Source organism: Rhizobium sp. Root1212 (assembly GCF_001424985.1).
In the GTDB taxonomy this organism is placed as follows: domain Bacteria; phylum Pseudomonadota; class Alphaproteobacteria; order Rhizobiales; family Rhizobiaceae; genus Pararhizobium.
This window is the reverse complement of the sequence record NZ_LMDA01000002.1, coordinates 1-57671: the sequence shown is the minus strand read 5'-3', so window position 1 is coordinate 57671 and position 57671 is coordinate 1. Positions and strand designations below refer to the sequence as shown.

Below are 57671 nucleotides of genomic sequence, written 5' to 3'. Positions count from 1 at the left end.
GAAAAGGCGCTGGCCGGATCGACCGATAGCAAGAAGGTCCTGGCGAGCTTCCTGCATCCGCCGGTCTACCAGACCTCCTACGGGCGCGGCTACGGCACGCTCTACACGGCCGTCTACAAACCGCTCGACGCCTCGGTGGAACTGGTGTGGCCGGGTGCGGTCTGGCGGCAATCCTGCGAGACCTTCGAGGACGAGGTCCGCACCATCCGCTTCAACGACGGCGATTCCGGCGGCTTCGCGCCAACCTTCAAACAGGGCGCCGTCAGTAGCTGAGCCGGTTCCGGTATCGGCAACAGAGAAAATTGCAGGCAGACAGAGAGGCTGGAGCCGGTTCGTAAAGCGGGCGGTTTCCGGGGTAAGGGAGGCTTGAAATGAAAATAGTCGTTCTGGGGGCCGGCGTCGTCGGCACGGCGGCGGCATGGTACCTCTCGAAGGATGGCCATGAGGTGATCGTGCTGGACCGTCACGAGGACGTGGCGCGCGGCACCAGCCAGAGCAATGCCGGCCTCGTTTCGCCCGGCGATTCCACTGCCTGGGCCTCGCCGGCCGCCCTCACCACCTTCATCAAGTCGATGTTCCGCTCCGATCTCGGCATCAAGGTGCGCTTCAGCCTCGATCCGCAGTTCATCTCCTGGTGCCTGCGCTTCCTGATGCAGTGCACGCAATCGCGCGCGGATGCCAATACCGAGGTGAAGCTCCGGCTCGCCTTCTATGCCCGCCAGTGCATCAACGCCCTGCAGGAGGAGACCGGCATCTCCTACGACGACCGGCGCAAGGGCATTCTCTATTTCTACCGCTCGCAGCAGAGCATGGATGCCGGCGCCAAGCATATGCAGTACATCGCCGACCGGGGGCTTGCCATCGAAGTGGTGGATCGCGAGCGGCTGGTGGCGCTGGAACCGGGCCTTGCGGCGGTAAAACACCAGCTTGCCGGCGGCGTCTATTCGTCGATGGACCAGACGGGCGATTCCTCGCTCTTCACCCGGAGCCTTGCCGAACAGGCGAGCGCACGCCACGGCGTCGAATTCCGCTTCAAGACGACCGTTACCGGTCTCGATATTCAGGGCAACCGCGTCAAGGCGGTGCTGACGGACAAGGGGCCGGTCGCCTGCGATGCCGTCGTGCTGTCGCTCGGCCCGGAAAGTTCACTGCTGGCACGCAAGATCGGCATCGACGTGCCCGTCTATCCCGTGAAGGGCTATACGGCGACGCTACCGATCGACGAGGACAAGGGGCCGACCATGGGCGGCGTCGATGAGGACCGGCTGATCGCCTATTCCCGCCTCGGCAATCGCCTGCGGCTTGCCTCCACGGCGGAGTTCGCCGGCTATGACCGCTCCTTCAAGCCCGCCGATTTCAAGACCATGTTCCGCACGGCGCACGATCTTTTCCCCGGCGCGATCGACGAGACCAAGGCCGTGCTCTGGTCCGGCCTCAGGCCGATGATGCCGGCCTCGGTGCCGGTGCATGGACGGGCGCGCTACGAAAACCTCTTCCTCGACACCGGCCACGGCCATGTCGGCTGGACCATGGCCTGCGGCTCCGGAAAGCTCGTCGCGGACCTGGTTTCCGGCCGCAAGCCCGACATCGACACGACGGGCCTGCTCTACAAAAACTGAGCATTCCCAGGAAAAGCGACACACGAAGGATTGCCATGTCCGATCCGCAAGTCTCCATCGATCTCGCCCGTATCGAGCACAATGCCCGCACGGTCGTCGATCTCTGCCGCCACTCCGGCATCACACCCTTCGGCGTGACCAAGGGCACCTGCGGCATGCCGCAGGTGGCGCGCGCCATGCTGCGCGGCGGCGTCGCCGGCATCGCCGAATCCCGCTTCGAGAATATCCGCCGCCTGCGCGACGCCGGCATCGATTGCCCGATCATGCTGCTGCGCAGCCCGCCCTTGACGCGCGTCGAGGAGCTGGTGCGCAGCGTCGATATCAGCCTGCAATCCGAGCTGCAGCTGATGCGCGAGATATCGCGCGTCGCCGAGCGGCTCGGGCGGGTGCACGACGTCATCCTGATGATCGACCTCGGGGACCTGCGCGAAGGCATCTGGCCCAACGATCTGGTGTCCACGGTCGAGGAAGTGCTGACGCTGCCCGGCGTGCGGATCGCCGGTGTGGGCACCAATCTCACCTGCTTCGGCGCCATCGTGCCGACGCAGGACAACCTCACCCAGCTGGTCTCCCATGCCTACAAGGTGGAGTGCATCCTCGGCCGGCCGCTCGACTGGGTGTCCGGCGGGAACTCCTCCTCGCTGCCGCTGCTTCTGGCCGGCGGCATGCCGGCCGGCATCAACAACTTGCGCATCGGCGAGGCCATCCTGCAGGGCGGCCGCGACACCTTCCTCACCGAGCCCTGGCAGGCGCTCGACCGGGACGCCTTCGAACTCACCGGCGAGCTTCTGGAGGTGAAGATCAAGCCCTCCATGCCGATCGGCCAGTCGGGCATCGATGCCTTCGGCAACGTCCCCGTCTTCGTCGACGAGGGCGACCGGCTGCGCGGCATCGCCAATATCGGCCGCGAGGATGTCATCGCCGAGGGGCTGATCCCGACGCGGCCGGGGGTGCGCGTGCTCGGCGCCTCCAGCGACCATCTGGTGCTCGACCTGACCGATGCGGACCCGCCCTTGAAGGTCGGCGAGAATGTCAGCTTCCGCATGAACTACGGCGCGATGCTGACGGTGATGACATCAGAATATGTGGAGAAGGTTCCGATGCTGGATGTGCGCGAGACGGGCGAAGGCAGGGCATATGCGATCACCGCGGACGCCGTCGGCGGCGCGCTGATGGTCGTTCAGGGCGTTGCCGAGCGCATCGAGCACCTGGGCTTCGTGCACCGCGAGGACGAACAGGCGGTTTCCCTTTCGATCTGCGGTCATCGCCGCGATCTCCTGCCGCATGTCGAGGCGGCCGGGCAGTTGCATGATGCGCTTGGTGTCATCTGGATCGATTCCGATGCCGCGATGATGCCGGATAGCGACGACACCGCTCCGCCGGCGGACAATGCAACGTTGCGCCGCATGCTGACCCGGCTGCCGCCGCATGTCGCGCCGGAAAACATCGTGCTGATCGGCCTGCGCAATGCCGCCCCCGAAGAGGTGGCGGCGCTGAAAGCCACCCGCATGCGCGTCTTTCCCATGTCGGAGATCGATGCCGTCGGCCTGCGCCAGGCCATGCGCGATGCGATTGCGATCGCCTCGGCGGGCACGCGGGGCTTCCATCTCTGCTATTCGCCGACGGCAACCGATATGTCGGGCTGGAGCGGCGGCATCGGCGGCATCACCGTGCGTGAAACCCATTCGGCCATGGAAATGGCGGCGCTCAGCGGCAAGCTGCGCTCGCTCAGCATCTCCGGCATCGACGCGGCCCTGCCCTCGCCGATCGTCGCGGAATGCGCCAATTTCATTCTCTCGGCCTTCGGCAAGACCATTCTCTGATCACAACAACAGGAGACACTGATGATCAAGCGTATCAAGCCCGGCGCCCGCTTCTGCGAAGCCGTCGTCGTCAACAACATCGTCACGACAGCCGGCATTACCGGCGACGGCCCTGACACCGCCACCCAGGCCCGCGACATCGTCGCCCAGATCGACGGCCTGCTGGCTGAAGCCGGCACCTCCAAGGCCAAGCTGATCAGCGCCAATATCTGGCTGCGCGACATCGCCCATTTCGACCAGATGAACGCGGTCTGGGACCAGTGGATCGACAAGAACAACCTGCCGGTCCGCGCCACGGTGGAAGCCCGCCTTGCGGCGCCGGAGCTGCTGGTCGAAATCCAGGTCACTGCGCTTATCTGACCCTTCGCATGGGTCGGGAACCGGGGCGGCCTATGCCGCCCTCGGTTCTTTTCCGGGATTGGCCAGCCCCATCCGTGAACGAGCCTTGACGATAAGCCATAAACGGCAATCTCAGGAAGGCCTGCAAACGATGACGATGCGGCTCGTCTTCGACCCCGACAATCGCACGCAGCAGATTTTATCGCCCTAATGCCTTCCAACAGCAGCAGATTTCTCTAGAGGCCCCCAATTCAAATGCACCTTTTGCTACGATGCCGCTAAGCTGGATGTCCGCTCTTTCTCCCCCCGCCGTGGGTGAAGGAGCGGGATAAAATCACGACAATGGAGGAATTTTCGTGCCCGCATTCAACGTCCCCGTAAAAGGCCTGGCATTCGCCGCAGCGCTGGTCGCCGGTTGCGCCACCCTGCCCCAGCTCGGCACTGCCGCCGACGCCGCCGCCAATCCCCTGCTCTACGCGACCGCCTGGAAACAGACCGCGGCCGAATACCGGGCCCTCTATTACCAGGGCTTCAATATCGCCAGGGAAAGGCTCGATGCGGCGCTGGCCAAGCATAAGGACGGAGACAAGCCGCTCGCGATCGTGACCGACATCGACGATACCGTGCTGCTGCCGCTGCCCTACTGGCGGATGATCGTCAAGGAAGACAAGGCATTCTTCGACGACCCGACCTGGGATGCCTGGGTACCGAAGAACGAGTTCGTGGCATCGCCCGGTTCCGTCGATTTCCTGAAGTATGCCGAGGAAAAGGGCGTCGAGATCTTCTACGTCACCAGCCGCGACCAGGGCGAAAAGACGACCGAGTTCGTGACCGGCAATCTGCGCGCCGCCGGGTTTCCGCTGAAGGCCGAGAACCTCACGGTTCTGCGCGATACCTCCAACAAGGAAAAGCGGCAGGACGAAATCCTTGCGAAGTATGACGTCGTGGTTTTCCTCGGCGACAACCTCAACGATTTCCGGCGTAAATATTACCTGAAGGGTGACGTGCCTGGCCGCATCGCCAAGATGGAAGAAGACAAGGCGCTCTTCGGCAACAAGTACATTCTCTTCCCCAACCCGACGGACGGCCACTGGATGGCCGCGATCTTCGGCACGTCCGAGCCGGAAGATACGCCGGAAACCCGCGCTACACTTCGGAAAGCCGCAGAATAACGATAGCAGCGCGGGATGGGTTCTGGAGACAGGCATCCATCCCGCGATCGCATCTTTCGGAAACACGATGGGCATCGAACGCGGACCGGGACCCCACCTCCCCTTACCCGCAGTCTATCGTTTCCCGAAAGACCTGAGCGCCAAGACCAGAGCCCAGTCGACCAGCCTGCCGAACGGCGCACGCAACAGGCTCGGCAGATTCCGGCGCCCCTGGATGAAGACGCCCTTGGCGCAGCTTTTCAAGGCGCCTCATCCGGTGCGGGCGACCGTCGTGGTGAAGAAGCTTCTGGCCGAGGGCCTGCGCATCGAAATCCTTGCGCAAGCCGTGCTCGACAAAACCGCATCCTGAGGGCGGGCCGCCTTACGGCTGTCCGCTCGCCCCGATCCCATTGACCATGTCGGCGACGATGACGGCCCGGTCGTCCGCGAACTCGCGGCTGGTCGAGCCCTTGACGCTTGCGAAACGACCGAGCTTGGCAAAATCCTCGGCCTCGGAGACGGCAAACGCCGCTTCCCAGGCATCGATCGAGGCACTTTCAGGGATCAGGAAATAGCCGTCCGTAAAGATCTCGATCGAGCCCACTTCGGCCAGCGGCAGCCGCATGTCGATGATATCTTTCAGACAGGTCTCGTCGCCGTTGAGCGTTGAATAGCCCATCGGGTGCGCAGCATTGTTGGCAAACCGGTATTGCTGGCGGATGCCGTTGGCAAGGAAACGGCGCACATCTTCTTCCGGCGCAATCCCGGCAAACCGCCCGGCGACGTCGGCCTGAATGCGCGCGGCTTCATTAGCTGCGAGCAACCCGGTTTCGACGGCACGGTCGAAGCCTTCGAACGAGACGCTCCGGGCCAGCCGTTCTATCTCGTCGGCATCGTCCTGCCGTCCGGCCAGCGTGGCATAAACGGCAAGTCGCGCCTGCGTCGAGACCGAGTCGATCGGCTTCTCGCAGCGGATCAGCCGCGAGGCGTTGATCCGGATGCCGCTGTCGCCGACCAGCAGGAAGCGGATATGATCGTCGCAGCGCACGGCAAGCGCCATGGTCGTCGAAGGCTTGCCCTCCATGCCGCGGCGCTGGCTCGATTCGTGAATACGTTCGCTGATTTCGGCGAAGATGCGGGCGGGGGCGGCCGTGGGCAGCTCTCCTTCCTGCGCCAGGCAGGCGACGGCGATGGCCGCCGCCTGGGATGCGATCCGCCCCGAGCTTGCGCCCGTGGGGCTATGCTTCTGCGGCGAGGTCGCGCCGTCGAACACCCCGAGGACGCCCGGAAGGACCAGCAGCGTGTCATCGCTCGGAACGCGCAGGCTCCGGTCCTTGGGCAGGCTTAGTGCCGAGATTTTCATGATATCTCCGAAGAATTCAACGTGGTCAGATGAACGAGGATTCCCGGTCTTCCGCAAAGCGGAACACCGCGTAGACGCACAGGCCGGTGCACACGAGCAGGATCGTCGACAAGGCCGCCGCAAGCCCGAATTCGCCGTCGAGCACGGAGATGTAGATTTTCACCGGCATCGTAACCGTCCCCGAATTGTAGAGGATCAGCGTCGACGACAACTCGTTGATCGCGGTGATGAAGCTCATCAACGAGCCGACGATCAGGCCGGGCAGGATGAGCGGCATCGTCACCTTGACGAAGGCCGTCAGCGGAGATGCCCCGAGGTTGATCGCGGCCTCTTCCATCGAGGGCTTGATCTGGCGCATGTTGGTCGTGGTCGAGCGCACGCCGTAGGGCAGCCGGCGGATGAAGAAGATCATGATGATGATCAGGCTCGTGCCGGTGAGGTCGAACCATTCGGTGCGGAAGGTGGTGACGAAACCGATCGCCATGACGACGCCCGGCACCAGATACGGCACCATCATCAGCACGTCGATGGCAGCGGAGAAGGCATTGTCGCGGCGGACGATCAGGTACGAGATCAGGCCCGACGTGATGGCGATGAGGGCAACCGCCACCAGCGAAAACTTGAAGCTGTTGATGATCGCCTCGGGCGCATCCGAGAGCACCCGGTAATAGCTGGACAGCCCATACCCTCCGGTAAACACCGGTCCCTTGGTTTCGAGGAACGAGGTGTAGATGACCACCAGCGTCGGCGCCATGGCGAGGATGACGACCGCATAGCAATAGGCGTGCATCAGGATGTTGGGCAGACCGTCGAGCTTCTGGATCACCGGTCGGTTGGTCAACGCGCTGGCATAGCGGCGCTTGGAGAGGATGCGGCGCTGCGCAAAAAGGGCGAGGATCGAGATCGCCATCATGACCAGCGAAACCGTGACCGCCATGGTCGGCTTGCCGCCCATTTCGGAGGTATAGGCCGCGTAAGCGATGGTCGACAGCGTGCGGAACCCGCGCCCGAGAATGGCCGGCGTGCCGAAATCGGCGATCGCCAGCACGAAGCAGATGATCGCGCCGGTGCTGACGGCCGGGAAGACCAGCGGCAGGGTGATCTTGAAGAAGCGCTCGATCGCGTTGCAGCCGAGATTTTGCGCCGCATCCTCGAAGCTCTTGTTCACCGAGTTCAGCGCCGTCTGCGTCATCAGGTAGACGAAGGGGAAGAACTTGAGCGTGAAGACCAGGATCACGCCGTGCGCCCCGTAGATCGTCGGCGCCTTTATGCCGATACTGGCGAAGAAATTGGTGATGAAGCCGTTCGAGCCCAGCATCATGATCCAGGCGTAGGCACCGATGAAGGGCGGCGCAACGAGAACCAGAATGGTCAGCGTCGAAATCAGCGACTTGCCGAAGACCCGGAAGCGGGCGGTGAAAAAGGCGAGCGGCACGCCGATGAGGCAGGCGCCGAGCGTGCCCATCAGGCCGACGAACATCGTGTTCTTCAGGCCCGCCAGATAATAGTTGCGGGTGAAGATTTCGCGGTAGTTGTTGAGGGTGAACTCACCGGTGGTGGCGTCGAAGAAACTGACGAGGAAAACGCTGGCGATCGGCAGGATCAGCAACAGCCCGAGAACGGCGACGACGGCGACGGTGACGAAGGTCCAGAAGTCGAGACCCCGGATCATGCGGGCGGAGAGTGTCTGAGCGCTCATGACAGTCTCCGGCCGGTTTCGTGGTTTTCGAACACCAGGACGTCGGCGCGGTCGAAGCCGAACGCGGCTTCCGCGCCGTCCTTCAGGTTCAGCACCTGCGGCGTCGGCCGGACGATGGCCTTGATGATCTCGCCCCCGGCGGTGACGCCATGCACCTCGGCCTCGCGGCCGATGAAGCTGACATATTGAACGCGGGCCGGCACCGAGATGTCGCGGCCGGCATTTTCCGAGACGGGACCGACGGTGATGGATTCCGGCCGGACGGAGGCGACGATGCCCTTACCGGCCCCATCGATCACATCGGCGACGACTGCACCGCCCGCCGTCAGCATGGCCCGTCCGTTTTCCAGCTTTGCCGCGAGGAAATTGTTGGAGCCGACGAAATTGGCGACGAAGCGATTGGCGGGGCGGCGATAGATTTCGAACGGCGAGGCCGCCTGCTGGATGACGCCGCCGAACATGACGCACACCGTGTCAGACATGGCGAGCGCCTCTTCCTGATCATGGGTGACGTAGACCGTCGTCATGCCGAGGTTCTGCTGGATACGGCGCAACTCGGCGCGCAGATCGACGCGCAGTTTGGCGTCGAGGTTGGAAAGCGGCTCGTCCATCAGCAGGACCGTTGGGTTGATCACCATCGCGCGGGCCAGACCGACGCGCTGCTGCTGGCCGCCCGACAAGGCATGCGGCATGCGCTTGGCGAAATTCTCCAGTTGCACCATGCGCAGCGCCTCGGCCACGCGCGGGCCGATCTCGGCGGAGGCAACCTTGCGCTGTTTGAGGCCGAAGGCAACATTCGATTCGACGCTCAGATGCGGAAAGACCGCATAATCCTGAAATACCATGCCGACGCCTCGCTTGTGGGCAGGCTTGTCCTGGATTTCAGCGCCATTGACCAGGATCTTGCCGGAATCCTGGAAGTGAAAGCCGGCGATGGTTCGCAGCAACGTCGTCTTGCCGCAGCCGGACGGCCCCAGCAGCGTATAAAACGAACCCGATTCGATTTCGATATTGATGTCCGACAAGGCTACGACATCGCCATAGCTCTTGCGCGCATTGATAATGCTGACCGAAGCCATCTACCCCTCCACATGAATTGAGACAGCGGCCCGCCGGAACGGCAGGCCGCTTCGACGCCGGTTACTGGACGTCCAGTACCATGTCGCTCCAGGTCTTCATCAGACGGTCACGCTCCTTGGCGGCCCACTCGAAATCGTAGTTGATGTCCTTGATTTCGGAGAGCGGCGCCAGCGCCGCATTGGACTTGACGTCGCCGCGAACCGGACGACGACCGAGCTTGGCAACGATCTCCTGGCCTTCGGTCGACAGAATGAAGTCGATGAACGCCTTGGCATTGTCCGGGTTCGGCGCACCCTTGATCAGGGCAACGGCATCCGGAGCGACGGCAGTACCTTCAGACGGGTAGACCAGCTGGACCGGACCGCCGCCTTCCTTGTAGCGCAACGCAGCGTCTTCAAGCGTGACGCCAACCGCCAGCTCGCCGTCATTGACCAGACGCGGCACGGCGCCCGAGCTGTCGGAGAGCACGAAGTTGGCCAGCATCTCCTTGTACTTCTCCATGCCGGCCGCTTCGTCGCTGAAGGCCTGCAGCACGGTGGCGTACTGGATATAGGCGGAGCCGGACTTGTCGGCGCGCGCCACCGAGATCACACCCTTGTATTCGGGCTTGGCGAGATCGGCCCAACTCTGCGGAACCGGAGCGCCGTCGAGCTTCGATTCATTGACGATGAAGCAGGTGACGACCGCGGTGAAAGGCGACCACAGGTCGCTCTTCTTCATCGACGGCAGCACGGCCGCGTCATTGACCGAGGTGTAGGGCTCGAACAGCGTCTTGTTGAAATCGACCACGGTTCCATCGACGGACCACAGCACGTCGGCGACCGGCTTGGCGGATTCTGCCGTGAGCCTGTTCAGAAGCTCGCCGGAGCCGGCCTTGATGACCTCGACCTTCGTGCCGGTGGCGGCCTCGAAGACCGGAACCATCTCGTCGATGAAGTTCTGGGGTGCCGCCGTGTACACATTAACGACACCGTCGGCCAAAGCCGACGACGCAAACAGGCCGGCGATCACGCCGAAAACCGCACCGAGACTGATCTTTCTCATTGTCATGGATTCCTCTCCTTCTCCTCTGTCCCCAACTCTCCATGTCGAGGTCCGATTATTATTTTGCATAACGCAAATTAAATTGCAATTATTTTATTCCGTCGCGCAAAATAATAATGTCAATTATGGGGGTGATCGTGAGCGGAACCATCAACCAGACTGCGAAACGGCTTGTGACCCTGCTGCGGTCCGAGGGGGCGATGTCGCGCGTGCAGATCGCCTCGGCGCTGAACGTCCAGCCCTCGACCATCACCCGGCTGGTCAACGACCTCTTCAAGAAGGGGCTGCTGTCGGAAGCGCCGGACCCCGACCGGCAGGGCCAGCGCGGCTACCCGTCGAAGCTGGTCAGCCTGCGGCGCGAGGGACTGATGTCGGCCGGGGTTTTCGTCGATCCGGGCACGCTGTTCACCTGCCTCGTCGATTCGCACGGCGAGCTTCTGTCCGAGGAGACCAAGCCGATCGTCGACCGGCATTTCGAAGCCGTGATGGGGGATGCCGGCCGCATGATCGCCGGACAAATGAACCGGCTCGGCCTCGCCGCCGACGATTTCATCGGCTGCGGCATCAGCTATCCGGGTCAGCACACGGAAATGCCGGGCAAGGTGCTGCGCACCACCTATCTGGCGGACTGGCCGGACATCGACGCACGCAAGGATCTGGAGCCGTTCTTCGGCATGCCGGTGCATCAGCTCAACGACGCCAAGGCAGCCTGTCTCGCGGAGCTTCTGTTCGGCGTCTGCAAGCCGATTCATAATTTCTGCTATGTCTGGCTGTCCTACGGCATCGGCGGCGCCGCCGTGATCGATCACAGCCTCTATCTCGGCCGCGACCTGACCTCCGCCGAATTCGGCGGCCTGTTTCCGAAGTCCAAGCCCCGCCCCTCCGGGCAGGACCTGCTCGACACGCTGACGCGCGCCGGCAAGCCGACGTCCCGCCTCGAAGATATCGAGCCGGACATCCTGGCCGGCCCGATCGTGGCGGAGTGGACGGAACGCGCAGTCGAACAACTGCGCTGGCTGAGCCTTGTGATCATGCGGACCTTCGCACCCGACGCCATCGTCATCGGCGGCCGCCTGCCGAACCCCATCCTCGACCGCATCTGCGGGGCGCTATCGGCCCTGACCGATCTCGACGAGGACTACGTCCACCAGCCGCCCGCCTTCCTGCGCGCAGCAGTCGACAGCAAGCCGCAAATGGGTGCGGCGGCACTTCCGGCCTATTTTCAAACGAATTCGGCGCTGAGCGTCTGATAGCGTTGCAAAGTCGAGCGAACGCCCGTCACCAAAGTTCGGCGCGGTCTTGTCATACAGCGACTCCTTCCAGTGGCAGTTCTCCGGAATCCGGCCATCCGTATGCTTCTGGTTCGCCCGGCGAATGCCGTTCGAGATGACCTTGACGACAACCAGATAGGTCTCGCGGCCGGGGTTGAAGAAGAAGATGCGACCGCTCTGTAAAGTGCCACCGCTGCGAAAGACCTCGTCGCCGAATACCAGGCGATGAAGGTCAGTTCATCCAGCGTCGGATTGTCGAAGGGCTCGCCGCACATTTCCGAGGCCTCGAAATACGGTGGCAGGCCCTCGGTGATCGGATGCGACGGCTTAATCACCCAGACTCGTTCGAGGTCACCCTCCGGCAGGTCCAGCCAGAAAAGATTGACGTTCATGCCCATCTATCGCCGGAACAGCTTCGAGTAATGCCCGGAAGGCAGAATGAAAAGAGCCATGCTCTTGAGAACGCACTGCTGGAGCAGTGCATGTGGAACCCATGCCGAACGAGCTATATAATAGATGCACTTTTGATTTACATTTTAAGTAAAACCGCACATTTTTACATATTTCTAGAATGATGGATAATGTTGCATTATCCGTTGTCTTGGATATAGCGTAGTCGGCTACAGCATCATTGCTCTCTCTCTCTCTCTCTCTCATGCAAAGCCAGTTGAAACCAGCCCGTTTGCGGATAGTTTCGAACACTGGACTTTGATCCGGGCCGCTTCGCCGTTCGCGAAGGCCCATTAGCCTGATGTTCGGAGACACTCCATGACCTTTGACGCCCCTTCCCTCTCGGCTTTGGCAGAAGAAGCCAAAGCCTGGCGCCGGACGATCCATCAGCATCCGGAACTGCTGTTCGATCTTCCAAAAACTGCGGCGCTGGTGACGCAGAAGCTGACGGAATTCGGTTGCGACGACGTTGTCGGCGGCATTGCGAAATCCGGTGTCGTCGCCGTCATCAAAGGCAAGAACGGGCCGGGCCGTACGATCGCGCTGCGCTGCGACATGGATGCGTTGCCGATGGCTGAGCAAACCAACCTGCCCTACGCTTCGAAGGTCGAAAACATGATGCATGCCTGCGGGCATGACGGCCATACCGCTATGCTGCTGGCTGCCGCCCGACGGCTTGCCGAAACCCGTGATTTTGCCGGCAAAGTCGTGCTGGTCTTCCAGCCCGCGGAAGAGGGCGGCGGTGGCGGGCGGTTGATGATCGAAGAAGGCCTGCTCGAACGCTTCGGCATCGAGGAAGTCTACGGTATGCACAATGAACCGGGCCTCGCCGTCGGCTCGTTCGCCACTCGCAGCGGCCCCGTCATGGCTGGCGGCGATCGTTTCGTCATCACGATCATCGGCAAGGGTGGCCATGCCGCTTCCCCTCATCTCAGCCATGATCCGGTCGTGGCCATGGGGCACATGATTACCGCATTGCAGACCATCGCCTCTCGCTTTACCGATCCATTGGATTCCGTCGTGCTCTCGCTCACCTATGTCGAGGCCGGCAGCGACAGGGCATTGAACGTCATTCCCGCGGCGGTGAGGATCGGCGGCACCATCCGCACCATGCAGCCGAAGACCCGAGCGGCTGTGGAAGCACGCTTCCGCGATGTCGTGACGATGACGGCCAAGCTCTTTTCCGCCGAGGCCGAAATCGACTGGCGGCCGGGCTATCCGGTCACCGTGAATGACCCGGAAAAGACAAAGCTCGCGGCCGCCGCGGCCAGGACGGTCGCAGGCGCCGCCAATGTCGATGATGACCACCCGCAGACCATGGGCTCGGAAGATTTCTCCTACATGCTGGAGAAACGCCCCGGCGCCTTCATCTGGCTCGGCAACGGCGATAGCGCAGACCTACACAACCCGGCCTACGACTTCAACGACGATGCCATCGTCCACGGCCTGCGCTACTGGCTGGCACTGGTCCAGCAACGGCTTGGCAAAACGACGGCAGATTGAACCAAGCCGAGCCGCATCCGATGGGTGCGGCCTCCCGGACTATGACAGCACGAAGAAAACCCCCTCCCCTCCACTCTTCTAGGCTGCCATCCGCCCGAAACGACGTCTGTATCGCGATCCGATCGCCAAAAATTCAGTAATCGGACACTCAGATTATGCGCTTCGCCTGTCGGTTCCGGTATTCGCCCGCATTGCAGCCATCAGCATGGGGCCGAGAGCGAATTCGCCGCGCGCTGCTTTTCGGGTCAAGTCTCGCAGATATCCCCCCGCAGAATTGATATGCTCCGTCCGCTCAAGGATGCAGGCGACGGCGACGGCAGCGTTTTCAGCCCCCATGATCTCGCACGCCTCCTGATACGCCGACGGGCTGACGCCCAGCATCGAGCGAACCACCACCGCCGCTGCCATCAGGTCGCGCCAATGCGAAATCTGGCCGCCTGATGCATAATCCGCAATCTGCGGGCAAGCCTTCATCACCATGCTGAGCGGGAACGCCTTCAACGGCTCGGCCCTCCGTCTCGTTTCAGGGCTCGATCCCTCGCCCTGCTCTTTTTCAGAGCTAGGTTCAAGTTCATGGTTAGAGTCGGGTTTTGAATTCTGTATGTGACGGTCATGATGACCATCATTGGCGTGCATATCTTGCGGTTTCAGCTGCATTTCCAGGATGTTGACGATTTCATCGCGAAGCATCGCCATGTCCTCGAGAACGGACGCGACGTCTTCGTGCTTGGGCGACCGAGGCAGACGGCCGACAAGCGCAATGAAATGCTCCTCTATTGCCGACCAGTCGCCATCAGCCCCCTCCTCCATCGCCGCTGTGATCATTTTGCGCACATCGCGGCGGCAAATGCTTAGCGCTTCCTTAGTCCGGCGGAAAAGGCGCAAGTCGTCGGCCGCCTTCTGGGCGAGATGCGAAAGTTCGCTGCCGCGCGCCAGCAACGGAGCAAGGCTGAAGCCAAAAGCTTCTTCGACCTGCCCTGCCCTGTCCCGATGTGCATAGCGTTTCCCGTTCGGGCTATCGCGGCGGTGAATGAGGCCTGCCTCGACCAAAGCAGAGAGACAGCGCCGAAGCGTGCTTCCGGAAATGCCGTGCGCACGCACCGAAAGCTGCGCGTTTGACGGAAAGACCACCAAGCCGTTTTCCTCGGAAAGTTCCGCCTGAGGATAAAACGACAAAAGCGCGTTGAGGACGGCGAGTTGCCGGTCGTGCAAACCGAGGATTTCGCGGGCCTCACATACGTCGCGATAGATTTTCCATTTCTCGACCCCGCAGGTTGCATCAACCGCAGCCGTATCGAGCTGGCCCTTCACCAAGGCAAGCGTCATCGATCGCCGCCCAAATGGCGTCGTCACATGTCCATTCCGCATTTTCTTTCACCTTTCTCGAGGCAAAAGAAATCCGCTCACCAAAACGGCGCCAAAGACTCTTGACTGTGATTCATGGAAATGCGATTCTCGACCTTGCTAGAGAATACGAGAGAGGCTTCCACGACGGCGACGTTTGGGGGCCTTTTTCTTTTAAGCCTTAAGCTCCTTTTTCCGCTCCAGAAATTCCTCGTAGAGACCGTTTAGCCGCTGTTCGACGAAGGCGCCGAAATCCGGCAACACGGCCTTGTTGAAGTTCAAAGTGAGGCTGGCATCAGTTTCCGTGATCTTCACGGCCTTCGAGCCGCCCGCCTTCCACTGCTCGCTCCGGCCTTTCGGCTTGACCGTCCGCAGTTGTTCGAAAACATGCTCGAAGCGTTCGTCCGACGACAGGACTGCAAAGCCGTCGGCATGGATCAGCTTCAAGGCCTTGGATTTTTTCGCCGGGTTTTCGATCAGCTCGGCGAGTTCCGCCCACCGTGTGCGCCCATATCCGGGCGCCGGCCCGATCGCTTCGATCAGTTCATCCGGCAAGCTTACCGCGAGCGCAATCATGCGCGACAATGCCGCCTTGTCCACCCCGAGGGAGGACATGATAATATCCCTGCCAAACCCGCGCCGTTCAAGCCGCAGCGCAAAGAAAGTCCGCTCGATGTAGGAGAGATCGGTCCGGGCATTGTTCTCCTGCCCCTGGCTGACGACGAGCTGTTCATCCGTCAGCGCGCGGATAACCGCCTTGACCACGCCGCCGATCTTCCTGATCGCCGCGAGGCGGCGATGCCCGTAGGCGACCTGATAGCGTCCATCGCTATCGGGATGGGGGCGAACGAGGATCGGAACCTGCTGCCCATGCTCCCTGATCTGGTTTACCAACATATCGAGACCATCGGAATCGCCGGCAAGCCGATCGGGAACAAAGGAGCTATCGATCACCGAGGGGTCTAGATCGACAATCGCCTGGCTATGGGCGAGCTTCTTTTCGAGGTCTTCGGCACGCTGCGCCTTCTCGGAGATATTACCGAGCGACTGCGAAAAGGCGCCCACGGGACCTGAACGGCGCAACGGCCGCTCGAGATTGGCAAGCGGGCGAATATCGGCAAGCGGGATCGCCTCGCCATCATTTCCCACGGGCAACTCAGGCTCAGCACCAAAAATGTTCTTTCTGGCCATCGCTTACTTCCGCCCCCATGTTTGCTTGACGAGATCCTCGATCTCGGTGTTCACGGCCGTCAGGGATTCAAGTGCCCGATCATAGGTGCCTCGCGTGAATTGGCCGCGATCGACCTCGTAGAGGGTTTGCTTGGTGAGGCCGGCGTCAGACACCGCCGTCGATTTCAGCATCGTGTTGCTCAGCACCCGGTTTCCGAAGATCGAACGCATGAAGCCGGCCATCTGCGCCTGCGGCCCGTCATTGGGCTCGAAGCGCGTCACCAGATAGCGCATCCAGTCGTAGTTCATCGTCCCGCCGGCGTTCTCGACGACCTGAAGCAGATCACCGGTCATCTGGAGGAACTGGCTCATCGACATCACGTCGAGCATCTGGGGATGAACGGTGATCAGGACCGCCGTCGCCGCGCAAAGCGCCGAAAGCGTCAGAAATCCAAGTTGCGGCGGACAATCGATGACGACGACGTCATAGGCGCTTTCGATATCGGCGAGGCAATCGCCGATGCGCGCGAAGAACATGGAATCGGTCCCGGTGCGGGCCGCCAGCGCCTTCGGCGTCTCGTGCTCGAACTCCATCAGCTCCAGATTGCCCGGAATGATATGGAGATTGGGCGTGTAGGTCGCCCGCACGATTTCGGTCACGTCCCGACGTGCCCGGTCATAGCGGATCGCACCGTAAAGCGTCTCGTTTTCCCCGACATCCAGTTCCGGCTGGTGGCCGAACAGGGCGGACAACGACGCCTGCGGATCGAGGTCGATCGCCAGTGTGCGATATCCGCGAAGCGCCAGGAATTGTGCAAGGTGAGCCGATGTGGTGGTCTTGCCGCTGCCGCCCTTGAAGTTCATGACGGAAATCACCTGCAGCTTTTCACCGTCGCGCCGATGGCGGATATATTTGCGAGGCCCCTTCCCTCCTTCGTCAAGAAGCCTGCGCAGGGCTTCGATGTCATCCACGGAATAGGTGCGCCGGCCATTGGCGCTCGGCTCGGGGCCATGGCCCTCGGCGACGATCTGGCGAAGATAGCCCTGATGGATGCCGATAAAGTCGGCAGCCTCCGCGGACGTGAAGTTCCGGATGCTCTTGCGCGCCGTCGGCGGAAAGGTCCGCTGCTGGTGTGCCTGAAGCTGGCGCATCAATTCGTCAGCATCTGACGTGATCAGCGAGCGCAGGTTTCCGCTCATAGCTGGCGTGGGTTGTGTCAAAATCATCGGCCTCGATCTCAATTCTGCGCTTTTTTGCAAAATTTCCGCGAATAAGCGCTGATCACGCTAGTCCGATTCCCCGAGTCGGGCAAACCATTTTTGGTTAACGAAAAGTTAATACGAACAATTGTTTCCCGCCGCCACCGACGATGATCAAAGATGGTTGTACACGTACAACTTCATCTTCGTCGGGCGTCATTCCGCCGCATAGGATCGCGAGCATCGGTTCGGGCACCATATGCACGTCGATGGCGGCGCATTCAGATGTTGTACATGTACAACGAATCGCGGTGCTGCGTTTTTTATAACACCAACTGCCGCAGCAACGCCACCGAACGGCACCGATGAGCGCCATAGCAATTGCATAGCTGCATTGCACAATAGATGTTTTTCGAGGCGCTAAAAAACGGGCATCATGCTCTCAGTTGATGCACAGCGCGGCTTTTCTCCCAGTGCCGCCGCGTCAGCTGTTCCCCTCTGGAGGTTTCGACCTTCACACTTCATGGGCCGCGGTTTCCGACGGCCCATTTTTTTTGCTCTGCGACGGACGCCCAAGCTCACTCCAGACGCAGAAGACGGATTGTCTTAGCCGTTACGGGGTCAAAGCCGCGCCCTTGAAGGTTGACGGCGGCGTCTCCGAGTGCGCTCTATAGCCCGGCAGCATGCGGGGCAGGATAAACCATGGACCAAATGACAGGGACGGAGCCGTTTGTGGTTGCCGAACGCTGGAAAGACGAGGGAAGAGCGGTCGCCATCGCCACGGTCATCGAAACCTGGAGTTCGGCCCCAAGGCCGGTCGGCAGCCATCTGGTGATCGACATCGACGGCAATACTCACGGTTCGATCTCCGGCGGCTGCATCGAGGGCGCCGTCATCCCCGAAGCACTGTATATCATCGGCAGCGGCCAATCCCGTGTTCTCGAATTCGGCGTCACGGACGAGACTGCCCGGCACGCCGGCCTCTCCTGCGGCGGTCGCATCCGCATTTTCATCGAAAGGCTCGATTGATGCGCCTCGATCATCTTCGGGCGATCAACACCGCCCGCGCCGAGCGGCGTGCCGTCGCCCTCGTTACCGATCTCGAAGATGGAACGAGCCGGCTGTTTACCGAGACCGACCCGATGGAGGGCGCGCTGGGGGCGGCATTGCGCACCGCCCTCCTCTCGGGAAAATCCGCCGTCATCGACATCGAGGGCCGCAGCCTGTTTGTCCAAGTCCATGTTCCGTCGCCGCGCATCATCGTGATCGGGGCTGTACGCGTCAGCCAGTCGCTCGCGGTAATGGCCAAGCTTGCCGGCTTCGATCTCACCGTCATCGATCCGCGCGCTGATTTCGCGACGCCGGAACGTTTTACCGATATCGATCTGGTCGCCAGCCGCCCTGCTGCGGCCCTGGCAGAGCGGCCTCTCGATGCCTACACCGCGTTGGTCGCCGTCTCCCATGATCCGGCGCTCGACGATTTGCCGATCATAGCTGCGCTGAAAACCGGCTGCTTTTACGTCGGCGCCCTCGGCAGTCGGAAAACCCATGCCAAGCGGCTGGAACGGTTGCGCACCGAAGGTCTTGCCGAGGCCGATCTTGCCCGCATCCGCGCGCCTATCGGCCTCGATATCGGCGCGACGACACCGGCGGAAATCGCCGTCGCCATTCTGGCCGAGATTGTCCAGGCTTGGCACCGCCGCTCACTCGAACCGGTGCAAACGCAGGACGGCTCGATCGGAATCGTCCTGCTTGCCGCCGGCCGGGCAAGCCGCATGGGGACTGACGGACGCCATAAGCTTCTGGCAGAATTCGACGGCATTCCGCTGGTGCGGCGGGTGGCGCAGTCAGCGCTTGCCGCCAACCCGGCGCAACTCGTCGTAGTCACCGGTCACCGGAAGCCGGACATCGAGACGGCACTGGTCGGGCTTGATCTGCAAACCATGCACAACCCCACCTTCGCCGAGGGCATGGCGAGTTCGCTGGTCACCGGTCTCTCGGCCGAGGGAATGGCGGAGAGAGAAGGGCTGATGGTACTGCTGGCGGATATGCCGGGCATCACCACGGCTGATCTAAAGGCGCTGATCGGCGCCTTCCGCGCAGCACGCGGTCAGGCTATCGTGCGCGCCGTCTCCAACGGCAAGCGCGGCAATCCGGTCATCTTACCACGTGCCGCCTTCCCCGAGATCCTGAAGTTGCGGGGCGATATCGGCGCCCGCGACATCATCGAAACCAGTGGCCTTGCCGTCATCGATGTCGAGATCGGCGCGGCCGCCCATCTGGACGTCGATACGCCCGAAGCCGTGATCGCCGCCGGCGGCATTCTGAAAGCCTGAGCGCGGAGCCGCTCACCGCAACCCTGCTGATACGAAAGCATCATTACAGGCTGTGCCCGCGCCCGACAAAGTGGGCCTGCCCCATGATCGTCGAAAAGACTTGGGGGAGGGGACCGATAATCGCGTCTGTCATTCCGCCTGGCTGTGGCTGCCAGCCAGCGCCGTATGCAACGCGGCGATGAACACCCGTACCTTCGGCAGAACAAGCTGCCGCGTCGGATAGACCGCCCAGATGCCGATCGATTCCGGCCGGGCGTCATCGAGATCGATGCGCACCAGCCGCCCGGCAGCGATATCGTCTTCAGCATACCAATTGGACAAAAGCGCGATACCCCCGCCCGCAAGGCTCGCGGCATGACAGCCAGCGATGCTGCTACAGGAAAGCCGGACGTTCAGCCGCGCGTGACGCTCTCCATCCGGTGACTGGAAGGTCCAATGGGTGGCGCTGCCAAGCGCAAGGCAATCATGGCTGGCGAGATCACCGACCACGCGCGGCCGACCGCGGCGCGCAACATAGTCAGGGCTAGCCACCAGCATGCGCGGATTGGCGGCAAGCTTCTGGGCGATCAGGCTGCTGTCGCGCAGCCGCGCGATGCGGATCGCCAGATCCGTTCCCGTCGCGACGAGATCGGGAAGGCTGTCGGTCATATCCATGGAGATTCGCAGTTCCGGATTGTCCCGTAGCAGCGACGGCACAAAGGGCATGACGAATTTCACCCCGAAGGAGATCGGCACCGAGACGCGCAAAAGCCCGGCCGCCCCTTGGCTTTCAGAGCGCAGCCGGGCCATCGCTGCCGTCTGGTTTTCCACTAGCGCCTCGGCGAAAGGTAGAAAAGTCTCGCCCTCGGGCGTCAGCGACAGGGAGCGCGTCGTGCGGTGCAGCAACCTGACACCGAGTGCCGCCTCCAGGGCGGCGAGCCGACGCGTCGCCACCATCGGGGTCAGGCCGAGACGGCGCCCGGCAGCGGCCAGACTTCCGCCCGCGACGGCGGCAGTGAAGACCAGGACATCATCCGTATTCATTATATCCTAAATCGTTATATAGACCGATCATTTTGCATCACTAAATCATATTTGGAGAAAATGCTATCCCGTCCGCATTCCTTCAACCGGAAAGGCGACGATCATGGACACATCAGGCATGAACCCCGCAAAAGCACAGGGCGAGAGCCAGGAACTTGGCAAGGCCGCGCTCTTCGCCATGGCGACAGCAGCCGGCATTGCCGTCGCAAACATTTATTACAACCAGCCGATGCTCGGCATTATCGAGAATGAGTTCCGCCATCAGCCGGTCACCGGCTATATCCCGACCGCGACGCAGCTCGGTTATGCGCTCGGCCTGCTCTTCCTGCTGCCGCTCGGTGATATCGTGCATCGCCGTAAGCTCATCATTGGCCAGTTCATCCTCTTGGCCGGGGCGCTCGCGATTGCCGCCGTCGCGCCGACGGCCTGGTCGCTGGTTCTGGCTTCGCTGATCGTCGGCGCCAGTGCAACCGTCGCCCAACAGATCGTGCCCTTCTCCGCGTCGCTCGCCGCGCCCGAAAAGCGCGGCTCGACTATCGGTACGGTCATGGCGGGTGTACTTTCCGGCATTCTGTTCAGCCGCACGCTCTCTGGCTTCGTCGCAGCCCATGCAGGCTGGCGGGATATGTTCTGGATCGGCGTACCGCTGGCGCTTCTTGCTGCGGGGCTGATGGCGCTCGCCCTGCCCGGTCATCACCCGACATCGCGCATGCCCTATGGCACGGCGCTGCGCTCGCTTGTCCATCTGTGGCGGCGGGAGCCGGCACTACGCACGGCTGCGCTGATGCAGGCTGCTTTGTTCGGCTCGTTCACCGCCTTCTGGACGATCCTTGCGCTCTACTTGCAGACGCCGCAGTTCAATCTCGGCTCGGATGTCGCCGGTCTCTTCGGCGTTGTCGGCGCCGTGGGTGTGTTCGCCGCGCCGCTTGCCGGCCGGATCGCGGATCGCCGCGGCCCACATTTCGTCGTCTGGCTTGGCGCAGTGCTGACTATCGTGGCATGGGTCATCTTCGGGGTCTGGGCTTCGCTTGCTGCGCTCGTGATCGGCGTGATCGTTCTCGATTTCGGTATCCAGGGCGCCCTCGTTTCGAACCAGCACATCGTCTATGCGCTCGACCCCGAAGCCCGCAGCCGCCTCAACACGATCTTCATGACGGCGATGTTTCTCGGCGGAGCCGCGGGCGCGGCGCTTGCAACCCAGGCCTGGAGTCTGGCCGGTTGGTTCGGCGTCAGCGTTCTCGGCGGTTTTCTCGCCGTCGTCGCCTTGATCGTCCGGTTCTTAGCCCGGCAAACTGCCAGGCATCGCCCTTGAAGTCCCGTCTTTTGTCGCATAGGAAGCTTGAAGGTAAGCAATATTTCAATTACATTAGGGTATATACATCAGGAGACCCCCATGCCCTCACTCTCGGTGACCAAGAAAGGTCAGATTACCCTGAAGCGGGATCTGCTCGCACATCTTGGCGTCAAGCCGGGGGAGCGGATTGAATTCGACAAACTACCGGGTGGCGAACTGCGGGTCAAAGCCGTGCGGCCCACCGGCAAGATCGACGGATTCCTCGGCCGGCTTGCCGGCAAGACGGGGAAAGTCGCTACGCTCGAAGAGATCGATGAAGCTGCGGCGGCCGGCTGGGTCGGCAAAAAGTGAAGATCACCGTCGATACCAACGTTCTCGTGCGCGCCGTGGTGCACGACGATCCGGCGCAGGCAGGCCTCGCCGGCGATCTGTTGAGACAAGCCTCGATGATCGCGGTTCCCTTGCCCTGCTTGTGCGAATTCGTTTGGGTACTGCGCCGTGTGTATGGTTTCAGCACGACCGACATCGTGACGGCGATCCGCGCCTTGCTGGATACCGATAATGTCGTTGTCAACCGGCCCGCAGCCGAAGCCGGCCTTTGGCTTCTGGAAGCCGGTGGAGATTTTGCCGACGGCATCATCGCCTATGAAGGCGACTGGCTCGGCGGCGAAATCTTCGTCTCCTTCGACAAGCAGGCCGTCAAACTCCTGAAAGAGCAGGGGCGGGCGGCCCAGCTTTTGGCCTCATAGACCGGCTTTCCGGAGGAGGGCAGGGGAGGAGGCATCGACAATCACATCCTTGTTCGGATATTTTTTATCGCGATATCTGTTTTTGTGACATGATACGCCGAAACGACGACAAGGAACTCTCGATGTCCGACTTCCAGCCGATCCCCCTCGACAGCCAGTTGTGCTTCTCGCTTTATGGCACGAGCATCGCCATCAACCGCACCTACAAGCCGATGCTCGACGCGCTCGGCATCACCTATCCGCAATATCTGGTGCTGAGCACGTTGTGGGAAGGGGACGGTCAGACGATCTCGGCGATCGCCGATCGCCTTGCGCTTGAGCCGAGCACGATCACGCCGCTGGTCAAGCGGCTGGAACAGGCAGGCTTCGTCACCCGGCTGCGCTCGACGGTAGACGAGCGGCTGGTCGGCGTACATTTGACCGACAAGGGCAGGGGCCTGCAGGCGCAGACGGGCTGCCTGACCGATACGCTGCTCAAGCGCTCCGGCATGAGGGTCGAGCAGATCATCGATCTCAATGCCCGTATCCAGAAACTGCGCGAAGCGCTGACCGCGCCGGCAAAAACCTGAAAGAGATCGGTTGCCGCCGTTCGGTGAGGACGACCCACCGGATTGCAGCCCAATCTGCGGCAACAGGAGGAGACACACGTGCAATTCGCTACCGTCAACGACGTGATCCTGCATCACCAACTGATCGGCGGCCCCGCCGGAAGACCAGTTCTCGTCTTCGTCAATTCCCTCGGCGCGGATTTTCGCATCTGGCGCGACGTCATCGTGCGCCTTGCCGGTGATTTTCCGATCCTTGCCTATGACAAGCGCGGCCACGGTCTCTCCGATCTCGGCCAGGTGCCCTATTCCATGGACGATCACGTGCGCGATCTCGCCGCCCTGCTCGACCGGTTGAACGTCAAGGATGCCTTGATCTGCGGCCTCTCGGTCGGCGGCATGATCGCACAGGGGCTGGAGGCCCGGCGGCCGGATCTCGTCAAGGCCCTTGTGCTCTGCGATACCGCCCACAAGATCGGTACCCCGGATCTCTGGAACGCTCGTATCGAAAGCGTCGAGACCAAGGGCATCGAGAGCCTTGCAGACGGCATCATGGAGCGCTGGTTCACCCCCGCTTTTCGCCGCCCGGAAAATGCCGCCTATCACGGTTATCGCAACATGCTGACACGCCAGTCCGCCGTCGGCTATGCCGCCACCTGTGCGGCGTTGCGCGATGCCGACTTCACCGAATCGACGAAGCGCATCGCCGTGCCCACGCTCTGCGTTGTCGGCGATCAGGACGGTTCCACGCCGCCTGATCTCGTGCTTTCCATGGCGAAGCTCATTCATGGCGCACGTTACGAGATCATCAAAGATGCCGGGCATATCCCCTGCGTCGAGCAGCCGGAAACGCTGACCGAAATGATCCGCGCCTTCATCGATACCCTTCCCGCCCGAGGAAAGCTGCACGCCTGAAGCAAGGCCAATCGCATCCACGAGCTTGCCGGCAGTCCGCTCGCCGATACCGAGACGGCCGAAGATCTCGATACGGCGGTAATGCTCCAGGTCAATTCGAAGGTCTGGAGGCTCCTGGTCCCTGGTGAGTGTAAAATGCCCCTCCACGATCTTGAAGACGGGAAGCCGGTCCTTCATGATGCGCCGGGATGGATCGCGCCGGATACCCAGGTCATCGGCAAGGTCCGCATCGGAAAGGGCAGGGGAGTGCGGTTTGGTACCGTCTTGCACGGAGACACTGATTTGATCGGCCTCGGCGCTCGCAGCAAGACACCGGATGACGCGGCCCTCCATACCGATTCGGGTTTTCCGCTTGCCATCGGGGAGGAGGCCCAGCTCACGGAAAGAAAGCCGCTTCCGCCCCATTCGATAATCCTCGGCCCGCCGGCAAAGCTCATGAAGACGTTCCTGCCCGAGGAGGCGGAGCGTCTGAAAGCCCCGGCCGGGCGCTACGTCAACAACGCGGTCCGGTATCGCGACCATCTCGTCTCAAACGCATAGCGGCTGCGCCGTTTAAAGGGAGTAGAAGTGTGAAGAAGGTAATGAGCAGCGCGACCGAGGCCCTGGCCGGTCGCCTCAAGAACGGCATGACGATCCTTTCGGGCGGCTTCGGCCTGTGCGGTATTCCGGAAACCCTGATCCTGGCGATCCGCGAAGCCGGCGTCACCGGCCTGACCGTGATCTCCAACAATGCCGGCGTCGATGGGGTCGGCCTCGGCATCCTTCTGGAAACGCGCCAGATCCGCAAGATGGTCTCTTCCTACGTCGGAGAGAACAAGACCTTTGCGACGCAGTATCTGGCCGGCGAGTTGGAACTCGAATTCACCCCGCAGGGCACGCTGGCCGAGCGCATCCGCGCCGGCGGCGCCGGTATTCCAGCCTTCTTCACCCGCACCGGCGTCGGCACCATTGTCGCCGACGGCAAGGAAATCCGTGAATTCGACGGCGAAACCTATGTGATGGAACGGGGCCTGCGCGGCGATCTCGCCATCGTGCACGCCTATCAGGGCGATACCGAAGGTAACCTGATCTATCGCTACACCGCCCGCAACTTCAACCCGATGATGGCCACCGCCGCGGACTTTACGGTCGTCGAGGTCGAGCATCTTGTGGCGGCCGGCGAACTGAACCCCGATGCGATCCACACGCCCGGCATCTATGTCGATCGCATCGTTCACGTCGCCAACCCTGAAAAGCGCATCGAGCAGCGCACGACCAGGCCGCGGACGGCGGCATAGAGCGTTTCCGCTTTTCTTCGAAACGCGAAATCGCTCTACCCTTTGTTTTATCGCATTTCCAGACGCAAGACCGTTTCACGCTCTTGCCGGAAATGCTCCAGGAGAACCAATTCATGGCATGGACTCGCGATCAAATGGCGGCACGCGCCGCCAAGGAACTGCAGGACGGTTTCTACGTCAACCTCGGCATCGGCATCCCGACGCTGGTTGCCAACCACATTGCGCCGGGCATCAGCGTGCAGCTTCAATCCGAAAACGGCATGCTCGGCATGGGGCCGTTTCCCTTCGAGGGCGAGGAGGACGCGGACCTGATCAATGCCGGCAAGCAGACCATCACCATGCTGCCGACGACGAGCTTCTTTTCTTCCGCCGACAGCTTTGCGATGATCCGCGGCGGCCATATCGACCTGTCGATCCTCGGCGCGATGGAGGTAGCGGCAAACGGCGACCTCGCCAACTGGATGATCCCCGGCAAGATGGTCAAGGGCATGGGCGGCGCGATGGACCTCGTAGCCGGCGTCAAGCGCGTCGTCGTGGTCATGGAGCATGTCGCCAAGGACAAGACCGGCGCCGTGCAGCCGAAGCTGATCGCCAAATGCTCGCTGCCCCTGACGGGTCAGGGCGTCGTCGGCCTGGTCATCACCGACCTCGGCGTCTTCAGGCCACTTCGCGGTGAGAGCCCGGTGTTCGAAGTGCTTGAACTCGCCGATGGCGTGACGCTCGAAGAGGTCCGCGCCGCGACCGGCACCGACATTGTCGTTTCGCCGGCGCTTGCCGTGGACGCCTGATCCACAGCCGCCCGAACCGGTAAAAAGCCGCAGCTTCGCCGCGGCTTTTTTATGTAGTAAAACCGGGTTTTTCTCCAAAATCCGACGTCTCGTCGACGCCCCTTTCATTATTTCGATATTCGCAATTCAATCGCCAATATTGTTGCAATTCATCGACTCCACCAAATCCACTACTCCTGTCGCCAGCGACACCGTTCATCGCTCATCAGGAGGATAACCCATGAAACTTTATCTCGCATCGCTGGGCGCCGGACTTCTGGTCGGCGTCATCTACAGCCTTCTCAATGTGCGCTCGCCCGCGCCGCCGGTCGTGGCGCTGATAGGGTTGCTCGGCATACTCCTCGGCGAACAGATGATCCCCGTCGGCAAGCAGTTGATATCGGGTACGGCCTCTGCCGCCGCCTGCGACAAGGCCAACTCCGTCGCCCACGTCTTCGGGCAACTTCCGGGCCGGCGCGGGGCCGAGGTCTCCGATCTATCCAAGCACAAGAGCTGATAAACGCGATTGCCAAGGAGGCACGTCCATGCTGACCATACTGCGCGGAAAGACCAATTCACTGGTGCTGGCCTTCGTATCCGGCTTTGCGGATGCGCTGTTCTTCATCCATCTGGGCGGCCTGTTCGTCGGGCTGGTCACCGGCAACATCGTGCTGCTCGGGCTCGGCATGGCCGGTCATGAAAAGGGATGGCTGCACGGCCTGCAGATCATGACCTTCCCACTGTTCATGATCGGCGCAGGGCTGGCGGCTATTATGGTCGCCTCGATCAAGCCGTTGGAACGCGCGACGATCTGCACGATCGTCATCGCTGCCATCGCTTTCGCGGTGTCCGCTTTGCTGGCGATCTTCAATGCTGGGCCGGTCTCCGCCTGTGCGCTGCTCGCCGTTGTCGCGATGGGCATGCTGACGGCCATCGAACGCCTCGATCCTCGTCTCGGACCTCCGTTCTCACTGATGACGGGCAACATCGCCGGGCTCGCCGTCGCTGCCGCCCGCCGCCTGATCGGCTATGCCGAAAAGCCGGAAGAACGGGCGCAGTCGCTGGCCTCGATCATTCTGGTGCTCGGTTTCGTGTTCGGCTGTGCCGCCGGCGCCCTTGCGCAGGTCACCGTGGGCGTTGCCGGTATGCTGCTGCCAGCGCTTCTGCTGCTCTTGATCAGTTTCTTCTATTCCCCGCAGAGCGCAAGGAAACCGAACTGAACATTCACGTGCAGAGCCCCCGGCTGTTATGACACCGGGGGCTTTCGCTCGCCTGACGGACGCCGCCCGTTACTTGGTGGCGTTTGCCGCGTTCTCGATGAGCTTCGCCACGGCCTGCGGCTGCGAGACATAGACTGCATGGGAGCCGGCCTGATCGACGGTGGTCGCACCAGCGCGCTTGGCCATCAGGCGCTGGGCGTCGACCGGGATCATGCGGTCTTCCGTGGCGACGAGATACCAGCTCGGCTTGTGCTTCCAGGCCGGATCGGTAACTTCGCCGCTCAGCGCATTCACACCCCATGGAACCTGGGAGTCGGCCATGAAGCCGGCGAGATTCGGCTCGACATCGGCGGCAAAGGCTTCAGCAAACCTGGCCTTGTCAAGGAAGAGGAAACCATCCTGCGGCGGCAGGATCGGCGGGACGGCAGCACCCTTCGGCGGGTTGGCGATCAGCTTGGCAACGGATTCACCCGCATCCGGGGCAAAGGCGGTGATGTAGACGAGCCCCTTGACCTTGGGATCGGTGCCGGCTTCGGTCACCACGACACCGCCATAGGAGTGGCCGACGAGAATGACATCGCCTTCGGAGGCGGCAATGGCGCGCTTGGTAACAGCGACGTCATCGGCCAGCGACACAGTGGGGTTCTGGACAATGGTAACCTTATAGCCATCCTTCTTCAGGATGTTGTAGACGCCCTGCCAGCCAGAACCGTCGACGAAGCCGCCGTGGACGAGGACGATGGACTTGGCGGTTTCGGCATGGGCTACGGGAACGACGGCAGCGGCGACGAACAGGGAGGCGGCAGAAGCAAGCAGCGTGCTGAGCATGGCCATGACAGGGTCTCCTTTTTATAAATTGCGATAACTATTATCGCGATAATAAAAGGCTACCACTGCTCCGTTTGCCTGTCCATATATTTTATCGCGATATCTATTTTTGTGAAAACGATATGAACTGGACCGAGACGGCAAACCGGTCGATCAGCGCCCATCAAGCTGCTACCAAAACCTTCCAATAGGATTGATTGCAGCGATAATCTGCAATAATAATGGCGTATCGATTTCCATTTAAGAAACAATAGAATGAACGACTACAAGGCGCTTCGCATCTTCCTGCTCGCTGCCGAGAAGCGCAACTTCGCCCAGGTGGCACGGGAACTGAACATGGCGCCTGCCGCGATTACGCGAGCAATTGCCGCGCTGGAGGAAGAACTCGGCATTCAGCTTTTCGTGCGCACGACGCGGCAGGTATCGCTGACCACGGAAGGGGCGATCTTCGCCGCCCAGATCCAGCCGGCGATCGAAACGCTGGAATCGGCACGCAAGGGCGTGATGGATGCCAATAAAACGGATCAGGGCCGTCTTCGCATCAGCGCGCCGACCTGGTTCGGTAAATCCGTGCTGCCGCCGGTGCTGACAGGTTTTCGCAGGCTCTACCCGAAGATCAGTTTCGAGATTTCGCTGGCGGATGGTTTCGTCAACATTCTCGAACAGGATTTCGACCTCACGGTGCGCATTTCCTCGACGCCCTCCGACAAGTTCACCATCTGGCGCAAGGTCTGTGTGGTGCATCGCGTGCTGGTCGCAGCGCCCGGAAGCCAGTTTACGGCCATGGATCATCCGGGAGAACTGAAGCCCGAGCACTGCCTTGCCTATAACGGCGAAAGCCGGCGCGAAATCTGGTCGCTGTCGGATGGCAGCGCCGGGATCGAGATTTCTGCTGGCCAAGCGTTCAGCGCCAACAATGGCGACGTGCTTGCAGACATGGCAGCGGCGGGGGCAGGGGTGGCGCTGCTGCCACATTTCCATATCGCCGAGCATCTGCGCACTGGCCGGCTGGTGCGTGTGCTGCCGCGCTGGTCGCCGCCGGACCTGTGGCTGACCCTTTATTATCCGCCCTATCAGGCCTTGCCGCCGCGCATCGACGCCTTCTCGAAATATTTCGAGCAGCATGTGCCGGCGATGATGTCGGCCCTCGACTAGCACGGGGCAGGGGCCGGCGCGGCTCCCATCTTCGCAAGCAGAAACTCGAAGCGCATCGCGATCTCTCAGGTTCGCTCCTTGCGCTTCAGCTTCCTGTTTTTTCGCATGTCGTTATCGTAAAACCGCCGCACACGTTTGCGCGACATGCTTCAGACCTCAGCCCATCGGCCGTCTTCCCTCCCAGGCCTCCTGCAGCAGCGCCCGCACGGATGCTTGGTCGATCGGCCGCGGATTGGGGTAGGGGGCCTGCGTAGCGATCGTCGCGGCGCGGTCAAGATCGGCTTCGGAAAGACCAATCTCCCTCAGCGCCAGCGGCGCGCCGGCCGCTTTCGCAAAATCCCAAAGCCCGCCGCCGACCGATCCGCCGAAAAGCTCCGCGACAGGAGCCAGCAGCTCCGGCACGGCGACGGCATTGAAGGCCGCCGTGTGCGGCAGCATGATCGCATGGGTCTCGGCATGCGGCATGTCAAAACTGCCGCCGAGCGTGTGGCAGATCTTATGGTGCAGCGCCATGCCGACTGTACCGAGCACCGTGCCGCAGAGCCAGGCGCCATAGAGAGCATCCGCCCGCGCCGCCTCGTCGTTCGGCCGCTCGATGATGACGTGCAGGCTTCTGACGAAAGCGCGCAACCCCTCAACCGCCATCAGCGATGAGACGGGATTGCGATCCTCCGCATAAAGCGCCTCCACTGCATGGGCCATGGCGTTGAGGCCGCTGGTGACGCTGATGCCGGTGGGGAGGCCGAGCGTCAGCAAGGGATCATAGATCACCACTTCCGGCAGGATGCGCGGGCTCCGCACTGTCGTCTTGCGACCCTCTTGTGTCTGGCCGAGGATCGGCGTTACCTCCGAGCCCGCATAGGTGGTGGGGATGACGATCTGCGGCAGGTCGGCACGATAGGCGATCGCCTTGCCAAGCCCAGTCGTCGAGCCGCCACCAAAGGCGACGACGCAATCGGCTCCCGTCTGGCGCACCATTTCCATCGCCCGCTCCGTCACCTCGACGGGCGTGTGCATCACCGCACCGGCAAAGACACCGGCCGCGCGATCGCCGAGGACGTTCCTCAGTCGCTCGACCTCGACTTGCGGGCGCGGCGTCGAGAGGATGAGGGCACGATGGCAGCCAATGCGTTCGACCCATTCGCCGACAGTGGCAGCCTTGCCGGAACCGAAATCGATATGCGCCGGGCTCGCGCTGTAGGTGAAGCCGCGGATCACGCGCTTGCTCTCGCGCTCGTCGGGGCAGCCAGCAGTGTCACCAGTTCCAGCCCTCCTTCACCCGCACGTCCGGCAGGAAGCGCGTTCACGACCGCCGGCTGCGCCGCCAGACGCCGGGCGCCGCGCCGACGAGCCGAGAAAAGACGCGGGTGAAGTGGCTCTGGTCGGCAAAACCGCAGATGGCCGCGATCTCGCTGATCGGCAGGCCTGAGAAAGCCAGAAGATCACGCGCCTTTTCCACCCGCTCGGCCATCAGGAACTGGTGCGGCGTCTTGCCGACGGTCTCGCGGAAGGCGCGCAGGAACGTGCTTTCGGAAAGATTGCAGGCGCGTGCCAGCTCTTCGAGCGAAAGATCGCCGCCGAGCCGGCTGCGGATCATCTCCTGCACCTTGGCAAGACCGCGCGGCGAGAGGCGCCGGCCGGTGAGGCGGGGCGCAACAATCTGGCGCTGCGCATTGCCGTAGCGATGGACGACATGCATACCGATCGCCATGGAAAGCTGGTCGATGAACAAAACACTGTGTTCCAGCCGGTCGCTGGCCGGGGAAAACAGCGCGCCCATCAATCCCGCCAGCACCGGATCGGGCTCACCACAGGCGAAGCGCAATTCGTTGACGCCTTCCAGGTCTGCACCATCAGCCATGCGGTCGATCGCTGCAGGCCCGATCTCAAGCAGCGCGAAATCGAACGAGCCGGAAAGCTCGGCCCGGTAGTTGTCCTGAAAGCTGCGCAGGTAGACGGTGTTTTCCGCGAAATCATGGGTCGTGGCGTGGTGGGGATGGAAAATCCGCCGCCGATGGCCGCCGGCAAAGGAAAGGCCAAGCAGATAGCCGCGGCTGGTCGCCGGCGTCGCCACGGGATCGCGCGGGGCAGTCTCCGCTTTTTTACGGTGAAAGGTCAGGCCGGCGGCATGAATGCGCCTGTCTTCGTCAAGCGTCGAGAGGCGGCAGCCGAGCGTATCCATTGGCGAAGAGACAGCAACGCTCGCAGAGGCATTGTCCATGCTCTCGTCCTCTCTCTTCAAAACTCTTTCTGTCCGGGTAGTTTAGCCATGGCTGCCGGTTGGCGGCAACCCAAAAATTTCAAGCCCGGCTGTCGCGACGGAAGCGCGCGGGCGTTTCGCCGGTCAAGGCGGAGAAAATCTTGGTCATATGGCTCTGGTCGGCAAAGCCGCAGCTGATGGCGATTTCGGCGATCGGCAGATCGGTGCGAAGCAGGTCCTTGGCGCGCCCCACGCGATATTCGGTGAGCCAGCGAGCCGGCGTGCGGCCGAAACTCGCCTTGAAGGCGCGGATGAAATAGCTGCGCGACAACTCGCAATGTTCCGCAAGCTCAGCAATGGAAAAGCCGCCATCAAGCCGGGCGACGAGGAATTCCAGCGCCCGCTTTTCCTGCCAGGGGGCAAGCGTGCCCTTGCGCTCGGTCGGGAAATAGACGCCGCCATAAGTTTGCGTCAGGTGGGTGAGGATAGCGAGGCCCAGCTGATCGAGAAACAGGCGACTTGCCTCGCGCGGTTGCTCCAGCGATGGCAACAGCGCCTGTGCAAGCCCGAGCACGACGGGATCGACCGTACCGGGCGAGCATTTGAAGCCCGACAATTCCGGCCGGCCGATCTCGGCGGCAAAGGCGCGCACATGCCAGAAGGGAATCTGGACACGCACATTGTCGAAGGGCGACAGATGATGACAGCGCCATTCATCGCGCAGATCCGTGATCGCCAGCGCACCCTTGGGATGCCCGCCTTCGAAAACCAGCGCATCTTCACGCCAAAGCTTGTGCAGACGGAAATCACGTAGCTGGCTGATGATATGGAAGGCTTCCTCGCGCGCATTCGGCGGGCTGACGGTGAGTTCGTCGCGGTCGGAGCTGAGACGCGTGATGATGAGCGGCGAGACATGCAGGATCGATCGCTGCACGGGCGCCGCCATTTCGATCGAATCTCCAACCGGCTTGTCGTTCACCCCGTTCTCCCGATTGGAATTTCCCACACCTTAGGCGTTTGCCGTCAGTTCAGGCGACGGCGGCACCAGTCCGCCCGCGTCATGCCCGTTTCCGCCATGAAGGCCTTGTCGAAATGGTCGAGGTCGTCGAAGCCGCTTCGACGGGCAACGGCTTCCAGCGACAGGTCGTGTGCTGCCAGCGCTTCCATGGCCCATTCGACGCGGGTCTGCATTCGCCGGGCATCGGACAGCGTCTTGCGTCCGTTAAGAAACGGCGCATCGGCAAGACCGATGGCGGCGGCGATCCGGGCCAGCGATGTTCCGCCGTCCTCATCCTTCGCCGCCGTCTCCGGCATGGACAAGACGTCGCCGGACGCATCCTCCGGCGTCTTGCCGTATTGATGCAGGAGATGAGCGCAGATGGCGACCGCGATATGCCGCAGAAGCGCGGGTGGCGAAGAAGCCCCACCACCGCCCAGCAGCGCGAGAAGGGCCGTGCCCAGATTGGCAAGCACATCGTCCGGCTTTCCCCGCCGGCAGACGAGACGGTTCGGCTTGACGCCGGGCGGCAGCGACGCGGCTTCCTCGAAGAGTGCCTTAGGCAATACGAAGGCGAGCGACGTCAGCGGGCCATGCAGGCGAATGGCCGCCCCTTCCTCCAGATCGACCAGGCACATCGTGTCGCGCCGATAGCGGCGGACCGGCGTGCACGTCCCATCCGCCCGGATGTCGGCATGGTCGGCATCCTCCAGATAGAGCATTAGGAAATAGGCATCGGCAGGGGGAAGACGCACGTCGTTGTCTTCGCCCTCGGCCAGACCTCTGCGGATACTGGTAACGGAGAACGAAGCGGACCGGATCGGTATGGTCGTAAGGCATGGTGCTTCGGGCGTTCCGAAGTGGAGCCCCACGCAGCCCGGTTCTTTTTCGGAAAACGTCAACGGCGAACTCTCAATCGCTCCGGCGGACCGGCGCACACGAAGGGAAAGCGGATATCGCACGACCTTAGTCCAGCCCGCAGCCGCATGCAACGGCACCCGACCGCAGCGTCTTGCAGCCAGTCGGTAACACTCATATTATTGCAAGATCGTCAATTATAAATGCATTATTATGCCAATTCATGCAGATGTCCATCTGGCTTATCTCTTGCTCAACGGCAACACCCCGAGAGTGAGGACCATATCATGCTTACCCAGATCAAAGGCCTGCATCACGTTACCTCCATGGCTGCGGATGCCCAGGAGAACAACGATTTCTTCACCAAGATACTCGGCCTGCGCCGGGTCAAGAAAACCGTCAATTTCGATGCCCCGGATGTCTACCACCTCTATTACGGTGACGAGACCGGCTCGGCCGGCACGGTCATGACCTATTTTCCATTCCCGCATATCGCCCGCGGCAATCGCGGGGCAGGGGAGGTGGCAGAAACCGTGTTCTCCGTGCCGAAGGGCTCCCTCGGCTATTGGAAGGAGCGTTTCGCCGGCAAAGGCGTAACCGGCCTTGCGGAAGACAACGCCTTTGGCGAGAAGCGCCTGCGCTTCCTCGGCCCCGATGGCGACGGTTTTGCACTGGCCGAAATCGACGGCGACAAGCGATTGCCGTTTGCAGACGGCGCGGTTCCTGCTGATGAAGGTGTTCACGGTTTTCATGGCGTCACCATGCGGTTGCGCGATGGCGGCGCCACTGGCGAACTTCTGAAGTTCATGGGCTATGAGGAAATAGACCGCCGCGGCGATCTGACCCGTTATGCGGTCAAAGGTGGCAACGGCGCCGATATCGTCGATCTTGAAGTGCTGCCCGGCGCACCGGTGGCCCATCAAGGGGCGGGCTCCGTCCACCACGTCGCCTTCGCGGTGGAAAATCGTGCGGCCCAGGCCGAGGTGCGCAAGGCCCTGATGGATACCGGCTATCATGTGACCCCGGTCATCGACCGCGACTACTTCTATGCCATCTATTTCCGCACGCCCGGCGGCGTGCTGTTCGAGGTGGCGACGAACGAGCCCGGCTTCAACCGCGACGAGGATACCGCCCATCTCGGTGAAGCCCTGAAACTGCCGCAGCAACACGCCTATCTGAGAGACCGGATCGAACAAATCCTGCCGCCGATTGTCGATTAAACGCGGGCCGTGGGGGCAACGAAACAGAAGGGGGCGTGACGCCCCCTTTTTTGCGCCGAAACATACCCTGTTTCAGCGTGGCGGGAATGACCTAGTCAGGCCCCCAATCGGCACGCCCGTCCCTGGCCTGGAAGCGCGAGCAGGACGCACTTCATCCTTGCCCCCCAGTGTTTTAAAAATTGGATAATAATAATTATGGAACATGAAGCGCGCTTGCTGGCAGTGTGGTCGCCCAAAGCGATTCAACTTCGGCGACGCGTCGCAGTTGCCAGCGCAGGCTTCCGCCGAGTGCTCAAACATGGCGATGATCGAGTCGGGTGCCCTGACCTGCGGAACGCTGTGCGGTCGTAGCCGCCACGGCCGAAACCACGAGGTCACCACAACCACCATTCCGGCGCAAACCTCGCAAACCCGCGCTCCCACGCTTCGTTGTCAACGGGCGCCAGGTTGGCGGATCGCCTCGTCTGCTGGTGTGCTTCAAAGAACAATGCAGCTTGGCGAACGTCCTTCTCCCACTTCGCTGGCCCTGCCCTGATATTCCCACTTGGCTTTGGAGCCGGAACTTGTATTTTGCCGCCAACGGTACCCCAGGTTCAAAGGCACTTATATGCAGGTATTGGTTCGAGACAACAACGTCGATCAAGCGCTTCGCGTTTTGAAAAAGAAACTTCAGCGCGAGGGCATTTTTCGCGAAATGCGTATGCGCGAAGCGTTTGAAAAACCATCGGTGAAAAAAGCGCGCGAGAAGGCGGAAGCAATCAGCCGTCAGCGCAAGCTTGCCCGTAAACAGATGCAGCGGGAGGGTCTATTGCCCGCGCCGAAGAAAAGAGCCGCCAAATAAGCTTGTTTCCGGATTTTCGGGCAGCACAGACGCAAGTATAACCGGCGCTCCGTGGAACATGAAGCCATCTCCCTGGAAAACAGGAGATGGCGAGCCACGTCTACTTCCATTCGTGGAATTTGGACGCTCGGTAGGGACGGACGGTCACAAGGTGAGATTGTCCCTCCAGTGCGGCCAGGAAGCCGGCGGCATCTGCATCATCGTTGAAGCCTGCGAAAACCATCATCATCGCACGCGCCTTCGGCTGTCCCTTCTTTCTGTAGGAAAAGTTCACCGCGCAGTGCGGATACTTCGCATCAATTACCGGTGATTGGCTTTCATCAAGCTGGGCCAGCGCCAGGAATTGGCCGAGGGCGAAAAAACGATCGATTGCTTGGAAGGCAGTCGCCTTTGAAAGCTGTTGATGTGGGTGTCCTTCGCCAGCACGACCATAGTAGAGGCTATCGGTAACGCCTTTGCTCCTCTTGGTTTCATAAACGACGACCCCACCCGCGGCGATCAATTCGAGATGGACGCTGAAAGTCTGGAAATCTTCTGGATGTCGGTCCAACTCTGAAAATACTGCTCTCAGTTCGGTGATATAATCAGCATATATAGCAACAGTCATTCACTTATCCTTTGCCCAAATGAGTGGCTCGATACGCTCCGGAACCAAATCGCCCTACCCATCCTCGCAACGCTTCCTGGGCCGTCATTTCGTCAACAGCGAGTACCACATCTCGGGTCTTGCCAGCGATGGCAATCCTCGCGTGTTCATCATCGAGGCCAAGCCTCCATTTCGTAGCCGGTGGAATTTCGACAGCGTCTTCCGGTTTAGACGATGGTGTGTACTTCGCTGGAAAGATCAGCACCATGGGGTGTAACAGCGTTGTAGCGCGCCGCCGGGATTGCTCGGAACATAGCCCTCCACGCGTATAATGCGTAGCGGCAAATGACGAACACCATAAGTCGAGAAATTGCTAATTGGGGAAATCGCCAGAGGTTGCCAACGTCCCTTGATCGGTAAACGTTGCTAATTTAGTAGATGGTCAACGAACACAATCGAACCCGTCAATGCAGGGAAAAAACGGCCTAACTCTACAATTCCCAAAATCGGCGAGGACAGCACGCCCGATGTACTTGTTCATCTTGGAATACAATTTCGATGGCGATGTCTGGGGTATCGATCTTTGGGCATAAAGTTCCGAGGATTCAGAAAAGCGCGTCAAGGCAATACGTGAAAGCCTGAAATTAGATGCACCAGCGATCTTCGAGATTGTGGGCTGAGCATATCCCCGGATTGAACTGAAAACGACCCCAGATCCGGAGGACATATCCGATCGAGAGATATGGAAGGCCGCTTGTTGTTTACCGCCTTGGATGGAGCTTGGCCGCGATATGATCGCCTTTTTCCGCGCGATAACCGACCTGCCAAAACCTAGCGGCGTATATTTCGTCCGGTCGGCCCCAAGGCGATACTGGGGTCAGTCCGAGAGGATGTTCATCGCTACTCGCCTCATAGCACACCGTGTTGGGTTATATCGTTGCGGAAGTTGGCGATGGTGTCCGTCCAGCTACAACCGATGGGTGCCGCCCCTTTCAAGGTGACCTCGGAGGCGGCGCCGAACCCTCCGACATCGGTCATGATATCGACGAACTACTTGTCGTTTATGTCAGAATGCGTCGGGGTTGAGCTTTCCTCCTAAAGGATGAAATCACTGGCCCGCAACGCGGAGAGCCCGCTGATTTCGATCTGGAAATCCGCCTGGCCGTCGGCATTGACATCGCCATAGACGATAGTTTTGTCCATCGCTGTCCCTGCTTCGTTGAAATGGCGGAAGATCAACTCGCCCGCCTTGCCGCTGAAATTCGCGTTGCCGCGCCAGACGAAGGCCTGATCCGATGCCATTTTTGTGTTCGCATCGATCGGGGACAGGTCGATCTTATCAAGACCGCTGGTGAAATCCGTGATGATGTCGCGCTTGCCCGCGCCGGATTGCACACCGAGAGTCACATTGTTCACATATCCCGAAATTCCCTCGGCGGAATCGCCGATGGAGCGGAAAACAAAGATATCGGCCCCTGCGCCGCCCGTCAGCGTATCGACGCCGGCGCCGCCGAGGAGAATGTCTTTGCCGTCGCCGCCTTTGATGATGTCGTTGCCGCCCATGCCGTCAAGATAGTCATCGGTTTTCCCACCCGCGAGCACGTCGTTGCCGCGTGTTCCAAGCACCTCTTTCGTCGCGTCCTTGACCGTGATCTCAAGCGATTCGGATGCTTCGAAACTGCTTCCGATCTTCGGATCATCCAGGCGCACGGTGACGTTCAAGGAAGGATTGGTATCGAAATCGAGTTTCACGCCCGCCTTCAGCCAAAGCGCATTGCCCCGAATTTCAAACAGCGCAGCGTCCGCGCCGGCAAGCGACAGCTTGTTGCTACCGCCGTCGGCATCGAGAACCGTGAGATCCGCCACCTTGCGAGCCGAAACCGTCGATACATCCTCGGCGATTGCGGAAAGCGTCTGCATCACCTTGAGGGTGGGCGCATCGTTGACGGGATTGACGGTGACGTCGAAATTCGACTTGACCGCCACCGAGCCATCCTCATTGCCGTCCTCGACCGCAATCTTGAAGGAGGCCTTGACCGTCTCCGAGCCATCATGGCGGAAGGTCACCCGGCCCGCTGCGATGTCGGCCGCCGTAAAGCCGGTGGCCGCCTTGCCGTTGACAGCACAGTGCCGTTCGCAAGGCTCGACACCGTGAACCGGACACCGGACGCGCTGTCGTCGGGGTCGCTGAAGCCAATATCGGCGGCCGTCAGCTTATAGGTCCCGCCCTCGGCAACCGTCGCCTTGAGATCGCCGGTCAGTGTCGGGGCATCGTTGACAGGATTAGCGGTGACGTTGAAGGTCGACTTGACCGCTACCGAGCCATCCTCGTTGCCGTCCTCGACCGCAATCTTGAAGGAGGCCTTGACCGTCTCCGAGCCATCATGGCGGAAGGTCACCCGGCCCGCTGCGATGTCGGCCGCCGTAAAGCCATCGTTGACAGGATTAGCGGTGACGTTGAAGTTCGACTTGACCGCTACCGAGCCATCCTCGTTGCCGTCCTCGACCGCAATCTTGAAGGAGGCCTTGACCGTCTCCGAGCCATCATGGCGGAAGGTCACCCGGCCCGCTGCGATGTCGGCCGCCGTAAAGCCGGTGGCCGCCTTGCCGTTGACCAGCACAGTGCCGTTCGCAAGGCTCGACACCGTGAACCGGACACCGGACGCGCTGTCGTCGGGGTCGCTGAAGCCAATATCGGCGGCCGTCAGCTTATAGGACCCGCCCTCGGCAACCGTCGCCTTGAGATCGCCGGTCAGCGTCGGGGCATCGTTGCCAATCAGGATCGCGGTGGTCGACGGTACTCCATTCAGACCGAGTACCAAAGCGTTGCCGGCGGTGTCACGGATCGTGCTGCCGTTGAGAACGATGCCGGTTCCAAGAACAATACCGGTCATATCGGTCTGGCTAGCGGTAACGGGCATGCGGAAAACCAGCGACGACGACCCGCTGCCGCTTTCGTAACTGGCATAGACCGTACCGCCGGTATCGAGCGTCACGGCAATCTTCGGCGTGCCCCCGGTCGTATTCACGACCACGGCACTGCTGAGATGAACGGTAAACTCGAGCTTGTCGCCGCCGGCGTAGGTCGCATTTGCAGGGACACCGACGGACGTGACGACGGGCGCGACACGGTCGACGTCATAGGTCTGTCCGGTGGTGAACCCGGTCGCAATGGCGTTACCGGCTGTGTCGGCAATACCAGTACCGCTACTGTCGAGATCGAGCCGCAATGTGCCATCGCCGGTGATGCCGTTGACCGTGACGGTATAGGTGCTGCCGGTGACCTGCGTGACACTGGCGATCGTCCCGCCTGCCGTATCCGTCGTGGTCAGAGAAAAGTCGGAAGCGTCGACACCAGAAACATTCTCCGTGAACGTGACCGTATATTGCACGCTGCTGGCATTGGTGGTCCCGCTGCCGAGGCGAAGGATCGACGCAACACCAGGGACCACGCTGTCGATCGCATAGTTGTTGGAACTGGTGGTGCCGGTTCCGGAGTTACCCGCGGCATCCACCACGCCGGTATTGTTCAGAGTGATGAGATTGCTGGTATCCGTGATACCGGCGCTGGGCGTCAGCGTCGCCGTCCAGGTGACCCCGCCATCTGCCGAGTTCACGGCGCTCAGCGTGCCGTTTTGAACCGTCAGATCGGCATTGGTGAAGCCGGTAACAGCCTCGTTGAAGGTGATGGTCACAAGCGAGGTTTCGCCCGCCGTCAGCGTGGCATCGGCAACCGCGACAGTCGCGGTCGGACGCTGGGTATCGATGGCATAGTTGTTCGAATCGGTTGTGCCGGTTCCGGAATTACCGGATGCGTTCGAAACGCCGGTGTTGTCGAGCGTAATGACGTTGCTAGTGTCCGTGACGCTGCCGGTCGGCGTCAACGTCGCCGTCCAGGTAATGCCACCGTCGGATGAGCTCACGGCGCTCAGCGTGCCATTGGCAATCGTCAGATCGGCATTGGTAAAGCCGGTGACAGCCTCGCTGAAGGTGATGGTCACAAGCGCGGTTTCACCCACGGCCAAAGCGCTGTCCGCGACGATGACGGTAGCCGTCGGGCGCATGGTATCGATGGTGTAGTTGCCGGAATTGGTGGTGCCGGTTCCGGCATTGCCCGCAATGTCCGTCACATCGGCATTGGCCAGAGTGATGAGATTGCTCATGTCCGCGATATCGGCTGTGGGCGTGAGCGTCGCCGTCCAGGTGATACCGCCGTCGGCCGAGCTCACCGCGCTCAGCGTACCGTTGGCGACCGTCAGGTCGGCATTGGTCAAGCCGGTGACGGCTTCACTGAACGTGAAGGTGACCAGCGTGGTTTCGCCCGCCGTCAGCGTGGCATCGGCGAGCACGATGGTCACGGTCGGGCGTTGGCTGTCGACGGCATAATTGTTGGAATCCGTCGTGCCGCTTCCGGCATTGCCAGCACCGTCCGTCACGCCGGTATTGTCGAGGGTGATGACGTTGGTGCTGTCCGTGATACCGGCGGTTGGCGTCAACGTCGCCGTCCAGGTAATACCGCCATCAGACGAGCTCACGGCACTCAGCGTGCCATTCGCAATCGTCAGATCGGCATTGGTGAAGCCGGTGACAGCCTCGCTGAAGGTGATGGTCACAAGCGAGGTTTCGCCTACCGCCAGCGCGCTGTCCGCGACCACGATGCTCGCTGTCGGGCGCGTGGTGTCGATGGCGTAGTTATTCGAGTTGGTCGTGCCGCTTCCGCAATTACCGGATGCGTTCGAAACGCCGGTGTTGTCGAGCGTAATGACGTTGGTGCTGTCCGCGATGCTGCTGGTCGGCGTCAATGTCGCCGTCCAGGTAATACCGCCGTCGGACGAGCTCACGGCGCTCAGCGTGCCATTGGCAACGCTGAGATCGGCGTTGGTAAAGCCGGCGACAGCCTCGCTGAAGGTGATGGTCACAAGCGAGGTTTCGCCAATCGCCAGCGCGTTGTCCGCGACGATTATAGTCGCCGTCGGGAGCACGGTATCGATGGTGTAGTTGCCGGAATTCGTGGTGCCGCTTCCCAAGTTACCCGCGATATCCGTCACGCCTGTATTGTTCAGGGCAATGACATTGCTCGTGTCCACGATACCGACGGTGGGTGTCAGCGTCGCTGTCCAAGTAATACCGCCGTCGGACGAGCTCACGGCGCTCAGCGTGCCATTGGCTACGCTGAGATCGGCATTGGTAAAGCCGGTGACAGCTTCGCTGAAGGTGATGGTCACAAGCGAGGTTTCGCCTGCCACCAGGGCGCTGTCCGAGACCACGATGGTTGCCGTCGGGCGCACGGTGTCGATGGTATAATTGTTGGAATCGGTCGTGCCGCTTCCGGCATTGCCAGCACTGTCCGTCACGCCGGTATTGTCGATGGTGATGACGTTGGTGCTATCCGTGATGCTGGCGGTTGGCGTCAACGTCGCCGTCCAGGTGATGCCGCCATCAGACGAGCTCACGGCACTCAGCGTGCCGTTGGTGATCATAAGGTCACCATTGGTAAAGCCGGTGACAGCCTCACTGAAGGTGATGGTCACAAGCGAGGTTTCACCCACCGCCAGTGCGCTGTCCGAGACCACGATGCTCGCGGTCGGGCGCACGGTATCGATGGCATAATTGTTGGAATTGGTCGTGCCGCTTCCGGCATTGCCGGCACCGTCCGTCACGCCGGTATTGTCCAGGGTGATGACGTTGGTGGTATCCGTGATGCTGCTGGTTGGCGTCAACGTCGCTGTCCAGGTGATGCCGCCGTCGGACGAGCTCACGGCGCTCAGCGTGCCATTGGCAACGCTGAGGTCAGCATTGGTAAAGCCGGTGACAGCCTCGCTGAAGGTGATGGTCACCAGCGAAGTTTCACCGACCGCCAGTGCGCTGTCCGAGACGACGACGGTCGCGGTCGGGCGTGTGGTGTCCATCGATACCGAGAAACTGCCCGCATTGCTATTAGCTGAAACAAACGCACCATCGTCATCCGAGACCTGGTTTGCAACGAGACCAATCGTCCATGTGCCGTTGTCTGCGTCGTTCCAGGTTCCGCCAGCGGGCGTGACGGTGTAGGTGGCTGTACCGGTGGCGGCGTTCCAGCTCGCACCGACAACCGTGAGAAACACGCCGCCCTTCGAGACTGTAACGTCTCCCACTCCGATAGATGCAGCGTTGATCGTGCCATCGCTGTCCGCATAGCTGACGGTGAAGGAATAGCTGGTTTGGCCAGCATTGGCCTGACTGACACCGGCTGGCGTGACAGTGCCCAAGGTGGGCGCCGCATTCGGCAGAACGGCATCGGCGATGCCGATATCGTTGATGACAAGCCACATGCCTGGGGTGCTCTGAGGTGTCAGGCGGATCTCGTCAACATTCTGAAAAATCGAAGCCGTCAATCCATTGGACTGGGTGAATGTGTTCTCCCAGCCGTTGTTAGACAGGATCAGGTCGACCGAGCCGATCAGAACGCCATCGTCATAGGCAGAAACCGTGATGTTCATGCCACCGTAGTCTGCGATGAATATCGAACTGAAACTGAAATTGTCAGTCGTCGATGCGCTCTTGATCGTAATCAACGAGGACGGGTCGCTGCCCGCATAGTCAACCGCAATACCGTCACCGGCAACGGAATAGGGCTGCTCGTAGGTCCAGTTGTGACCACTGCCGTTCGTTATCAGCAACTGGATGCCGGCAATGTCGTTCGACACGACCCCGTCTGTGGCGGTCGGACTATTGGGACTGTCGGTGAACGTCAGCACTCCGGACGCAAGCACGTCCTGGTAGGACGTCAGCGCCAACCCTTGGGACTCGACCACGCCTGACGTGACTTCCAGCACCCAGTCTCCCCCCTTTTCGGATGCACCGGTGCGATCGGTGGAGGCAGCAACATCGGCCTGCGCGACCTCGGCGAACGCTGCGAGAAATGCCTGCCCCTCGCTTCCCGCGCCGACATCGCATCCATAGAGGAGAATGTCGCCGGTCTCGCTGAGCGCCTCGCCCAGATGCGCTAATTCCGCCGCATGCGCCGTCAGCGCTGCAGCATCGACCGGCGTATTGCCTATCAGCAGCTTGCCCTGCTCGCCATGGGAGATGATGTGAACGGTATCATAGCCGGATTTGCCCGCCGCCCATTCGGCCATCTGCGCGATTGCATCGGCTGCCGGATCGATCCAGACCACCTCGACATCGCTTGGCAGAAGCGCCGCCAGACCCTGTGCATCCGCAAGCCCGGAATCGATGAACACGACCTGCTGCCCACCGCCGGATTTCGCCTCGTCTATCGTCGCCATGGCAGTATCGGTCATCGTTCCCCCAAAAAATCATATGGACCACGATGCTTGCCGCAAGCATTCAGAGGCCGGTTGTCTCGCTCGATGGAATTGCGTTTTCGGACATCATGCCCGTGAACAGACAATGGTTTTGTCTCTGTCTGATGTGTCGTCGAAGCTGCTGAGCGAACCCGTCGATCCGGTCAGGCAAGCGTCGTCACATCCGCCACTTCAGTCCGATCCGCACCGTATCGAGCCGAACATCGTTCTCGAAGCGCGGAAATCCACCCACCGGCACGATTGCCGCGCCAGTCGCGGTCACCGTGCCGAAATCGTAATGCAGATATTCAAATGACAGGGATAGGTTTGGCTTTACGCGCCACTCCGCGCCGGCACCGGCCACCCAGCCCGTTTCCGTACCGCCGCCTGATACGTCCATACGCCCGAAGGTCGGCAACGTCACATGATCGGAGGCGCCGACATCGATATCAGCGACGGCAAGACCGCCGGAAACGAAGAAAAGCATGTCGTCCGTGCCGAGACCGGCGCGCGCCCGGAAACTGCTGATCCAGTCGATACTGTAGCCCGTCTTCGTATCGGAATAGAGCTTTGAGGCACTGTCGTCGGAAAGGTCGAGAAGGTTGAAATCGACGAGGCCGCCAACAACCAGTGGCGTATCACCGGCCATGAGCTCGGCGTCGCAGCCGAACTCGACGCCGCCGGAGACGCCTTGGCCGTTATTCATATCGATCGATTCATAATCTGGCCCGGCCGAATTCCAGGCAAAGCCCGATCCCGCAAACGGGCCGTCGGTGAACGGCATGTCGGTTGCGGCCACCCGGCCGCGGACATAGCCGAGATTGCCGCCAACATAACAACCGCTCCAGGAGGAGCTTGCCTTCGCAGCCGGATCCTCCGCCGCAGCCGGCACGGCAGCCCAGACGGTGATACCGGTGGCGAGCACCAGCAAGTGTAACGGCAAGGCGCGACGCAGGGCACACGGCATAAAAACATTCCTCTACCAAATCTGGGGCGGCACTGGAATGCCCAACCAGACGTTGCCAGCCTTGCACGATTTGCGCGCGTTCGTCCATGCCCATTTTTGACCTTAATCTCGTCTCGAACATAGATTTTTTGCTGCCGAAACAATAAATTCGCTAATTTAGACAGGGGTCAGAAAATGCCGCTGAGCTCAACCTCGCGAGTCTCGCGCCGGCCTTATCGAATTCAACCTTTCGAACAGCGCTTGAGCGGGTGCGAGGCCGCCTCAGCCGCACCCACGCAGTTCTCCCCCGGACCTGGTTCGACGAGCTCGATCAACACATTGTGCTGGCGGCGTAATGGAATGGCGATGCGAGGAGCATCTGTCGGCCGACGATAGGGATGGAAGAGAAGAGCCCCGGCGGCTGTGACCGATCCGTCATACAGGCGGTAGCGAACGAGGCCAGCCCGCCGATCGCGGCGCAAAAAGATCCGTCAGGGCAGAGATGTATGCATCCATGGAACTCCTGGTGGAAGGACGACATCGCGTAGATAAAAAAGCGAGGTTTTAGCCGTCCTGAAGCAATTGAAATATAGTTGCCCGCCCAGGAAGTCAGACTGAAACAGAGCGTCGATAGTGAGAGGCAACTCTACTTTTTTGGGAAGCTCCACTCATGTCGAAGACGATCACCGGCCATCAGACCTCCAGACTGAAACAGAGCGTCGATAGTGAGAGGCAACTCTACTTTTTTGGGAAGCTCCACTCATGTCGAAGACGATCACCGGCCATCAGACCTCCACCCTGTTCGTAGACCAGTCGAACCAAAACTGGGACGTCGCCATGGGGGCCTCGCTGGAGGTGGCCAATGGCCATGGCATGGTCAACAACCTTGGATACCACGACAGCGTTCTGGTCACCGCGGGCGACATCGTCGCCGACGGGATTTATAAATCGGGCATCTTTTCCGAGGGAACCAAAGCCATCCTCCAGGTCGATACCATGGGCACCATCCATGGTTACAACGGCATCGCATTTTACGGCGAAGGCACCTACGCGGAAAACCTGGATCGTCTTATCCGTTGTAGCGCTGGAACACGAGCGTCGCNTATAAATCGGGCATCTTTTCCGAGGGAACCAAAGCCATCCTCCAGGTCGATACCATGGGCACCATCCATGGTTACAACGGCATCGCATTTTACGGCGAAGACACCTACGCGGAAAACCTGGGCAAGATCACCGCCGCCAATATCGGCATTTATGCCAATGCCACCAAGATGGGTATTCGCAACGAGGGGACGATACACGCCAAGACCGGAATTTATCTCGATTTCACGGAGCTTGCCGGCGGCTACGTCACCAATGCCGGCCTTATCGAGGCCGACAACGGCATTGTCAGCAAGAAAGCAAACGCGAGTATCTTCATCGAAGCGAAGGGCGTCATCGATGCCAAGCTTGTTGGCGTGGAACTGACCAGCAATGACGGTGCAGACAACAACCATGTGAAAAACGAAGGATCGATACAATCCGACGGGATCGCAATCAAGGGCGGGATCGGCGGGGACTGGATCGAGAACCACGGCACGATCAAGGGTGTCATATCCCTTGGTGACGGAAGCGATACGTTCGACAATCGCGGCGGAACGATCGATCATGCCGTGGACGGCGGAACCGGAGACGATTTCTATATCTTCGGCGCGAAACCCTTCGCGATCATCGACAGCAGCGGCAACGACACGATCGGAACGGAGATCACGCGCACGCTGGCAGATTTTCTTGACATGGAGAACCTGCGGCTGCTCGGAGACGGCAATATCAACGGAACCGGCAACGCGCTCTCGAACCACGTCATGGGAAACGGCGGGAATAACACGCTCGATGGCGGGATCGATAATATCATGGACATCCTCGATGGCGGTGATGGCAACGATACCTATATCCTGCGCGACGGGAACGATCTCGTATATGACTTCGGAGGGGCCGCCGGAGATAGCAACGCCGGAACGGATACGATCACCTCGACGATCAGCCGGAATCTCGTCGACTACAAGCTTATCGAAAACCTCAAGCTCCTCGGCACCGGCAATCTGAACGGCACGGGCAACGATCTCGCCAACGTCATCACCGGCACATCCGGCAACAATATTCTCGATGGCGGCCTGGAAAATGACGACGTTATCGACACCCTGAACGGCGGGGCGGGCAACGACACCTATGTCCTAGGCACCGGCCACGACAAGGTGGTCGACAGCGGCGGCATCGACACGATCACATCCGAGATCAACCGCAGCCTTGGCGACTATCCGGCCATCGAAAACCTGACGCTGCTGGGCAAGGGCAACATCAACGGAACGGGCAATGCGCTCGTCAACGTCCTCACCGGCAATGAGGGCGACAACGTTCTCGACGGCGGCAATGACACGGTCGTCGATACGCTGAAGGGAGGGGCGGGCAACGACACCTACGTCCTGGGTGCCGGCGCAGACAAGATCGTCGAAACCACGGGAACCGATACGATCGCATCGACGATCACCCGCAGCCTTGCAACCTATGCCGCCATCGAAAATCTCACATTGAAGGGCACGGCCGATATCAAAGGCACCGGCAACGCCCTGGTGAACATCATCACCGGCAATGGCGGCGACAACATCCTCGACGGCGGCGCGGACAACGTCGTGGATACCCTAAACGGCGGTGCCGGCAACGATACCTATGTGCTGGGTTCAGGCAACGACAAGGTGATCGATAGCGCCGGCAACGACATGATCATCTCCAGCATCAGCCGCAGCCTTGTGTCCTATTCGACTATCGAGAACCTGACGCTGACCGGTTCGGGCGACATCAACGCCGCTGGCAACGGGCTGAACAACGTGCTGACCGGCAATGCCGGCATGAACACGCTGGACGGCGGCGCGGGCAACGATACCTATGTGCTGGGCTCGGGCAACGACAAGGTCGTGGACGCGTCCGGCGTCGATACGATCACCTCGCTGATCTCCCGCAACCTTTCCACCTATGCGACGATCGAAAACCTCAAGCTTTTGGGTGTGTCCAACATCAATGTAACCGGCAACGCACTCGCCAATACTCTCACCGGCAATTCCGGTCTCAACACCCTTTTCGGCGGTGCGGGAAACGACGCGCTCATCGGCGGGGCGGGAGCCGATAAACTGGATGGCGGCGCCAACATCGACACCGCGTCCTACGCCGGCGCTTCCGCCGGGGTCGTCGCCAGTCTGGCGAATGCTGCAGCCAATACCGGTGATGCCAAGGGCGATAGCTATATCTCTATCGAGAACCTGACGGGAACCAGCCACAAAGACACGCTGGCCGGCAACAACGGCGCCAACGTGCTTGTGGGCGGGATCGGAGCCGACCAATTGACCGGCGGCGCGGGTGCCGACGTCTTCCTCTTCAAGGGCGTCGAGGAGACGACCGTCGCAACGGCCGGGCAGGACACGATCTACGATTTCAGCCAAAGTCAGGGCGACAGGATCGGCCTGACTGGGATCGACGCCAATGCCGCGCTCACGGGCGATCAGGGCTTCCTGTTCAAGGGGACCGCTGCGTTCAGCGGCACGAACGGCGAGCTGCGTTTCGAAAAGCAGGCATCCGACACCTACATCTATGGCGACGTCAACGGTGACAAGGTCGCCGATTTCATCATCCATCTCGATGATGCCGTAACCTTGACGGCTGGTGATTTCCTGCTCTGATTATCGCGGCAGGGAGCTTGAGATATCAGGCTCCCTGCCGAATTCGGAAGTGCACTGTCCGTAAAAACCACGTTGATTTCCAGCGCCGCTTCGGCACAGCTGCTACGCCATTCGCTTTGCCGAGACATAGATGTAGCCGGCACCGCGGACGGTTTTGAGCACCTGCGGCTTGGACGGGATAGGCTCGATCTTTTTTCGGATTCGGGTAATCCGTACATCGATGCTGCGGTCGAATGGATCGCTGCCCCGACTGTGGGCAAGATCGAGAAGCCTGTCACGGGTAAGCACCCTGTCTGGATTGGCCAGGAAGACCTGAAGCAGATCGAACTCCATGGCCGTTGCCGGCTCGACCGTTCCATCCGCGTGGATCAGGCAGCGTGTGTCGAGATTGACGAAGACCTTGCCGAACGGCTTGAGGTTTTTCTCCGCCGCGGGGGCGGGCTGGGCCGACATTTGATGGCGGCGCAGGATGGCCCTGATCCTTGATCGCAACTCACGCAGATCGAAAGGCTTTGTCATATAGTCGTCCGCGCCGATATCCAGGCCGACCATCTTGTGGGTGATATCGCTGGCACCGGTCAGCATCATCACAGGCGTGTTGCTGGTCCGCCGTATCCGTTGCAGGATTGCCAAACCGTCCTCGCCGGGCAAATTGATATCGAGCATGATGAGATCGGCGCCCTCGTCGGCCAGAAGCCGGTCCAGCTCACGATTGCAATGCGCGATCCGCACGGAAAAGTTGTCCCATTCCATGAATTCGGCGACCATCTCGCACAGATGCTTCTCGTCATCGACGACGATCAACCTGGGCCGTTGGATGAAAGAGTTCTCCATATAGCTCTCCGAATTGAAGTGGCTTTTGGCGTGCCCGTGTCACCGGAAGCAAGCGGGCGGCTATTCGAGCGTGCATGCACGCATCTAAGCCCGGAGCATTCCGATGTCGTCACCCGGAAGTATGACGTCGGGACTGCGCTTTCTCCCCTATGCCGGCTTTCCCAAAATGCTCTAAGCTCACACCGCTTACTGGAAAGGAAGGCCTGCTGCGGATGGGAATTGTCGATACATCAGGAAACGAAATGCTTTCGTCCATCATCGGAGACATCTACGATTGCGCGCTCAACCCGGAAGGCTGGGCCGGTGTTATGACCCGCATCACGAAGACCATCGATGCGGCGTATTCGACCATCGCCTTGACCAGCATTTCCGATCGCCGCGGCCGGTTTGCAGCGCGGTCTGCATGGAACCACTCCCGCATGCAGGCGCTTCAGGATTATGAACTTGACGACATTCCCGGCCTCAAGGCGGCAATCGCCGGTGACATCGACCAGCCGGTGACCACTTTGTCGGTTGTCAGTGAAGGAGAATTGGAGCGATCCGCATTTTTTCAGGAGTGGGCCAAACCGCAGGGTCTGCGGGAAGGATGCACGACGAAATTCGTGCATACGCCAGATCGTATCGGCCTCTTCAGTACGACGACATGGGCGGATCGCCCACGCATCAGCGCCGAGGAGCAGCGGTTCCTCGCTTTGCTTTCACCGCATCTACGCCGGGCGTCGCTGATCGGCGATCTGCTCGACCAGACACGGGTAACGACCGACCTCTATCGTGGTGTACTTGACAGTCTGGCGGTCCCGGTCGTGCTGACGGCGGCGGATGGCAGGGTTCTTTACGCCAATACCGATGCCGAGCGCATGCTTTCCGCGCAGACGCCGCTTCGAACGAAAAACGGAGTCCTTCAGGCGCAGTCGCCGGCCGTCGCCCATGTTCTGCTGGACGCGATCACTGCCGCTGCGGAAGCGGATGCATCGTTGGGGTCCCGCGGGATCGGTCTGCCGATCTCGGCACCGGGCGATCCGCCCGCCGTGGCCTATGTCCTGCCGCTCACTGAAGGAACGTCGCGCGCGGCTTTTCGCCCCGCCTGCGCCGCCGTCTTCATTTCGACGACCACTTCCGCCTCGCCACCGCCGGCGGACGTGCTCATCGCTCTCTACGACCTCACTCCGGCCGAGGCGCGAGTGGTCCTGCAGATCGGCGAAGGCTTGACCGCGTCGCAATGCGCGGCAACCCTTGCCATCAGCGAAAATACGCTGAAGACGCATCTCGGCCGGATCTTCGCCAAAACCAATACCGCGCGGCAGGCCGATCTCGTCAAACTCCTGTCGACGATCACGTCGCCGATCATCACGGCTTGAACTTTCCTGGCCGCCGGGCGTGTACGATCTGGCGCAAGTCGACGCTCGATCCGCCGGTCGCAAGCAACAGACGGCGGAGAGCCGATGATGCCCGAGGTCAATGAATCCGAACACCCGGACCCGGTGGCGGGCGCCTGCTCGATGTTTTCGGTCCGGCCTGATCACCGGAGCAGACGACGACGATCCGCGCGGCATCCGGCTGCTGACATGACGACCATCCGTCAATCCTGCCCAACAGGAATTCCGTCCATTCGCATCTGCCGCAACAGGTTGCGCCCCGCGATCATCATTTCAACCAGGAGCGCAACCAGCGGTCCAATGAGCGAAACGATCGCACCACCGAAAAACCAGAAAAGGGTTTTCCTGGCGCAGGCCGATGGAAAGCGCGCCGGCGAGCAGATTCAGGATCGCGCCGCCGGTGCAGATGGCCGCGACCACTCCGAGCACGGCCGCAACCTCCAGTGTCAGCGCCCTGCGCCGCAGATACGCGATTTGAATGCGGATCAATTTGCCCTGTTCGCCGCTATCCAAAACCTTGTTCAGCAGATCCGATACTCTTGCGAGGCGCATGGTGTAGATGCTGACAAAGCCTGCGGTACCAGCCAACAAAAACACCGGCGCCAGGGACGTCTGGATGACAGAGGCAAGGTCGTTGACGATAGGCGGCGTATCCATAGGCGTACCTCAGGTGGCTGGTGCACGTGCTCCCCGCGAAGCAACGATGCCTTGAAGCTGCCGCTCTCTCAAATCGCAACTGATTATATCCGGCCGAGGCCGACCCAACGGGCCAGGCACGCATTGCCGATGGAATCCCGCCAGCAATGCTTGTGTTGCAATCCGTCCGTGGCAATTATCCCGTCCTCACTTGGCCGGTTCGAATTCGCCGGGCTTCCAGGACTTGTCGAACCACGGTTCCAGCGGGCCATAGAGCCGCAGGAGGACGTTCCAGCCCTTGCCGGGAACGGTCTGCACCCAGTTAGCCTCGTGACCTACCAGCGCTTTCGGGCCGAACCAGACATCCACAGACGAATCTGCATTGACGACAAGATCCTTCTTGTCGCTGCCGATACTCGGGTACCGCTGATCGGTCTGCAGCATCGAGCGAGTCTGATTGTCATAGACGACGAATGACCAGAAGGATTTGGCCGGAATGTTCGGCGGCAGGTGAATCTTGTAGGTCTTACTGCCATCGAGGGGCTTTTTCCTGCTGTCGGTCGTCGCCACTGCGTATTGCGAGCCGATGCCGACACGCTTTATCGCCATCGCCGGTGTAATGCCCGTCGCGTAGTAATGAAACAGCACGCGGGCGTCGAGGTAGCGAACGCCGGGCTGCTGAAGGAATTCATAGCTGCCGCCGATAAAACCGGTAAACCAGGCACTATCGGGATAGTAGTAAGCCTCCTTCATCCGCGTGTTGAAGGTGATCGTGCGCGCCGTCGCGTTCCCGACTGCGACGGCTTCGGTCAGAATCTTCTTCATTCGCTCGTCGGGCGAGAAAGGCTTGCCCTTCTCGATACCGATCGAGGCAAGTTGTCCAAGCACTTCCGGGTGATAGGCCTCGTTCGGCTCGCTCTGCACGAGGCTGTTCACCTCTTCGTAGAAGTGGAAGTCATTGGAATGGATCGTATTGAATTCCCTGCCGCTGACGTTGATGAATTTCATCGGCGGTGGGTTGGCGACATCCGACAGCGGATACACCTTGGCAAATTTCCTGGTGTTGTCGACCGCGGTCTTCGTGCTGCCGTTTTCGAGAAAACCACGCCAGAAGAACAGGTTGCCGTAGGTTGGGCTGCGAAGCACGAAGTAGCCGTCCGGGATCTCGCCCTGATAGCCGGGGGGCAGCAACAGGTATTTGCCCCCCTTGCCGTGGTCCGGCCCGGCATTTCCGACATCCCCGACATATTCGAACCAGTGGGTATCGATCATGCCCAGAATATTGGGCGGTGTTTCGATCACCAGCGGCCCGGCTTTGGTATCGAGCCACATCAGATTGTAGATGCTCTCCGTATTGCCCGTGAGGAACAGCGAGTGCGAGTCCATCAGGTCTTCGAAGATGAGAACGGTCTGGTTGTTGTCCGCACCCTGGCTGGCAAGGCCAACCCTCAGTGCCTCGACCGACGCGCCCGGCATGGCATTGAGAAAGGCATCGACACCGCGCATGAAGTCGAGGTTGTCGTAGATTTTCTCGGACGTGGCCTCGTCCGGGAAACCATCGACGAAATTCAAGGTTCCAAGCCGTGTTTCAACTTTGCCTGGAGTCGTGATGGAATCCGGTATCGGCGTCGTCATCTCCATTTTCGACGCCGTCTGCCCGTGAGCGGTTCCGGCAAGAAGGACCAGTACGGAGGCCCCTCCGAGGAGGGCTTTCAGCGAGTAACTCATGGTATGGTTCCTTTCGGTTAGCGGGAAGTCCACGGAGACGGCCGTCAAGTTACGGTCGCTCCAGACATTCAGGGCAATACGCGAGGTGAAGAAGGCTGAAGATTTAGATGAACCTGTGCAACAGGCTCTGGCGTCAGTCGATGTAGACGACGACGTAACGCCCGTTATAGGGCTGATAGTAGGCCCCGCCGCAGCGCCAGATCACGGCGCCGTTGACACTGGTCCTGACACAACCGGCGGGCAGCGCGGCGACGTAGATCGTGGAGCGGCGGATGACCCGGCGGGTGGTGCGGCGCGCAACGCCGGCCACGCTGCCGGGGGTCGCAGGCCGACCCACGATTGCCTGGGCCTCCGGAACGAACGGGCCGAAGGGCATCGGTAGAAGATTGTCGGCAGCGAGCATGGCAAAGCCGGCGATCGCGGTACAAAAAACCTTGCGCATCCTCATTGTCCCTCCTCCCCCGACATCTCTCCCGTGACGTCAGCATGTACGTGTTCGAGTTTCCTGGCGTTCGCCGGTGGCGTGAACTTGAATTGGGTGGCGTCGATGGCACCCGATTTCCAATTGCTCAGGCGCAGCGAATATTGCGGCGCGCCGGTGACCCATTTGGTCGTGATGACATATTTGAGCGGCAGCGGTTTGCTGCCCTTGCTGATCCAGATCTGCCAGTCGACAGTATCTGTTCTGAAAGCGAGGTGATCGCATTCGATCCCGCCGACGAACGCCGATCCGACAACGGTTCCCTGGGTCGCGCCGTCCGTGAGAAGGACATACGGGTCGCTTGCCAGCAGATCGACACCGGGTGCATCGAGACCGGTTTCGGCGCGCAGTTCGTCTGTCGCTTCCTCGACGCTAGGTCCGGGACTTTGGAGTTGCGCATAGACATTCGTGTCTTTGCCGTGAAGCGATATCGTCTTGCCGTCGAATATCACCTCCGCATCGGCAAAAGGCCCCCTGCGCGTCAACAGAAACCCCTTGGCACGATCGAGCGCGATGGTACCCGATGCGCTGTACTGGATCTTCTGCCCTTCGAGATCGATGACCTCCTGATCTGCGTCATAGTCGACGCTCAGTGCCGGCATCGACTTGAGATTGTCGCTCATCGCCGCGAGAACCTTGACCGCCGCTGGTTCTATCGGATCCTGGGCCGAAGCGGGCCATGCCGCCGCACAGGCGGTCGCCGCCACGATCGATGTACATGCGCGCCGGGTCGCACCGGACCATTTCAGTTTGAATTTGCTCATTTGCCCCCACCACCTTCGCCGCCCGGCGCATGCAGCGATACCTTTCGGTTCCGCTGCCATCACAACCTCCACCCGGAGCATTTCCAATCGGTGATATACTGCTATAGTATTTCCCTTGCGTCTTGCCTTTTCACGCCAATTTAGCGTTGTGAGTGTTGAATACTGCACCTTCGATCAGGATCAGGACGTTCTTGGCCATCGCGCCTTATCTGGCGAAGCACGATGTGTCGGTGATCGAGTTCTGCAAACGCCTCGATATCTCGCCCAACGTATTCCAGAATGCCGACGGGTGGCTTCCGCGCGCCCAGTGTTTTCGCTTGGGCAATGAACTGGCGGCCATCGCGGGAGACCCGTTCGCCGGCGCACACATAGGCTCTTCGACGGACTTGCGTGAGTTCGGTGGGTGGGGGCAATCCATCCTGGCAGCAAGGGACGTGGCTCACGCTTGCGCGCTCGCGTCCGGCAATGTGTCCTCGATCCACCGCGGTTCGGATGTACGCTTCCTGGTGGAGGGCAAAACCGCTCGTATCGTCTTTCGCTTCGCAAACCATTGTGAATTCGATCCCAGGCAATTCATCTTCGGCAGTCTTGCGGTTCTACGAAAAGTGCCGCTTTTGGCAGGTGAAGCATCCGGAATAAAGGTTCGATTGACCGCGGCGAAAACACGCGGAGCCGAGGCACTCGAAGAATGCTGGGGACCCAATATCGAATTGGGTTGCGAGCACGACATGATCGAAATCGATCGCGAATTGCTCGATTGTCCCCTCAAAATACAGGAAACCCTACCCTCAAAGGATACAATAGCGCTGACCTCGGCTGTGGAGGTGGCGCGGCGGCTCAGCGACAGGCTCTCCTGCGAACCGGATCACAACTTGAAAGCCATGGCGGCGAGACTTCGTGTGTCTACCCGCACCCTGCAGAGGCGCCTGAAATCCTGCGGCGTCGAGTTCGAGGAACTGCTAGACGAGACCCGTCGAAGCGAGGCGCTTCAACTGATCCGCGAAGGTGGGCATAGCTTGACCGAAATCGCCTATAGGCTGGGTTATAGCGATCCCGCACATTTCACGCGCGCATTCAAACGCTGGACAGGCGCCGCGCCATCCCGTTTCCACGGCTGACGTGATGCACGATGACGTGCTGCGGAGCGAAAATCGGCAGGCGACAAACCGTGCAGGGTAGGTTTGCTCGTCCGGTGACAGACTATCGCAATCTTTAACTTTTTGTTAACCATATTTTCCGACCCTTCAGCCGGGGCTTTCCGCAATCTCTTACGGAAGGAAACAGCATGAGGCTCGTGTCACTCCCAGGAAAAATTCTGATAAACCGCCATCACACCTTGATCGTCATGCACGATGGCGGCTGCTTTCAGGCAGTCTGCGTGGTCAATGACAGTATGATTGGCGATGTTCGTTGCAACCTCGCCTTGCTCGAGACGATCGCCAGCCGCAAGCTCGATGGCGGAGAACTCGCGTTCGACGGACGCATATGGATCACCGCATCCGACCTAGCCGAGACGACTGATACCATGTGGCATTGACCATCGTCTTGTGCGTGCCCTACCGGATCAAGCCGTGTCCTGCTTATGTGGAGGGATATGCGGACATCCCCGGCACTGCATCGACTTTGGAAAGGCACCCCTTGCGTATTCTTGTTATTCTCGGTTCCCTGATCGTAGGAACGGTCGCCGGCACCACCCAGTTCGCAAAAATCTGGCACGCCACTGCCCCGGAAAGCGCGGCAGCGATGACGGTCGGCGTACCGCTTGCGATATCCGTGGCGATCGCATCGGCCAGCGCCAGATATTCGGACTTCGCCATGATCGCTCCGAACGCAATACTTCAATTGCACCGAAAATGATGTCGGAACATCATGGCGCTGTCAAACGCCTCCCCGCGAAGACTCTTTCTCCGCGGCGGCACCTGCGAGGTTTTTGAGCTATGATGCAAAAACCTCGAACCCGTCATGGCCGAAATAGGCTGGGTCCGCATCCGTGGCAACTCAGCAGCTGATCGGCATCGGCGGTAGCGAGCGGCCCCCACCGCAATCCCGGCAAAACCGGCACCGGCGAGCCGAGGCTTTTCCACGAGGCGGTCATCCGGCCGGCAAATTGGTGCAGGAAATGCTCGATGCCGCCAGGTCCGCCACCGAGATGGTTGAGCATCATGTTGCCCATGATGCCCCAGCGCAATCCCGGCCCATAGATCGAGGCGGCATCCACGTCGGCAGCACTCAGCACGTCTTCGGCAGTGAGATGATACACCTCCCGCGCCAGCGCGGCCTGCAGCCGGTTGGCGACGTGGCCCGGCAGTTCCTTGTTGATCCGCACAGTCTTTTTGCCGATCGCGGTGTAGAAGGCGTCGGCCCGGCGGATCGTCTCTTCCGCGGTTTTCGCCCCGCCGAAGATCTCGACCAGCGGCATCAGATGCGGCAAGTTGACGGATGGCCGATGACGCAGCGTTCGGGATGAGCCTTGACGCCGAGCTGGATCTGGCTGATCGACTGGATGATCGGCTCGGAATTGAAGTGCGTAGGCCGCGGCAGCTGGACGAGGATGCTGTGGTCGGAGTTCAACGCCTCGACGAGGTAGGCGTCGTCTCCTCGGGGAACGTGTGCTGCACGGAGGCGAAGCCGCATTCCTTGGCCATCCGGCCCTTGGCTGACACGTAGGCGTGGCTTGCCGGATCGTTGCCGACGATGACGACGGCGAGGCCCGGCTTGACGCCGGCTTCCTGCACCAGCGTCGTCGTTGCCGCCTTCACCGCGTCGATCACGGATGCGGCAACCTGTTTGCCGTCGACGATGGCGGCTCTCATCGATCAGCCCATGCGCTCGGAGGCGTAGGAGCCGGGGCTCGCGGGGAAGACGATGGTCTTGTTGCCGTTCATGAACACGCGCTGGTGGATATGGGCGTGCACGGCGCGGGCGAGAACCTGGCTCTCCACATCGCGACCGATCGAGACATAGTCTTCCGGCGACTGGGCATGGGTGATGCGGGCGACGTCCTGCTCGATGATCGGACCTTCGTCGAGGTCTTCGGTGACGTAATGCGCCGTCGCGCCGATCAGCTTCACGCCGCGCTCGAAGGCCTGCTTGTAGGGATTGGCGCCCTTGAACGAGGGCAGGAAGGAGTGGTGGATGTTGATGATCTTGCCCGACATCTTCTTGCAGACGGCATCCGACAGAACCTGCATGTAGCGGGCGAGCACGATGAGTTCGGCGCCGGACTGCTCGACCACTTCCATCAGCCGGGCTTCGGCCTGCGGCTTGTTCTCCTTGGTCACCTTGATGTGGTGGAAGGGGATGTCGTGGTTGACGATGACCTTCTGGTAATCGAAGTGGTTGGAGACGACGCCGACGATCTCGATCGGCAGCGCGCCGATCTTCCAGCGATAGAGCAAGTCGTTCAGGCAATGGCCGAAACGCGACACCATCAGCAGCACCTTCATGCGGTGCTCGCTGTCGAGCAGATCCCAGTTCATCGCAAATTTATCGGCGACCGGGGTGAAGCCNCTTCCGATCTAGGCAATGGCCGAAACGCGACACCATCAGCAGCACCTTCATGCGGTGCTCGCTGTCGAGCAGATCCCAGTTCATCGCAAATTTATCGGCGACCGGGGTGAAGCCCTTCTGCAGTTCTTCCATGGTCGCGCCTTCCTGGCTGGTGAAGGTGAGGCGCATGAAGAACAGGCCGGTCTGCAGGTCGTCGAACTGCGAGCTGTCGACGATGTAACAGCCCTTGTCCGCGAGATAGCCGGTGATGGCCGCAACGATGCCGCGGGTGGATTTGCAGGATACGGTCAGGATGTGGCTTTTCATTAGACGTATTTCCGGAACCATGGATATCAGAAGGATGGCGCGGCCCTTTGAACCGCGCCATCCGTTGCTTGGGAGGCAAATATCAGGCAAGCGAGTGCGATGCCCCGGCCTTACATGGCCTTCTGCAATTCCGGCAGGGCCTCGAACAGATCGGCGACGAGGCCGAAGTCGGCGACCTGGAAGATCGGCGCTTCCTCGTCCTTGTTGATGGCGACGATGACCTTACT

The 57671-nt window shown here is 60.8% G+C and carries 50 protein-coding genes and 5 pseudogenes (1 of these 55 running past the window's edge); 28 read left to right on the top strand and 27 right to left on the bottom strand.

Translation table 11 applies throughout. The features are described from left to right. The 6 genes from ASC86_RS07355 to ASC86_RS25605 all read left to right on the top strand — a co-directional run. On the top strand, window positions 1-273 hold the 3' end of the coding sequence (locus ASC86_RS07355; protein WP_056318530.1) for a C45 family peptidase. Its footprint begins 747 nt before the window's first position; 273 of the gene's 1020 nt are visible here — the last part of the coding sequence; the start codon falls outside the window, past its left edge; it ends in the stop codon at window positions 271-273. A 98-nt stretch (window positions 274-371) separates the two neighbouring features. Further along, complete coding sequence (locus ASC86_RS07350) at window positions 372-1619, top strand: D-amino acid dehydrogenase (RefSeq protein WP_056318526.1); 1248 nt, start codon at window positions 372-374, stop codon at window positions 1617-1619. 35 nt (window positions 1620-1654) lie between these two features. Beyond that, the gene (locus ASC86_RS07345) at window positions 1655-3442 is read left to right on the top strand and encodes an alanine racemase (RefSeq protein ID WP_056318523.1); all 1788 of its coding nucleotides are present in this window, start codon (window positions 1655-1657) and stop codon (window positions 3440-3442) included. A gap of 18 nt (window positions 3443-3460) precedes the next feature. Continuing rightward, window positions 3461-3802: a RidA family protein gene (locus tag ASC86_RS07340; RefSeq protein WP_056318521.1), complete on the top strand. Its 342-nt coding sequence runs from the start codon at window positions 3461-3463 to the stop codon at window positions 3800-3802. A gap of 335 nt (window positions 3803-4137) precedes the next feature. Continuing rightward, window positions 4138-4953, top strand: a complete 816-nt coding sequence (locus tag ASC86_RS07335; protein ID WP_082509933.1) for an HAD family acid phosphatase — start codon at window positions 4138-4140, stop codon at window positions 4951-4953. A gap of 67 nt (window positions 4954-5020) precedes the next feature. Continuing rightward, a complete protein-coding gene (locus ASC86_RS25605; protein WP_056318518.1) occupies window positions 5021-5302 on the top strand; it encodes a hypothetical protein in 282 nt (93 codons plus the stop codon). 12 nt (window positions 5303-5314) lie between these two features. On the opposite strand, the gene ASC86_RS07325 is transcribed toward ASC86_RS25605, so the two are convergent. The 4 genes from ASC86_RS07325 to ASC86_RS07310 all read right to left on the bottom strand — a co-directional run bounded on the left by ASC86_RS07325 (window position 5315) and on the right by ASC86_RS07310 (window position 10124). Then, entirely contained in the window at window positions 5315-6295 is a 981-nt protein-coding gene (locus ASC86_RS07325; protein ID WP_056318515.1) for a protein phosphatase 2C domain-containing protein, read from the bottom strand. A gap of 25 nt (window positions 6296-6320) precedes the next feature. Beyond that, window positions 6321-7994, bottom strand: coding sequence for an iron ABC transporter permease (locus tag ASC86_RS07320; RefSeq protein ID WP_056318512.1), 1674 nt, complete (start codon window positions 7992-7994; stop codon window positions 6321-6323). Then, window positions 7991-9073 (bottom strand): ABC transporter ATP-binding protein, encoded by a 1083-nt coding sequence (locus ASC86_RS07315; RefSeq protein WP_056318508.1) that lies wholly within the window; start codon window positions 9071-9073, stop codon window positions 7991-7993. The genes ASC86_RS07320 and ASC86_RS07315 overlap by 4 nt, the downstream gene beginning before the upstream one ends. 61 nt (window positions 9074-9134) lie before the next feature. After that, window positions 9135-10124, bottom strand: coding sequence for an extracellular solute-binding protein (locus ASC86_RS07310; RefSeq protein ID WP_244477552.1), 990 nt, complete (start codon window positions 10122-10124; stop codon window positions 9135-9137). 131 nt (window positions 10125-10255) lie between these two features. On the opposite strand from ASC86_RS07310, the gene ASC86_RS07305 reads away from it, so the two are divergent. After that, the gene (locus ASC86_RS07305) at window positions 10256-11368 is read left to right on the top strand and encodes an ROK family transcriptional regulator (RefSeq protein WP_200943785.1); all 1113 of its coding nucleotides are present in this window, start codon (window positions 10256-10258) and stop codon (window positions 11366-11368) included. A 54-nt stretch (window positions 11369-11422) separates the two neighbouring features. Here ASC86_RS07305 and ASC86_RS24985 read toward each other — a convergent pair. Next, window positions 11423-11862, bottom strand: a pseudogene (locus ASC86_RS24985) (trehalose utilization protein ThuA); the annotation flags it as partial. A 295-nt stretch (window positions 11863-12157) separates the two neighbouring features. Between ASC86_RS24985 and ASC86_RS07300 the strand changes: the two are divergent. Continuing rightward, window positions 12158-13342, top strand: a complete 1185-nt coding sequence (locus ASC86_RS07300) for a M20 aminoacylase family protein (RefSeq protein ID WP_056318498.1) — start codon at window positions 12158-12160, stop codon at window positions 13340-13342. Between the two features lie 153 nt (window positions 13343-13495). Here the strand turns inward: ASC86_RS07300 and repC are convergent, their stop codons facing one another. The 3 genes from repC to repA all read right to left on the bottom strand — a co-directional run bounded on the left by repC (window position 13496) and on the right by repA (window position 17083). Continuing rightward, window positions 13496-14710, bottom strand: coding sequence for a plasmid replication protein RepC (gene repC / locus ASC86_RS07295; protein WP_056318490.1), 1215 nt, complete (start codon window positions 14708-14710; stop codon window positions 13496-13498). Between the two features lie 150 nt (window positions 14711-14860). Continuing rightward, window positions 14861-15835, bottom strand: a complete 975-nt coding sequence (gene repB / locus ASC86_RS07290; protein ID WP_244477551.1) for a plasmid partitioning protein RepB — start codon at window positions 15833-15835, stop codon at window positions 14861-14863. A 45-nt stretch (window positions 15836-15880) separates the two neighbouring features. Further along, window positions 15881-17083 carry a plasmid partitioning protein RepA gene (gene repA, locus ASC86_RS07285; RefSeq protein WP_056318484.1) on the bottom strand — a complete coding sequence of 401 codons (1203 nt, stop codon included), beginning with the start codon at window positions 17081-17083 and terminating at the stop codon, window positions 15881-15883. 684 nt (window positions 17084-17767) lie between these two features. On the opposite strand from repA, the gene ASC86_RS07280 reads away from it, so the two are divergent. After that, window positions 17768-18085 carry an XdhC family protein gene (locus tag ASC86_RS07280; protein WP_056318724.1) on the top strand — a complete coding sequence of 106 codons (318 nt, stop codon included), beginning with the start codon at window positions 17768-17770 and terminating at the stop codon, window positions 18083-18085. Further along, window positions 18085-19392 carry an XdhC family protein gene (locus ASC86_RS26500; RefSeq protein ID WP_244477550.1) on the top strand — a complete coding sequence of 436 codons (1308 nt, stop codon included), beginning with the start codon at window positions 18085-18087 and terminating at the stop codon, window positions 19390-19392. Before ASC86_RS07280 ends, ASC86_RS26500 begins: the two co-directional genes overlap by 1 nt. 129 nt (window positions 19393-19521) lie before the next feature. Here ASC86_RS26500 and ASC86_RS07270 read toward each other — a convergent pair whose 3' ends face one another. Next, window positions 19522-20415 (bottom strand): LysR family transcriptional regulator, encoded by an 894-nt coding sequence (locus ASC86_RS07270; RefSeq protein ID WP_056318481.1) that lies wholly within the window; start codon window positions 20413-20415, stop codon window positions 19522-19524. A 103-nt stretch (window positions 20416-20518) separates the two neighbouring features. Here ASC86_RS07270 and ASC86_RS07265 point away from each other — a divergent pair, with 103 nt between their 5' ends. The 10 genes from ASC86_RS07265 (at window position 20519) to ASC86_RS07220 (ending at window position 27182) form a co-directional block, all read left to right on the top strand. Further along, entirely contained in the window at window positions 20519-21727 is a 1209-nt protein-coding gene (locus tag ASC86_RS07265; RefSeq protein WP_056318478.1) for an MFS transporter, read from the top strand. An 81-nt stretch (window positions 21728-21808) separates the two neighbouring features. After that, on the top strand, window positions 21809-22060 hold the full coding sequence (locus ASC86_RS07260) for an AbrB/MazE/SpoVT family DNA-binding domain-containing protein (protein ID WP_056318476.1): 252 nt from the start codon (window positions 21809-21811) through the stop codon (window positions 22058-22060). Then, complete coding sequence (locus tag ASC86_RS07255) at window positions 22057-22458, top strand: type II toxin-antitoxin system VapC family toxin (RefSeq protein WP_056318473.1); 402 nt, start codon at window positions 22057-22059, stop codon at window positions 22456-22458. The genes ASC86_RS07260 and ASC86_RS07255 overlap by 4 nt, the downstream gene beginning before the upstream one ends. A 122-nt stretch (window positions 22459-22580) precedes the next feature. Further along, on the top strand, window positions 22581-23027 hold the full coding sequence (locus tag ASC86_RS07250) for a MarR family transcriptional regulator (RefSeq protein WP_056318720.1): 447 nt from the start codon (window positions 22581-22583) through the stop codon (window positions 23025-23027). Between the two features lie 78 nt (window positions 23028-23105). Next, the gene (gene pcaD, locus ASC86_RS07245) at window positions 23106-23918 is read left to right on the top strand and encodes a 3-oxoadipate enol-lactonase (RefSeq protein ID WP_056318471.1); all 813 of its coding nucleotides are present in this window, start codon (window positions 23106-23108) and stop codon (window positions 23916-23918) included. Between the two features lie 81 nt (window positions 23919-23999). Further along, window positions 24000-24458, top strand: a complete 459-nt coding sequence (locus ASC86_RS07240) for a hypothetical protein (protein ID WP_210170353.1) — start codon at window positions 24000-24002, stop codon at window positions 24456-24458. Between the two features lie 41 nt (window positions 24459-24499). Beyond that, the gene (locus ASC86_RS07235) at window positions 24500-25195 is read left to right on the top strand and encodes a CoA transferase subunit A (protein ID WP_156386943.1); all 696 of its coding nucleotides are present in this window, start codon (window positions 24500-24502) and stop codon (window positions 25193-25195) included. Between the two features lie 113 nt (window positions 25196-25308). Next, a complete protein-coding gene (locus ASC86_RS07230; protein WP_056318465.1) occupies window positions 25309-25983 on the top strand; it encodes a 3-oxoacid CoA-transferase subunit B in 675 nt (224 codons plus the stop codon). Window positions 25984-26203: 220 nt separating this feature from the next. Further along, window positions 26204-26479, top strand: coding sequence for a XapX domain-containing protein (locus ASC86_RS07225; RefSeq protein ID WP_056318462.1), 276 nt, complete (start codon window positions 26204-26206; stop codon window positions 26477-26479). Between the two features lie 28 nt (window positions 26480-26507). Next, complete coding sequence (locus ASC86_RS07220; protein ID WP_056318459.1) at window positions 26508-27182, top strand: YoaK family protein; 675 nt, start codon at window positions 26508-26510, stop codon at window positions 27180-27182. A gap of 69 nt (window positions 27183-27251) precedes the next feature. Here the strand turns inward: ASC86_RS07220 and ASC86_RS07215 are convergent, their stop codons facing one another. After that, the gene (locus ASC86_RS07215) at window positions 27252-28010 is read right to left on the bottom strand and encodes an alpha/beta hydrolase (RefSeq protein ID WP_056318717.1); all 759 of its coding nucleotides are present in this window, start codon (window positions 28008-28010) and stop codon (window positions 27252-27254) included. Between the two features lie 255 nt (window positions 28011-28265). On the opposite strand from ASC86_RS07215, the gene ASC86_RS07210 reads away from it, so the two are divergent. Further along, entirely contained in the window at window positions 28266-29165 is a 900-nt protein-coding gene (locus ASC86_RS07210; protein WP_056318458.1) for a LysR family transcriptional regulator, read from the top strand. A gap of 156 nt (window positions 29166-29321) precedes the next feature. Here ASC86_RS07210 and ASC86_RS07205 read toward each other — a convergent pair whose 3' ends face one another. The 4 genes from ASC86_RS07205 to ASC86_RS07190 all read right to left on the bottom strand — a co-directional run bounded on the left by ASC86_RS07205 (window position 29322) and on the right by ASC86_RS07190 (window position 33117). Continuing rightward, window positions 29322-30383, bottom strand: a complete 1062-nt coding sequence (locus tag ASC86_RS07205) for a maleylacetate reductase (RefSeq protein ID WP_056318457.1) — start codon at window positions 30381-30383, stop codon at window positions 29322-29324. Between the two features lie 85 nt (window positions 30384-30468). Further along, the gene (locus ASC86_RS07200; RefSeq protein WP_056318454.1) at window positions 30469-31386 is read right to left on the bottom strand and encodes an AraC family transcriptional regulator; all 918 of its coding nucleotides are present in this window, start codon (window positions 31384-31386) and stop codon (window positions 30469-30471) included. A 79-nt stretch (window positions 31387-31465) separates the two neighbouring features. Further along, window positions 31466-32311 carry an AraC family transcriptional regulator gene (locus ASC86_RS07195; RefSeq protein WP_056318714.1) on the bottom strand — a complete coding sequence of 282 codons (846 nt, stop codon included), beginning with the start codon at window positions 32309-32311 and terminating at the stop codon, window positions 31466-31468. 77 nt (window positions 32312-32388) lie between these two features. Then, window positions 32389-33117, bottom strand: a complete 729-nt coding sequence (locus ASC86_RS07190; protein WP_056318451.1) for a hypothetical protein — start codon at window positions 33115-33117, stop codon at window positions 32389-32391. A 390-nt stretch (window positions 33118-33507) separates the two neighbouring features. Between ASC86_RS07190 and ASC86_RS07185 the strand changes: the two genes are divergently transcribed. Together ASC86_RS07185 and rpsU are read left to right on the top strand one after the other, a co-directional pair. Beyond that, window positions 33508-34440: a ring-cleaving dioxygenase gene (locus tag ASC86_RS07185; protein ID WP_056318448.1), complete on the top strand. Its 933-nt coding sequence runs from the start codon at window positions 33508-33510 to the stop codon at window positions 34438-34440. Window positions 34441-35047: 607 nt separating this feature from the next. Then, window positions 35048-35281 (top strand): 30S ribosomal protein S21, encoded by a 234-nt coding sequence (gene rpsU, locus ASC86_RS07180; protein WP_056318710.1) that lies wholly within the window; start codon window positions 35048-35050, stop codon window positions 35279-35281. 100 nt (window positions 35282-35381) lie between these two features. Here the strand turns inward: rpsU and ASC86_RS07175 are convergent, their stop codons facing one another. From ASC86_RS07175 to ASC86_RS07160, 4 genes are all read right to left on the bottom strand, one after another. After that, a complete protein-coding gene (locus ASC86_RS07175; RefSeq protein WP_056318446.1) occupies window positions 35382-35888 on the bottom strand; it encodes a hypothetical protein in 507 nt (168 codons plus the stop codon). 1074 nt (window positions 35889-36962) lie between these two features. Beyond that, entirely contained in the window at window positions 36963-37934 is a 972-nt protein-coding gene (locus tag ASC86_RS07170; protein ID WP_056318442.1) for a M10 family metallopeptidase C-terminal domain-containing protein, read from the bottom strand. Further along, window positions 37931-43150: an Ig-like domain-containing protein gene (locus ASC86_RS07165; RefSeq protein WP_056318439.1), complete on the bottom strand. Its 5220-nt coding sequence runs from the start codon at window positions 43148-43150 to the stop codon at window positions 37931-37933. Before ASC86_RS07165 ends, ASC86_RS07170 begins: the two co-directional genes overlap by 4 nt. Window positions 43151-43331: 181 nt before the next feature. Continuing rightward, window positions 43332-44120: an outer membrane beta-barrel protein gene (locus ASC86_RS07160; RefSeq protein ID WP_056318433.1), complete on the bottom strand. Its 789-nt coding sequence runs from the start codon at window positions 44118-44120 to the stop codon at window positions 43332-43334. Between the two features lie 1082 nt (window positions 44121-45202). Between ASC86_RS07160 and ASC86_RS07150 the strand changes: the two genes are divergently transcribed. Next, window positions 45203-47809 (top strand): calcium-binding protein (locus ASC86_RS07150; protein WP_210170352.1); only part of this gene is annotated, 2607 nt, incomplete at its 5' end. A 102-nt stretch (window positions 47810-47911) separates the two neighbouring features. Here ASC86_RS07150 and ASC86_RS07145 read toward each other — a convergent pair. After that, on the bottom strand, window positions 47912-48643 hold the full coding sequence (locus tag ASC86_RS07145; protein WP_082509931.1) for a response regulator: 732 nt from the start codon (window positions 48641-48643) through the stop codon (window positions 47912-47914). Window positions 48644-48885: 242 nt separating this feature from the next. Between ASC86_RS07145 and ASC86_RS07140 the strand changes: the two genes are divergently transcribed. Then, a complete protein-coding gene (locus ASC86_RS07140; protein ID WP_244477548.1) occupies window positions 48886-50001 on the top strand; it encodes a LuxR C-terminal-related transcriptional regulator in 1116 nt (371 codons plus the stop codon). A gap of 221 nt (window positions 50002-50222) precedes the next feature. On the opposite strand, the pseudogene ASC86_RS07135 reads toward ASC86_RS07140, so the two are convergent. The 4 genes and pseudogenes from ASC86_RS07135 to ASC86_RS07120 form a co-directional block, all read right to left on the bottom strand. Next, window positions 50223-50676: pseudogene (locus ASC86_RS07135) on the bottom strand (DUF2721 domain-containing protein). 186 nt (window positions 50677-50862) lie between these two features. Beyond that, window positions 50863-52296, bottom strand: coding sequence for a DUF1254 domain-containing protein (locus ASC86_RS07130; protein ID WP_244477557.1), 1434 nt, complete (start codon window positions 52294-52296; stop codon window positions 50863-50865). A 220-nt stretch (window positions 52297-52516) separates the two neighbouring features. Then, the gene (locus tag ASC86_RS07125; RefSeq protein WP_056318415.1) at window positions 52517-52831 is read right to left on the bottom strand and encodes a hypothetical protein; all 315 of its coding nucleotides are present in this window, start codon (window positions 52829-52831) and stop codon (window positions 52517-52519) included. After that, window positions 52828-53628, bottom strand: coding sequence for a DUF2092 domain-containing protein (locus ASC86_RS07120; protein WP_082509929.1), 801 nt, complete (start codon window positions 53626-53628; stop codon window positions 52828-52830). Before ASC86_RS07120 ends, ASC86_RS07125 begins: the two co-directional genes overlap by 4 nt. A gap of 191 nt (window positions 53629-53819) precedes the next feature. On the opposite strand from ASC86_RS07120, the gene ASC86_RS07115 reads away from it, so the two are divergent. From ASC86_RS07115 to ASC86_RS07105, 3 genes are all read left to right on the top strand, one after another. After that, on the top strand, window positions 53820-54746 hold the full coding sequence (locus tag ASC86_RS07115) for an AraC family transcriptional regulator (protein ID WP_244477546.1): 927 nt from the start codon (window positions 53820-53822) through the stop codon (window positions 54744-54746). Between the two features lie 167 nt (window positions 54747-54913). Next, window positions 54914-55165, top strand: coding sequence for a hypothetical protein (locus tag ASC86_RS07110; RefSeq protein WP_056318408.1), 252 nt, complete (start codon window positions 54914-54916; stop codon window positions 55163-55165). Beyond that, on the top strand, window positions 55156-55485 hold the full coding sequence (locus ASC86_RS07105) for a hypothetical protein (RefSeq protein ID WP_156386942.1): 330 nt from the start codon (window positions 55156-55158) through the stop codon (window positions 55483-55485). Before ASC86_RS07110 ends, ASC86_RS07105 begins: the two co-directional genes overlap by 10 nt. A 205-nt stretch (window positions 55486-55690) precedes the next feature. Here the strand turns inward: ASC86_RS07105 and ASC86_RS26495 are convergent. The 4 genes and pseudogenes from ASC86_RS26495 to ASC86_RS24975 form a co-directional block, all read right to left on the bottom strand. Then, window positions 55691-56441 (bottom strand): annotated as a pseudogene (locus ASC86_RS26495) (tetrahydrofolate dehydrogenase/cyclohydrolase catalytic domain-containing protein); the annotation flags it as partial. Between the two features lie 3 nt (window positions 56442-56444). Further along, window positions 56445-57137 (bottom strand): annotated as a pseudogene (purU, locus tag ASC86_RS07090) (formyltetrahydrofolate deformylase); the annotation flags it as partial. A 1-nt stretch (window position 57138) separates the two neighbouring features. After that, window positions 57139-57444: ACT domain-containing protein (locus ASC86_RS07085; RefSeq protein ID WP_348270760.1), on the bottom strand; the 306-nt coding region annotated here is incomplete at its 3' end. A 110-nt stretch (window positions 57445-57554) separates the two neighbouring features. Further along, window positions 57555-57671, bottom strand: a pseudogene (locus ASC86_RS24975) (electron transfer flavoprotein subunit alpha/FixB family protein); the annotation flags it as partial.

Coding starts and splice junctions, on each gene's coding strand:
- ASC86_RS07350 (WP_056318526.1), top strand. CDS start 372: ATGAAAATAGTCGTTCTGGGGGCCGGCGTCGTCGGCACGGCGGCGGCA.
- ASC86_RS07345 (WP_056318523.1), top strand. CDS start 1,655: ATGTCCGATCCGCAAGTCTCCATCGATCTCGCCCGTATCGAGCACAAT.
- ASC86_RS25605 (WP_056318518.1), top strand. CDS start 5,021: ATGGGCATCGAACGCGGACCGGGACCCCACCTCCCCTTACCCGCAGTC.
- ASC86_RS07325 (WP_056318515.1), bottom strand. CDS start 6,295: ATGAAAATCTCGGCACTAAGCCTGCCCAAGGACCGGAGCCTGCGCGTT.
- ASC86_RS07320 (WP_056318512.1), bottom strand. CDS start 7,994: ATGAGCGCTCAGACACTCTCCGCCCGCATGATCCGGGGTCTCGACTTC.
- ASC86_RS07315 (WP_056318508.1), bottom strand. CDS start 9,073: ATGGCTTCGGTCAGCATTATCAATGCGCGCAAGAGCTATGGCGATGTC.
- ASC86_RS07310 (WP_244477552.1), bottom strand. CDS start 10,124: ATGACAATGAGAAAGATCAGTCTCGGTGCGGTTTTCGGCGTGATCGCC.
- ASC86_RS07300 (WP_056318498.1), top strand. CDS start 12,158: ATGACCTTTGACGCCCCTTCCCTCTCGGCTTTGGCAGAAGAAGCCAAA.
- repC (WP_056318490.1), bottom strand. CDS start 14,710: ATGCGGAATGGACATGTGACGACGCCATTTGGGCGGCGATCGATGACG.
- repA (WP_056318484.1), bottom strand. CDS start 17,083: ATGATTTTGACACAACCCACGCCAGCTATGAGCGGAAACCTGCGCTCG.
- ASC86_RS07280 (WP_056318724.1), top strand. CDS start 17,768: ATGACAGGGACGGAGCCGTTTGTGGTTGCCGAACGCTGGAAAGACGAG.
- ASC86_RS26500 (WP_244477550.1), top strand. CDS start 18,085: ATGCGCCTCGATCATCTTCGGGCGATCAACACCGCCCGCGCCGAGCGG.
- ASC86_RS07270 (WP_056318481.1), bottom strand. CDS start 20,415: ATGAATACGGATGATGTCCTGGTCTTCACTGCCGCCGTCGCGGGCGGA.
- ASC86_RS07265 (WP_056318478.1), top strand. CDS start 20,519: ATGGACACATCAGGCATGAACCCCGCAAAAGCACAGGGCGAGAGCCAG.
- ASC86_RS07260 (WP_056318476.1), top strand. CDS start 21,809: ATGCCCTCACTCTCGGTGACCAAGAAAGGTCAGATTACCCTGAAGCGG.
- ASC86_RS07250 (WP_056318720.1), top strand. CDS start 22,581: ATGTCCGACTTCCAGCCGATCCCCCTCGACAGCCAGTTGTGCTTCTCG.
- ASC86_RS07240 (WP_210170353.1), top strand. CDS start 24,000: ATGCTCCAGGTCAATTCGAAGGTCTGGAGGCTCCTGGTCCCTGGTGAG.
- ASC86_RS07235 (WP_156386943.1), top strand. CDS start 24,500: ATGAGCAGCGCGACCGAGGCCCTGGCCGGTCGCCTCAAGAACGGCATG.
- ASC86_RS07230 (WP_056318465.1), top strand. CDS start 25,309: ATGGCATGGACTCGCGATCAAATGGCGGCACGCGCCGCCAAGGAACTG.
- ASC86_RS07225 (WP_056318462.1), top strand. CDS start 26,204: ATGAAACTTTATCTCGCATCGCTGGGCGCCGGACTTCTGGTCGGCGTC.
- ASC86_RS07220 (WP_056318459.1), top strand. CDS start 26,508: ATGCTGACCATACTGCGCGGAAAGACCAATTCACTGGTGCTGGCCTTC.
- ASC86_RS07215 (WP_056318717.1), bottom strand. CDS start 28,010: ATGCTCAGCACGCTGCTTGCTTCTGCCGCCTCCCTGTTCGTCGCCGCT.
- ASC86_RS07210 (WP_056318458.1), top strand. CDS start 28,266: ATGAACGACTACAAGGCGCTTCGCATCTTCCTGCTCGCTGCCGAGAAG.
- ASC86_RS07200 (WP_056318454.1), bottom strand. CDS start 31,386: ATGGACAATGCCTCTGCGAGCGTTGCTGTCTCTTCGCCAATGGATACG.
- ASC86_RS07195 (WP_056318714.1), bottom strand. CDS start 32,311: ATGGCGGCGCCCGTGCAGCGATCGATCCTGCATGTCTCGCCGCTCATC.
- ASC86_RS07185 (WP_056318448.1), top strand. CDS start 33,508: ATGCTTACCCAGATCAAAGGCCTGCATCACGTTACCTCCATGGCTGCG.
- rpsU (WP_056318710.1), top strand. CDS start 35,048: ATGCAGGTATTGGTTCGAGACAACAACGTCGATCAAGCGCTTCGCGTT.
- ASC86_RS07175 (WP_056318446.1), bottom strand. CDS start 35,888: ATGACTGTTGCTATATATGCTGATTATATCACCGAACTGAGAGCAGTA.
- ASC86_RS07165 (WP_056318439.1), bottom strand. CDS start 43,150: ATGACCGATACTGCCATGGCGACGATAGACGAGGCGAAATCCGGCGGT.
- ASC86_RS07160 (WP_056318433.1), bottom strand. CDS start 44,120: ATGCCGTGTGCCCTGCGTCGCGCCTTGCCGTTACACTTGCTGGTGCTC.
- ASC86_RS07145 (WP_082509931.1), bottom strand. CDS start 48,643: ATGGAGAACTCTTTCATCCAACGGCCCAGGTTGATCGTCGTCGATGAC.
- ASC86_RS07140 (WP_244477548.1), top strand. CDS start 48,886: ATGCTTTCGTCCATCATCGGAGACATCTACGATTGCGCGCTCAACCCG.
- ASC86_RS07130 (WP_244477557.1), bottom strand. CDS start 52,296: ATGGAGATGACGACGCCGATACCGGATTCCATCACGACTCCAGGCAAA.
- ASC86_RS07125 (WP_056318415.1), bottom strand. CDS start 52,831: ATGAGGATGCGCAAGGTTTTTTGTACCGCGATCGCCGGCTTTGCCATG.
- ASC86_RS07120 (WP_082509929.1), bottom strand. CDS start 53,628: ATGAGCAAATTCAAACTGAAATGGTCCGGTGCGACCCGGCGCGCATGT.
- ASC86_RS07110 (WP_056318408.1), top strand. CDS start 54,914: ATGAGGCTCGTGTCACTCCCAGGAAAAATTCTGATAAACCGCCATCAC.